The sequence below is a fragment of the Marinoscillum pacificum genome (assembly GCF_024714495.1).
In the GTDB taxonomy this organism is placed as follows: Bacteria; Bacteroidota; Bacteroidia; order Cytophagales; family Cyclobacteriaceae; genus Marinoscillum; species Marinoscillum pacificum.
Genome location: NZ_JAMZMJ010000005.1, coordinates 346029 through 399346 on the forward strand (window position 1 = coordinate 346029; position 53318 = coordinate 399346).

A 53318-nucleotide genomic window follows, 5' to 3' on the forward strand; every position below is an offset into this window, starting at 1 on the left:
CGAGTTTTTCATATTCCGAGTCAACATCTTCCACCAATGAAACTTGATCCACCAGCCATGCATTGCCAAGTGCTTTTGAATTTCGTTGCGCAATGGGACCATTTTGACCTTTTACGATATAGTACTTTGCATTAAGCATACCCAAAACCGATTCATTTACACTTTGAATATATTTATCAATCAACTCTTGATAACGCTGCATTTTGATCGCACTATATCCTAATATAGAATAGTGATGATAGGCTGTTAACCCATCACTAAATGGATTTGCAGAAGCAAGATTAAGCACTCTGAAATAACTCTTATCCTGGTTAATTTGCTTATTCGCTTTAGATGGTTGAAAAACCTGCTGCGCCATTCTACGATTAGTTTGGAAATCATCCTCACCTAAATAACGTTTATCAACAACCCATAAGTCAACTAAGATCAGTAAGGCACAAGCAATAAGCAGGTGTGTCATCTTAATGATGTTCTTAGTATACAACCAAAGCGCACCACCAATTAAAATTGTAAAAATGATGGACCTCAACAAACTGGAATTAAACAAGTCCTTACGATCCATTTGAAGTGCAGTAAGCAACCAATCAGGAAAACCATACGCGGCATCGTTTAATCCTTGAAAATCGAAAAATGCATTTTTAAATAAATAAAAGAATACCCCAATCCCTGCTACAACACCAACAGAAATCAACACATTTTTGCTCGCTATATTGAGTCTATCTGACTTCTTAATTAGCACGTCTAGCGCCATAAAGCCCAAAAAGGGAACAAGTAACTGAGCCACACTCAAAATCATTGTTACTGATCTGAATTTATTGTAAAGTGGCACGTAATAGAAGAAAATATCTGTGAACCATTCCAGGTTTTTACCCATGGCTAAGAGTAATGAAAGCACTATCAATACAAGAGCCCAGTATTTAATCTCGCTTTTGATAATGAATAGGCTAAGAATGAATAGGAAACAAACTGTAATTCCAAAATAAATTGGGCCTCCTGTAAATGGCTGGCTTCCCCAATAAAGAGGTACGTTAGAAGTTACATTTGCAATAGTTCCTGCGTCAACACCACGAGCAGATAAGGCCTGAAATACTTCCGAGTCGCGATCTAAGCTTTCACCAGATGCACCACCATGAAAGTAAGGGAACATCAATGTAAGTGTTTCCATTTTTCCATTACTCCAGCTTAAGGCATAATCCTTACTCAACCCATCATTACTTACATTATCTCCTTGTTTCGTTAATTCGCTGCCTCCTCGTGTGGAGTAATCAGAATATTCTATTGTAGAATAAAGCTTTGTGAAATTACACCCAATAGCAATCAGGGTTGCAACAGCCAATACACCAGTTGCCTTTCCAAACAAATTCCAGTCCTTACTTTTGGTCGTTTTGTATACCACAACTACCAAATATGCCAACACCATAATCAGCAAATAATAGGTAATTTGGATATGGCCATAATACAACTGAAATCCTGCAGAAATCATCGTCAAAACTCCACCTTTAAGCAATTCGCCTCTATATGCTAGTATAATACCTGCCAGTACAGGTGCCATAAAAGCCATTGCAATTACTTTATTATCATGCCCTACTTCTACACTAATAATGTTAAATGATGCTAGTGAATAAGCCATTGCACCAATACCTGCTACCCATTTTGAGGCACCATTAACTAACATCAAAACATAAAAACCAAGAAACAATGCAAAAACCATCATTATAGGCTTTGGAAAAAGTCCATAAAAAAATAGGTTATTCATTATTTTAAAAGGATTGTACTCTGAACTCATCATCAAAGGAACTCCCGAAAATTCACGTGGATTCCAATGTATTTGCTCACCATTCTCCTTGTAATCGGATATCTCTTTATTAACCCCTGTTAACTGTACATTATCACTTTGCACTAGTGTTTTTCCAGAATAAAGTGGCGCAAAAAAAACGCTGATAAGTACAAAAAATAAAGTGATTGGAATCAGATGCAATAAGCTGCTCTTGTTGATTTTCATAATGAATGGAATCAGATCTGTTTTAATTGTTCACAAATGTATGATAATTCTTGAGTTGTCAGTTCTGGAAAGACTGGCAACGACATTACCTGTTCAGATAATTTTGCAGCATTTGGAAATTCAGAGCTAGAATTAAGTATGAAATTATAATGCAATTCTGTACTCACTCCTGATTTAGCCAGGTGACTTCTAAAAACCTCTCTCTGATCATGATTCAGAACAAATTGATAGTTAACAGAGTTAGATGAATCTAACAGAAGGTTATTAGATAGTATTGTACTGTAGGACGAAGCAATTTCCTTGCGTCGAGAATTCCACTGATCTAAGTACGAAAGTTTAACATTCAAAATAGCTGCTTGTAGTTCGTCTAACCTTGAGTTTCTACCAGGTTGTGTAAAACTCCCTGCAGAATCTTTCCCGTAATTTTTCAACCTTCGTAAAGACTCAGCCAAGTCCCCATTATTGGTGACTAACGCTCCTCCATCACCAAAACACCCCAGGTTTTTAGTAGGGTAAAAACTGAAAACAGAAAGATCTCCGAAATTCCCTACTTTCCTTCCTTCCACTTCTGCCCCATGTGCCTGAGCACAATCCTCAACTAAATACAATTGATTCTTATCACAAATATTCCTAAGCTCTACAATTGCACAAGGCTTACCATACAGATGTGTAGGCATGATCGCTTTTGTCTTTGGCGTAATTGCAGCCTCAATTAATGAAACATCCATATTTCCTGTATGACCTTCAACATCGACAAAAACAGGAATTGCTTCAGCTCGCTGAACAGCGTGCTTTCCCGAAATCCATCCGAATGCCGGTAAAATCACTTCATCTCCGGGCCCAATACCTAAAACCTCAAGGGACATTTCAATTGCATCAGTACCATTAGCACAAGAAACACAATGATTTGCTCCTAAATATTGAGCGAAATCGTGTTCGAATCTCTCTACCTCTTCCCCTCCTATATATCGTCCACTTTTCAAAACCCTACCATAAGCAGAATCCAGCTCTTCTTGCAATGAAATCGTTTGTCTTGTAAGATCGAAAAAAGGAATATTCATAAGCTGGTTACAAATTAGGAGATTATTGAAAATCATCCTTCAATAGCAGGGATATTTTAACTAATATTGGCCTCCGAAAGCAAAGAAACAACATAGCCCCTTAAATTATAACTTTGGAAATATGAAAAGTATTGGTGTTTTTACATCAGGAGGTGATGCGCCGGGCATGAATGCCTGTATACGATCAGTTGTAAGAACGGGGCTCTACCTTGGGCTTGATGTCTACGGAATCAAGTATGGATACAATGGAATGATTGATGGAGACATCTACAAAATGAAGTCTTATTCCGTATCCAACATCGTTCAGCGTGGAGGAACAATCCTGAAATCTGCCAGATCTATGGAATTTAAAACCAAAGAAGGTAGAGCAAAGGCTTACGAACAACTTAAGAAAAGAGGCATTGAAGGTCTTGTTGCTGTAGGTGGTGACGGTACATTTACTGGTGCTAATATTTTTTATGAAGAATATGGCATTCCAATCGTAGGTGCTCCAGGTACTATCGATAATGACTTGTATGGCTCTGATTATACCATCGGTTTTGATACCGCAGTAAATACAGCGCTTGACGCAATTGATAAAATTCGTGATACAGCTAATTCTCACGACAGAGTTTTCTTTATTGAAGTAATGGGAAGACACTCTGGTTATATCGCCATCCAAAGTGGTATTGGTGGAGGTGCTGAAATGGTAATGGTTCCTGAAACTTCTACTACTATCAATGATGTAATCAATACCTTAAGAGAAGGAAGAGATAAGCAAAAGACATCTTCTATCGTAGTTGTAGCAGAAGGTGGTGAGCAAGGTGATGCTCACGAAATTGCTGGAAAAGTATCTAAAGAAATTCCTGAATTAGACATTAGAGTATCTACACTTGGTCACATCCAGCGTGGAGGCTCACCTACTTCATACGACAGAATCTTGTCATCTCGATTAGGAATGGCGGCTGTTGAAGGTCTGGTAAATGGAGAAAAGAATGTGATGGTTGGTGTCGTTAATGACAAAATCACTTTCACAAGCTTCAAACTTGCTATCTCTAAAGCAAAACCAATCAATCAAGAATTGATGAGATTGGTAGAGATACTAAGCATCTAAAGATTTTGAGATCAACTGAATGGCCTTTTCAAGGTCATTTGGTTGCATCCAATTAATTTCCTCGTCTTTTTTAAACCATGTCATCTGACGTTTGGCATATCTTCGGCTATTTCGCTTCAATAATCTAATGGCTTCTTCCCTATCATATGCGCCATCCATAAAGCCAAATATTTCAGAATATCCTACAGTTTGCAAAGCATTATGTTCTTTATAAGCCTTTAAGGATTCTGCTTCTTCAAACAATCCCTGATCAATCATCAGATCCATTCTTTGATTGATTCGATCAAACAAATGCTCCCGATCCATTTCCAATCCAATCTTTATATTCTCAAAAGACCGTTCTTTGGATTGATGGCCTTTCCTGAATTCGGAAAATGGTTTCCCTGTAGACCGAATAACTTCGAGAGCTCTTATTACTCGTTGATGATTATAGCGATCAACTTGTTCATAATATTTAGGATCAATCTCTTGAAGTTCCTCTAATAAGGGATCTAACCCGTTTTCTGCAAACTCTTTGTTTAGGTCATCTCGCAAACTCAAATCAACTTTCGGCATTTCATCAAAACCCTCCCAAACTGCTTTGAAAAACAATCCGGATCCACCTACCATGACAACAACATCATGTTTTTGATAAAGCTTATCTAAAAGCTGGAGAACATCCTGTTCAAATTGACCAACGTTGTAATATTCTTTAATCGAATGGGAATTAATAAAGTGATGTGGTGCAGCTGCAAGTTCTTCCTGAGCAGGTTTCGCAGTACCGATCTCCATTTCGCAATAAAATTGCCTCGAATCAGCGCTGATAATCTCGGTATTATATTTTTTAGCCAATTCAATAGCAAACTTCGTCTTACCGATAGCAGTAGGACCAACTATAGAAACCAGGATCTTTCTTTTAGCACACATTTCAGGCTCGAAAGTAGCATTAATTACCTAATTTTAAAGGAATGGATGTGGTTAACTCTGATATCAAATCTCTTCAGGAAGAAGTTGCTGCCTTAAAAAAGGAACTCGACAAATCTCATCGAGATTATTATGACCTGGTGGACAAAACCAACTTTCATCTCAAAGAATTATTCGATTCCTCCAATGATCTCATTCAAATCTTTAAACCTAATGGTGATTTCAGGTTTGTCAATGAAGCATGGAGAAACAAATTAGGATATCGAGAAGAAGAAGTATTTGACCTTAAGTTCATGGATGTGGTTCATCCCGATTATCGCAAAAAAACGCTATCCAATCTCCTTAAAATAACGGCTGGAAGTAGTCTAGAACGATTTGAAACAGTTCTCAGAACCAAATATGGCAAGAACATCTATGTCATCGGCAAGCTTACCTCGGTTTTTGAAAACGGTGATCCTGTAGAGTATAGATGTGTCTTTTTTGATATCACTGAACGGTTCAGAGCAGAGAGAGCCCAAAGTCTATACTACAAAATAGCCAATATCACAATCATCCGAAATCGGTTGGAGGATTTCTACGGGCAGATATATCATGAGCTAAATGAAATATTAAAAGTTAGAAACTTTAGTGTGGCCATGAGATCCAATAAAGCCTACCAATATGCCTACTGGATCAACGAGCATGAAGAAACAACTGGAGCAACTCTTAAGAAGGATGTAGAAAGACTTCTTGCAGATTACACATTTGAACGTGGCAAACCTCTCATTATTTACAATGAAGGAATCGAGAAAATAGCGAGTCAAAAGAAAGTTAAACTCTATGATCCACTACCTAATATTTGGTTAGGTGTTCTGATACAGATGGATGCTAAACCGATTGGAGTATTAAGCATATTCTCCTATTTGGATCAATCAGCGTACAACCATAAAGATTTGGAGCTCTTAGATTTTATCTCCGGGCAAATAACTCTTGCTCTAGAAAGAAAACAGAATGAGGAGAAAATCCAGAACCAAGGAGCAAGAATCAATGCAATATTTGAAAGCAGTACACACCAAATCTGGTCACTAAACAGAAGCTATACATTTACTTCTTTCAATCAGAATTATGCTGATGCCTTTGTAAAATATTATGGATTCACACCTGAAATAGGCATGTCTTTGCCAATGCTGGATAATAAAAATGTCAAAAAACAGACCATTGAATTTTGGACGAAAAAATACGATGCCGCATTTTCTGGCGAAAGCTTAAACTTCCAACACAGCATCAAAACCTTGAAAGGAAAGAAAGTCTGGAGAGATGTATTCATCAACCCAATTTTTCTACCTGATGGAAGTATTCATGAGATTTCAGTGATTGCTAACGACATAACAGAGAAAAAATCTTCAGAAACAGCTCTGAAGGAAAGTGAGGAAAAGTTCAGAAACATCTTTGAATCGTTCCAGGATATTTATTTCCGGTGTGATATGGATGGAATCATCTCTATGGTAAGCCCATCAGTGGAACGAGTTCTTGGATATTCACCACAAGAAATCATCGGCAATCAAATCACTCAGTTTTTCATAAGTAAGAGCAAACTGTCTCAGCTTTTCAAAAGCTTATATGAACACAAACAAGTTCAAAATTTTGAAGGTGAAGTCAAGACACGCACTGGAGAGGAAATTCAGTTTTTGAGTAACGTCAGATTGATCAAACGCACAAGAAATCAATTCGAAATTGAAGGAGTAGCTAGAGACATTTCCAAACTGAAAGAAACCAATAAACAATTAAGAGAAGCCAAAGAAGTAGCCGAACGCTCTTTACAAATCCGAGAGAGATTCCTTGCCAACATGAGTCATGAGATCCGAACGCCGATGAATGGAGTGATTGGCATGATTGATTTACTTGGCTCTACTGAACTGGATGAAGAACAATCAGAGTATATCCGTACTATTAAAAAGTCATCTGACAGCTTGCTTCATATCCTCAATGATATACTCGATTTATCAAAAATAGAGGCAGGAAAAATGAAGCTTCGACAGGATCCTGTTAAGCTTATTGACACCTTCGAAAAAGTATATGAGCTCTATTCCCAGCAAGCCCATCTCAGTAAAAACTCTTTGTATTATCATTTAGACGAAAGCTTACCTGAATACATATTAGCTGATGAAACTCGACTTACTCAGGTCCTATCTAACCTAACAAGTAATGCTATCAAGTTCTCTCCACAGAAAGGAACTATCAACCTAAGTATCAGAGTGATGGAGCAGAAAAGCAATAAATACAAGTTCAAAGTTTCGATTAAAGACTCTGGTATAGGAATCTCTAAAAAGGACATTGATAAATTATTTCAGAATTTTAGTCAAATAGACAGCTCTAGCAGTAAGAATTTCTCAGGTACAGGTTTAGGGTTGGCGATATCCAAAGAACTGGTTAAGTCTATGGATGGCGATATTGGAGTAGCCTCAACCCCAGGGTTTGGAAGTACTTTTTGGTTTACTTTCTGGGCAGAATCAATTCCTTCGGAGCAAGTAGTAGAAAAGAAAGATGATGGTGCTATCATCAAAGAATTCAAAGAAACTAGTCCAAGAATTCTACTCGTAGACGATAACAATATAAATAGAAACGTTGCTTGTACTATTTTAACTAAAGCAGGCTGTCAAGTAGAAGAAGCCCAAAGTGGATTCGAAGCAATCGAAAAAGTTAAAGCTAAAAAATTTGACCTGATCTTTATGGACATCCAAATGCCAGAAATGGATGGAGTCGAAGCAACTCAAAAAATCAAAGGTTTGAAACTAAAAAACCTGGCCCCCATTGTAGCGATGACGGCATATTCTATGGAGGAAGATCGCACGAAGTTTTTAAGCAAAGGCCTGGACGATTACATCGCCAAACCTATCAAAGCAATCAATTTGATTGACAAAGTGAAGAGCTGGATCCACTTCGAACCAAAGTCAGTAAACTCAGAAGTTTTCAAAGAAACTACAGAAGAACTGGTTATAAATCAAAATACATTAAATCAGTTGTATAAATTTGGGGGTAAAGAATTAATTGAAAGTGTGTTGGCAGACTTTGATGTGGAAGCCACACAACAAGTAATTGATTCAAAGAAGTATCTAAAGTCTCATGATTATGAACTCATGCGACAAGAACTTCACACCTTGAAAGGCAATGCCGGAACGTTTGGCATTGAACGGCTTGCTACCATTGCAATGAAAATGGAGCAAAACCTTAAAGTAGGACCATATGATGAACTATCAGATGATATGAAAATGTTGGAGTTTTGCCTGGAAGAGTTTAAAGAGAGTTACCATACCTTTATCAATACCTAAACGATGAGTAAGAAAATTCTAGTAGCTGAAGACAGCTCTGTCATCCAAAACCTGACAAAAAAGATCCTAACATTACAAAATTACCAGATCAGTGCTGTAAAAAATGGTAAGCAAGTCATTGATAAATTGAGTAGCGAGACTTTTGATTTGATCCTAATGGACATTCACATGCCACAAATGGATGGAATGGAATGCGCCAGAAAGATTCGTCAAATGACAGGAGAAATTGCCAATGTTCCCATAATTGCCATCACGGGTAACGCCAATAATTACAGCATGGATGATTTCAAGGAAGCAGGAATAAACGAATTCATTCCAAAACCACTCAACTATGACAATCTGGTGACAGTGGTGAATAATTATTTAGCCAATGGAAATTAAGTATAGCAAACATTTCTTAAACAAACTGGAAGACCTTTTTTCAGAAACGGAATACGTCTTGCGTTATGAAAAAGGCAAATTCCAATCAGGCTACTGTCTTCTAAAAGACACCAAAATTGCTATTGTCAACAAATATTACTCATTGGATGGCAAGATCAACAGTCTGTTGGAAATAATTAAACAAATAGATATTGATACAAAATCACTTAGTGATAAGAATAAGAAATTGTATCAGGAAATCAATCAAACACAACTTTCGTTTTGATCATTACCTTTTTGGGAACAGGCACTTCGCAGGGTATTCCTGTGATCGCATGTGAATGTGAAGTGTGCCAGTCTATAGATTTTAGAGATAAAAGGTCTCGAACTTCCATTCATATTGAAGTTGATAATCTGAGCCTGGTAGTTGATACCGGACCAGATTTTCGTACCCAAATGCTTCGTGAAAGAGTGAAACGTCTTGACGCAGTGCTCTTCACACATGGTCACAAGGATCATACAGCAGGAATGGATGATGTGCGTAGCTTCAACTTCAAGCAGCAAATGGATATGCCTGTTTATGCTAGAAAAGAAGTCATAGAGCAATTGAAAAACGAATTTTCATACGTTTTTGCAGAAAATAAATATCCCGGAGTACCACAAATAGATACTAAAGAGATCACGAACACGCCATTTCAAATTGGGAACTCAATAATTACCCCAATAGAGGTAATGCATTATAAGCTTCCTGTATTTGGTTTTAGAATCAAGGATTTCACTTATATCACCGATGCTAATTTTATCTCGGATGAAGAAGTAGAAAAAATTAAAGGCTCAAAGGTTTTGGTATTGAATGCCCTTCAAAAAGAGGATCATATCAGTCACTTCACATTAGATCAAGCTATTGATATGGCACAACGCATAGGTGCTGAAAAAACCTATTTCATCCACATGAGCCATATCCTGGGCAAGCATAGAGATGTAGAGCAAGAATTACCTGACGGTATCGAGCTTGCTTTTGATGGGTTAAAAGTGGAGCTGTAATGTTTCACAACTACTTCTTCTTGAAAAGACTAGCCAAAGAGCTAGATCAAGAATTAACAGATCTCGAACTATTAGAATGCTTCTCGCAGAGCAAAGATGAGCTCATACTTGGTTTTGCTTCAGCTAACAAAACAATTTACATCCGAGCCAACCTGGAGCCTCAAATTGGTTTACTCCAGATAATGAATGATTTCAAGCGAGCAAAAAGGAACAGTGCAGACTTGTTTTCAGACCTAATAGGAATTAAGGTAATCTCTGTTAATGTCTTCCAATATGAGCGATCCTTCTGGATTGACTTTGAAAATGGAATGAGTCTTATCTTCAAAATGCATGGATCTAGGTCCAACATTCTGCTTTCTGAAAATGATGAAGTAAAGTCATTATTTCGATCGGTTTTAGAAAACGATTTGGAGATCAAACCTTCAGAGTTATACAAGCATTTAGACCTAAGTCTTGACAGGTTCAATTCGCTGGAAGGTAATCCAAACAAGTACATACCAGCTCTGGGTAAAGAAGTGAAAAACTACCTCACCCGAAAAGGATATTTCGATGCTGATCTAAACGAAAGATGGCAACAACTGCAAGCTTTACTAGCGCTTTTAGAGACCAATCACATTTGCGTTCTGAATGAGCCAAAGCCTAATATCTCTTTGCTTGAAACCACATGTGATCAACCTTTAGCAAGTGCCATTTCAGCAACGAATGAACTGTACATTCGATTCACTAAGAACCACTATTTGACAAGTGCAAAGTCCAGTGTGATCAAACCTCTGGAGGATCAGATAAAAAAGACAGAAAACTACATCAGCAATACGGAAGAGAAGCTTTTCAAGATATTAGATCGAAGAGGATATGACGAAATTGCTAATATTCTGATGGCCAATTTACACCTCATCCAAAAGGGCCAGGAAACTGTGACACTTGATGATTTCTATTCCAATGAAAAAATAGACATCAAGTTAAACCCTGAATTGTCACCTCAAAAAAACGCGGAGAATCTATATCGCAAAGCTAAAAATCAGAACCTGGAGATTGCCAACCTAGAAGCCAATATTGAGTCTCGAAAGGTAAAACTTGAAGAACTAAAGAAGAAATTAGCAGAAGTTGCAGAGAGTGAGGACATCAAATCCTTGCGCAAAGAATCATCCTCTCAGCAATCATCCAAAAAGGAAGAAAACCTTCCTTACCACCCTTATTTGATTAATGGATATCAAGTATTCGTTGGAAAAAATGCACGACACAATGATGAGTTAACACTGAAGGTTGCCAACAAGAATGATCTCTGGCTTCACGCCAAAGATGTTGCTGGTTCACATGTAGTCATCAGAGATCAGGCAGGCAAAAAGATTCCAAAAGATGTAATTGAGGCAGCGGCACAATTGGCTGCATGGTATTCCAAAAGAAAAACAGATAGCCTCTGCCCTGTTATTTATACTCCCAAAAAATACATTCGAAAAAGAAAAGGCGATCCACCAGGCGCTGTAGTTGTCGAAAAAGAGAACGTGATGATGGTCGTTCCTAAGAATTTCGACAATAGCATTAGCATTTAATCTGGCACGGTTACCGTAATTTACAGTATGTTCCGCATATTGTTAATTAGCCTTATTACAGTAATTCCACAATTGATCTTTGCTCAAAAGGCATCTATTGATTTAAAGCATGCAATTATTGACCTGGAAGCAACCAATACCTCCACAGCTATTTCTGGTAGTTGTGAACTCAACTTTACAATTGTAGAAGACGGCAACATCATTGAGTTAGAATTGGTCGATAAACTGTCTATTAACAATGTTTCATTTAATGGTATTGAAACGACCTTTCGTCATCAGAGCGATTCCTTGTTTATTGACATTCAAGACCTTAATAGTGGATTAAATAAACTCATAGTTCACTATCATGGAGAACCTAATCCCTCCGAACAAGTATCAAAAGGTATATCAAATGAATTTTCAGGTGCGTGGGGCAATCAAATCACGTGGACATTATCAGAACCTTTTCACGCCAAATATTGGTGGCCATCCAAACAAGACCTTAATGACAAAATAGATTCGACCCGAATTCATATCACCACAAAACAAAATCTCAAAGTAGGCTCCAATGGGGTATTGGTTAATTCTGTCAAAGTAGGAACTGATAAAGTGCGATATGAGTGGAGTACTCATCATCCCATGGCTTATTACTTACAAGCATTCACCGTTGGGGAATATGTTGAGTATAATAACTACGCTTATCCCTCCGAATTGAAGAATGATTCTATTCTGATCCAGAACTTCATTTATAACAATCCAGAAACGCTAGAAAATTATAAAACGCAGCTAGATGAATTCCCTAGGATGGTAGAACTGTTCAGTGACTTATTCGGGTTATATCCTTTTTCTGATGAAAAATATGGACATGTAATGGCGCCATTTGGAGGTGGGATGGAACATCAAACTATGAGTACTATGGGTGTTTTCACTTTCGGACTCAACGCTCATGAACTAGGCCATCAATGGTTTGGAGATCACGTAACTTGTGGCTCCTGGCAAGATATCTGGATCAATGAGGGGTTTGCAAGGTTCTGTGAATATGTGGCCGCTGAAAAGATCCTGTCTATCAATAATTATTATGCCCTCGTAGAAGATGATATCCTTTCAGTGACAGGTACAGATACGGGCTCGGTTTACGTCCCTGAAGAATTTGCGTCCGAAGAAAATAGAATCTTCAACTTCCGCCTAACTTATGCCAAAGGCGGTCTGGTAGTCAATATGATTCGGCAAATAGTCAACGATGACGAACTATTCTTCAATGCATTAAGAGCCTACCTCGCTGAATATGGCAATAAGACCGCAACTGGAAATGATTTTAAAGAAATACTGATAACTGAAACATCTATAGATTTCACCAATTTCTTTGAAGAATGGTATTACGGTGAAGGACACCCCATTTTTGATATTGGATAGTTCGTAGATTCTAATGGAATGCTGAATATAAAGGTATCACAAACAACTACAGCCAACATCAATCTATTTACCACTCCTTTAGAATTTGAAGCAACATTTGAAGATGGAACTAAGGAGCTATTTCGAATTAATCAAGATCAAAACGATCAACAATTCGCATTAGATTTCGCTAAACAGATAACGGACTTATCGTTTGATCCAAAAGGATGGTTAATCAAAGAGGTTAACAGCTTTCAAAGACTTGATGAAAATGGAAATTTGATACTCGAAGAAGTCTTGAATGGGATGAGATTCTGGCCGAATCCTGTTCAAGGAATTTTACAATTATCAGAACCTATCAATCAAATCCGTATTTACAATCAATCAGGAAAACTGACTCAACAAATAACATCACCTACTAAGCAAATAAACGTAAGTGAATTAGACTCCGGAGTTTATGTATTCACAGGGTTTAAAGATGACAAGCAAGTCAATTTTAAATTTATCAAGCATTAAAAAAAGAAAGCCAACTCAAAGAGTCAGCCTTCATCTAACCAAACTATATTTTATAATATCTTATTGATAAACCAAGTCAAATCGATCTAGCTTCATCACTTTATCCCAAGCAGCAATGAAATCATTGACAAATTTCTCTTCAGCATTATAGCTTCCGTATACTTCTGCTAAGGCTCTAAGTTCTGAGTTCGATCCAAAGATCAAGTCAGCTCTGGAAGCTTTATATTTTACTTCACCAGTTTTCCTGTCTTTTCCAACAAAGTATTCTTTTGATTCATCAATTGGCTCCCATTGAGTATCCATACTAAGAAGAGTGGTGAAGAAATCATTACTCAAAGCATTAGTATTTTCAGTGAACACACCGTACTCAGAACCATCATAGTTAGCTCCTAGTGAACGCATACCACCTAACAATACAGTCATTTCTGGAGCGGTTAAAGTCAACAATTGTGCTTTATCAATTAACAACTCCTCTGTTGGTGTTTTATATTTTGGGTTTAAGTAGTTTCTAAAACCATCAGCCATTGGCTCCAACAGATTGAATGACTCTACGTCAGTTTGTTCTTGTAGCGCATCCATTCTACCTGGCACAAAAGATAAAGTCACCTTATACCCTGCATTAGCTGCAGCCTTTTCTATAGCAGCATCTCCTGCCAAAACAATCAAGTCAGCAAGTGAAACCTTCTTGTCATCTGATTTAGCATTGAACTCTTCCTGAATTTTGGAGTAAGTAGCTAGTACTTTTGATAATTGTTCAGGATTATTTACTTCCCAGTTATTCATTGGCTCCAAAGCAATTCTTGCTCCATTTGCACCACCTCGTCTATCCGAACCTCTATAGGTAGATGCAGACGCCCAAGCTGTAGTCACCATCTCCTGAAGAGACAATCCTGAGTTCAACAATTGCTTTTTCAAAGAAGCTACATCACTAGATGTAATCAACTTGTGATCAACAGCAGGAATTGGATCTTGCCAAATCAAATCTTCTGTTGGTGCCTCAGGCCCAAGGTAGGTTGTATTTGGCCCCATATCTCTGTGAGTAAGTTTAAACCATGCTCTTGCGAAAGCATCATTGAACGATTCAGGGTTCTCATAAAACTTTCTTGATATTTTCTCGAATTCTGGATCAAATCTCAATGAAAGGTCTGTGGTAAACATTGTTGGCGCTTGAAATTTTCCTTCTTCAAATGCATCTGGCACTTTCATCTTCGAATCTTTCGCTACCCACTGATGTGCACCTGCAGGGCTTTTAGTCAACTCCCATTCGTTTTCAAACAAACTCACAAAGAACAAATGACTCCATCTAGTAGGTGTTGGTGTCCAAGTTACTTCTAGTCCTGAAGTGATGGCATCCTTACCTTTTCCAGTACCATATTCACTTTTCCAGCCAAAGCCTTGCTCCTCAATACTTGACGCTTCTGGGTCTGATCCCACATTGCTTGCTGGACCAGCGCCGTGAGCTTTACCCAAAGTATGTCCTCCAGCTATCAAGGCAACGGTTTCTTCACTGTTCATACCCATTCTACCAAAGGTTGCTCTGATGTCGTCAGCTGCTGCAAGTGGATCAGGATTCCCATTTGGCCCTTCTGGATTCACATAGATTAATCCCATCTGAACCGCTGCTAGTGGATCTTCTAATTCTCTTTCTCCTGAATACCTCTTACCATCATCAAGCCATGTTTTCTCAGCTCCCCAGTAAATATCCAACTCCGGCTCCCAGGTATCTTCTCTACCTCCAGCAAAACCAAACGTTTTGAAGCCCATATCTTCAAGGGCCACATTTCCGGTCAAGACCATTAAATCTGCCCAGGATATCTTCTCTCCGTACTTTTGTTTGATTGGCCAAATAAGTCTTCTGGCTTTATCAAGGTTAGCATTATCAGGCCAACTATTCAATGGAGCAAATCGTTGCTGCCCAGCTCTTGATCCACCGCGACCGTCAGCTGTTCTATAAGTACCTGCACTATGCCACGCCATTCTAATAAACAATCCACCATAATGTCCAAAGTCAGCAGGCCACCAGTCTTGTGACTCTGTTAAAACTTTACGGATATCTTCTTTAAGTTGAAAGTAGTCAACACTATTGAATTCCTCAGCATAATTAAACTCCTCTCCCATTGGATTGGATTTATTTGAATGCTGTCGAAGAATGCTAACGTTTAGTTGATTTGGCCACCATTCAGCATTGGCTGTTGCCGCAAGGTTAGATTTACTTTTTTTGCTGGTTGCTCCAGACATGCCATCTGCTTTCTCTTCAGCCGCTTCATTCTGCTGACAAGCAGGAACTAATGCACCTAAAACAACGAGCCAGCTTAATGCAATTATCTTTCTCATATGATATAACTTTAATTAATGCGTTTTAACAGCGCAATAATAGCAGCTTATATCACTGGTTGTGAATAGGATTTTTTTATACCCCGATAACAAGTAGTAATGCGGAATAACAAAATCTTAGACCCCATTAATAACTAAATAATTAGTTAATAAATTTGACCCTGCAAACCATTTGAATATATTCGAACTAAATAATTAGTTATAATATGAAATACCAGATATTAACAGTCCTCCTATTTTTTAGCTTGTCAAATCTCGCACAGTCTTTTAACGACCTTATAACCCTGGCTAACCAGCAATATCAATCGAAAGACTTTATAGAGTCAGGTAAGTCCTATGAGCAAGCATTTACTATACAGAAAGGATCATCCTCACAATACTACAATGCAGCATGTTCCTTTGCTCTTGCTGGTCAAAATAATAATGCAGTAGATTATTTAACCAAGGCCGTTAACGCAGGCTGGACGAATGTTTCACACCTGAAAAGTGATACGGACTTAACCAATCTTCATGAAGTGCCTGAATGGACTGACATTATTAAGATAGCGCAAGCCAATTTAGATGAATATGAAAAAGACTTCAATAAACCTTTAAAGACACAACTCGAACAAATCTATGTGAGAGATCAAATGCTAAGACAACTTTGGCGAGATGCTGAAACTAAGTTTGGCAAAGACTCAGATGAAATGAAGTATTTCTGGAAATTGATGGCCAGAGAAGATAGTCTGAATGAAGCCGATGTAATCGGTATCATTGATCAATATGGCTGGGTTGGAAAAAATGTAGTTGGAGGCAAAGCTAATATTACACTTTGGTTGGTTATACAACACGCTTCACTCGAACTTCAGGAAAAATACGTTCCTCTATTAGAAGAATCGGTTAAGAAAGGAGAATCAAACGGAAGTCACCTAGCTTTACTCCATGACCGCATTTTAATGAGAAATGGAAAACCTCAAAAATATGGATCTCAAATAGTATCAGATCCTGACACAGGCAAAGACAAACTATACGATTTGGAAGACCCAGAAAATGTGAACGATAGAAGACAATCTGTTGGGCTTGGACCACTTGAAGACTATTTAGAAAGAATGGGTGTTGAGTCCAAATAATCATTCATTTGATAACAAAAAAGAGGCTGTCTCAAAAGGCAGTCTCCTTTTTTATAAAAAGAAAGCCGGGAACAATTAAGTTCTTGGCTTTTTTTTGTGACTAACTGATTAAATTAGTCGTGTGCGTAATTCAAATTTAGTCTTTAAAGATTACACTCCATCACAAGTGATGCTACTTCCTCCATCTCTGGAGGAGCTGATAGAAGAAAATCATCCGGTACGGGTGGTTAATGCTGTAATCGACCAAATCAATGTGGAACCTTTATTGAAGCAGTATAAGCCTGGAGGAACTTCGGTATATCATCCTCGGATGCTATTAAAAGTGCTTGTTTATGGATATCTGACCAATATTTACTCGTCCAGAAAACTGGAAGCTGCTTTAAAAGAGAATATCCATATGATGTGGCTTTCGGCAATGAATCGTCCAGATCATAATACAATTGCCCGATTTAGAAGTGAGCGACTTAAAGATGCCCTGAGGCAGGTATTCGGTCAGGTTGTTGAGTTGTTGGTTGAAGAGGGACTGGTAAGTATCAAAAACATCTACACAGATGGCACTAAGATAGAAGCCAACGCTAATAAATACACCTTCGTTTGGGGGCGGGCTATCCAGACGAGCAAAGAGCGCATAGCCAAGCAGCTCGATGAGCTGTGGGATTACACGCAGGAGCTAGCAGAAGAGGAGTTGTCTAGTGAAGAAAAGCCTGATTTTAAGGAGATAGACAAGGAAAAAGTCAGTCAAACTATCGAAAGGATAGACAAAGCACTGGAAGACAAGCCTGTCAACAAGAAAGTCAAACAAAAGCTCAACTATGCTAAAAAGAACTGGCCAGCCAAGCTAGAAGAGTATGCTGAAAAAGAAGCCATCATGGGTGAAAACAGGAATAGCTACTCTAAAACCGATCCTGGAGCCACTTTTATGAGGATGAAAGAGGATCACATGCTCAATGGCCAGCTCAAACCAGGCTATAACCTCCAGATCAGCACTTCAGACCAGTTCATTGTCAACTACAGCATCCATCAAAACCCTACAGATACACTTACCCTCAAACCACATCTTCAGCAGTATCAAAACATTTACAAAACCAACCCTGAGTCAATCTGTGCAGATGCCGGATATGGCAGTGAAGAAAACTACGACTATCTGGAAAAACAAACCATAGAACCCTATGTGAAGTACAATTACTTCCACAAAGAGCAGTCAAAGAAGTGGAAGGAAAACCCCTTCAGAGCGGACAATCTGCATTATAATGAAGAGAAGGATAAGCTATACTGTCCAATGGGGCAACCAATGGATCGGATAGCTGATCGAAAATCAGAATCATCGGCAGGTTATAAACAAACTTATGCACGATATCAGGCTAAAAACTGCAATGGATGTTCTTTGAGAGGCTCTTGTCATAAGAGTAAAGGCAGCCGAATTGTAGAAATCAATCATAATCTCCGGCGACATAAGCAGAAAGTGAGGCAAAACTTATTCTCTGACCAAGGATTGGCTCATAGATCCAAAAGACCTTGGGATGTTGAGGCTGTCTTTGCAGCAATTAAACACAATCGAGGCTTCCGAAGGTTTATGCTCAAAGGCACCGATAAGGTAGAAATAGAAGCAGGGTTACTCGCATTAGCTCACAATCTGGCCAAGAAGGCTGCTTGATGCTAAGAAGCATTTGCTCAAATCTAAAAATCTCATAATATCCTGATGAATCCAATCTTGAATCTCTCTAAAACAAAAAGACCGACTCAAATACTTTTGAGACGGCCTCTTCAAATTTTACAAGTAGTAAGAGATTACTCTACCTCACTTACCCTTACCATATTAGTGTGACCTTTCCAGTGTGAAGGCATACTAGCTGTATTGATATATACATCTCCTTTTTCTAAATAACCTTCTGCTACGAGTTGCTTTTCAATTTGCTCCAAAGTATCATCGATACCTTCAGTCTTATCATAGTAGAAGCCTGTAACACCCCAAACAAGATTCATTTGTCTCAATAAATACTTTTGGTTGGTGATCAGGAAAATATGCGCCTTTGGTCTATGCATAGCCAAACGGTATCCAGAATAACCAGACTTGGTCATTCCGATCAATGCCTTAGCACCTACGTTATCAGCTAACCTACATGCAGATCTGATTAAAAGGTCATTCAATCTTGTAGATGAAGCCTCATCCTCTTCCTGAAACTTAGAATAGATCGTTCTGGAATCTGATTCTACGGCCTGAATCGTTTTACTCATTTGCTGTACAGCCTGAACAGGGAATTTACCAGATGCAGATTCAGCAGAAAGCATGATCGCATCAGCGCCATCAAAAACCGCATTGGCAACATCATTTGTTTCCGCTCTTGTTGGTCTTGGGTTTTCAATCATACTCTCCATCATCTGAGTAGCAATGATTACTGGTTTACCCAAACGATTACACTTCTTTACCATTCTTTTCTGAAGAATAGGTACTCTCTCAGAAGGAACTTCTACACCTAGATCTCCACGAGCTACCATTACACCATCAGTAGCTTCAATGATTTCATCAAGGTTAGCAATAGCCTCTGGTTTTTCAACCTTAGCAATCACTTTTGTATTAACACCCGCTTTAGCAATTCTTTCTTTGATTTGATGAATATCACTTGCCTTTCTCACGAAAGAAAGAGCTACCCATTCCAAATCGAATTGGAAAGCAAACTCTAAATCTTCTATATCCTTTTCCGTCATTGAAGGAGCAGACACATTAGAATCAGGAAGGTTGATACCTTTTCTAGACTTCAACAATTCACCATGTACAACTTCAGTATATACATCAGCACCTTCTACTTTGATAGTTTTTAATTCGATGTTTCCATCATCCATCAAAATAGTATCACCAGGTTTTACGTCATTAACTATACCTTCATATACTGTACTTACTTTTTCACTTGTACCTAATATATCCTCGGTAGTAATAATCAATTGCTGACCAGGGTGAATTGGAACACCATCATTTTCAACTTTCCCAACTCTGATTTTAGGACCTTGTAAATCTTGTAGAAGGGCTACACTAGACCCCAACTCCTCATTAAGTTCACGCACCATGTCAATGGTTTGCTTGTGATCATCGTGAGTTCCATGCGAAAAGTTTAATCGAAAAACGTTAGCTCCAGCCTTGATAAGCTCTCTAAGTGTTTCTTTATTTCTACTGGCAGGGCCAATGGTTGCTACAATCTTGGTCTTTTTAAAAAGCGATTCCTTCATGCTTTATGTGAATTGTTAATATTTCTGAATTTCAGGAAGCAAATATATCTTTTGCTGTGTCTTTTTACCCAAAGAATACTTTATGTTTAGAATAATAAGTTGTCTTTCATTTTGATTTTCTCGATATCTACTACCAAAGAGTAGTCTATTATTTCGATTGACTTCAACATATTATTCACTTCTATCGCCCAATTTTCATGAGTTTGACTACTTAACTTAAACAAATAATCAAATTGTTGAAGCTCTGGAAGTAGGTACTGATTGATGGAAGAATTAGACGTTACCAATTTATTCTTTAATAAGAACGCCTGTCTAAACTCATTTTCGTCTTTCAAATTGGACACACGGATCAATTTATTGTCTGAAAACTCAATTTTTACATCTTCCGCTTTGATCAAATGAAACTCTGGCAACTGATTTAAATGCCAGGCAAGTTTGTATTCTTTAACCGAGGATACAATGCCAATCAACTCAAAATCAAACGGATAATCAGACGCTAACCGATTCTTCTTCATCATTCTCCTCTCAATGAGAAGCTAAATTACCTAAAAGGCTATACAGATGCCATTTCTTAAGAGTTTAATTTGTTTTGATTTTAATGCCTAATATGTATTTCTTTGCACTGGAATTTTAACTAAATATTATAGAAATGTCAGAAATAGCACAAAAGGTTAAGTCAATCATCATTGACAAATTAGGTGTTGAAGAATCAGAAGTAACTACTGAAGCTAGCTTCACCAATGACTTGGGAGCTGACTCTCTAGACACAGTAGAGTTGATTATGGAATTCGAAAAAGAATTTAATATCTCTATCCCAGACGACCAAGCTGAAAATATTGCTACTGTAGGACAAGCAATTTCTTACTTAGAAGAAAACGTAAAATAATTAGATCCCATTTTATGGAATTGAAAAGAGTCGTAGTTACAGGAATCGGTGCAGTAACACCGTTAGGAAACAATAAAACAGATTATTGGAACGCACTTGCTAAGGGTGTTAGTGGTGCCGCTCCTATAACTCGATTCGATACGGAGAAATTCCGTACAAAATTTGCCTGCGAGGTAAAAGACTTCAACGTGCTTGACTTCATCGATAGAAAAGAAGCAAGAAAAATGGACCTTAACAGCCATTACGGAATGGTTGCCAGCGACGAAGCAATTACTGACGCAGGTTTAGACCTTGATAAGGTCAACAAAGACAGAATAGGTGTAATCTGGGGTAGTGGTATCGGAGGATTCACTACATTCCAGGAGGAAGTAGTTGGATTTGCTAATGGCGATGGTACTCCTAGATTCAACCCATTCTTCGTACCAAAGATGATACTGGACATTACCCCAGGTCTCATCTCCATTAAATACGGTTTTAGAGGTCCTAACTTCGCGACTGTATCTGCCTGTGCATCCTCCAACAATGCATTATCTGATGCATTCAACTACATCAGATTAGGCAAAGCCAACGCCATTATTACAGGAGGTTCTGAAGCTTCTGTAATCGAATCAGGCATTGGTGGCTTCAACGCTTTGAAAGCACTTTCTGAAAGAAACGATGATCCTACAACAGCTTCACGCCCTTATGACAAAGACAGAGATGGATTTGTACTAGGTGAAGGTTCTGGAGCACTCGTTTTAGAAGAATTAGAGCATGCAAAAGCAAGAGGAGCAAAAATTTATGCTGAAGTTTTAGGCGCAGGAATGTCTGCAGATGCTTACCACATCACAGCACCACATCCAGAAGGAGAAGGTATTGTGATCGTATTAAACGAAGCAATCTCAGATGCTCAACTTAAAGTTGAAGACATTGACTACATCAATACACATGGTACTTCTACGCCACTTGGTGATTCAGGTGAAGTAAAAGCGATTCAGAAAGTATTGGGTGAGCATGCTTACAACATCAACATTAGTAGTACGAAATCAATGACTGGTCACTTACTGGGTGCTGCTGGAGCTATTGAGAGTATTGCTACGCTTATGACCATTGATCAGGGAATCATCCCTCCTACTATCAACCATTTCACCGACGATCCGGAAATTGACCCTAAGTTGAACCTAACATTCAATGAGGCTCAAAAACGTGATGTAAACGTTGCAATTAGTAACACATTCGGTTTTGGCGGTCACAATACGTCCATTGTTTTCGGTAAATACAACGGGTAGTGCCATCGATCTTTAGGAAGTCACACGGCTATCTAAGGTATCTTTTCTCCCGTAAAGACAAGGAACTCTACAAGAATTTCAAGATAATTACTGGTCGAAGACCTAACAACATTGCCCTTTATGAGCGAGCAACTCGTCATGTCAGTGCTGCTGAGGTCAATGACAAAGGCATTAAGGAATCTTACGAAAGATTAGAATATCTCGGCGATGCAATTCTCGGAATGGTCGTTGCAGAAATGCTTTTTAAGAGATTCCCGTTTAAAGAAGAAGGTTTCTTAACGGAGCTTCGTTCAAAGATTGTCAATAGAGAGTCACTGAACAATCTATCTAAAAAAATTGGCCTTAAGGGGCTTGTAAAATATCATAAACACAAAGGAAGTAGTGTTTCACACAAATCCGTTTATGGAGATTCTCTAGAAGCATTAGTTGGAGCCATTTATATTGACCAGGGCTTTCGATTTACCAAGCGGTTTATTCAAAATCGACTAATGCGTCCACACTTCGACTTTGAAGAATTAGCCCAAACAACGACTAATTACAAGAGCAAAATCATCGAATGGTCTCAAAAGGAAAATAAAGCGATCCGATTTGAGATGATTCAATCAAATGAAGACGCCAGAGATAAACAATTCATCTCTCAGGTGTTTATAGAAGATGAACCATATGAGAAAGGATATGGGTTCAGTAAGAAGAAAGCGGAGCAAGATGCCGCACAAAAATCCTTAGACGTTTTAAATATCGAGTAAGTGCCAAAAGTAGTTAGAGTTGGAGGAGCCTGTCTGAATCAAATCCCGATGGATTGGGACAACAACTTATCCAACATAACCAAAGCCATTCATCAAGCTAAAGCTGAAGATATAGAAATACTCTGTCTACCTGAGTTATGCATAACAGGATATGGTTGTGAAGACATGTTTCTTTCTGATTGGCTTGCTAACAAAGCCTTAGAAAAACTTCAGGAAGTACTTCCTCATACAGACGGAATAGCCGTTACAGTTGGCTTACCAATCAACTTGAACGGCATTCACTTAAACACTACTTGCTTCATCGCAAATCAAGAGATTAAAGGCTTCTACATAAAGCAAAAGCTAGCAAATGATGGAGTACACTACGAACCAAGATGGTTTACGCCTTGGGTACCCGGGGAAGTAATTGATTTTGAAATTGAAGGCAAAAAATATCCATTTGGGCACATTACTATTGATTACAAAGACCTAAAAATAGGCTTTGAGATCTGTGAAGATGCATGGAGAGAAGATCGTCCAGGCTGTCATTTGATCAATAAAGATGTTGATCTAATCCTCAATCCATCAGCAAGTCATTTTGCCTTTGGAAAGGCGGACTTCAGAGAAAACCTTGTAATCAAAAGTTCCGAATTACTGAATTGTGTGTATGTCTACACAAATCTATTGGGTAATGAGGCTGGAAGAATGATCTATGATGGAGACATATTGATTGCACAAAAGGGAGAACTGAAAGGTAAAAACGCTCGACTAAGCTTCAAGGACTTTAAAACACTCAGCTGTGAAGTTCATTTTGAAGATTCAAAAAGCACTGAAGTAAATATCAGACCAGACTCTCATGATCAAAATGTAGAGTTCGGTAAGGCGGCCCCATTAGCTTTGTTTGACTACATGCGCAAGAGTAAAAGCAAAGGCTTTGTACTCTCATTAAGTGGCGGAGCAGACTCTAGCTCTATTGCAGTATTAGTCGCACAAGCCGTCAAGCTTGGTTTGGACGAATTAGGATCAGAGGTACTCAGTCAAAAACTTGGCATTGAAATTTCTCCTTCCGAGAGTTATAAGGAAATCGTCAATAAGCTGTTTCATACTGCTTATCAAGGCACTAAAAACTCTTCCGAAGACACCCTGAACTCTGCGAGATCACTTGCAGAAAGTTTAGGCGCCAACTTCTATCATTGGACTATTGACGATGAAGTAGAAGCTTACTCCAAATCCATTGAAAAAGTTTTAGGTCGCTCATTGAGTTGGGAAACAGATGATATTGCCATGCAAAACATTCAGGCAAGAGCTCGTTCTCCTATCATTTGGATGTTGACCAATATTAAAAAATGCCTTCTCCTATCTACCAGCAACCGAAGCGAAGGTGATGTAGGTTATGCCACGATGGACGGAGATACTAGTGGCAGCATCTCTCCTATTGCAGCAGTGGATAAAGATTTCATCCTAAAATGGTTGGTGTATGCGGAGAAAGAACTTGGATATACAGGACTGTCTTATGTAAACAACCTTACACCAACAGCAGAATTAAGACCTCAAGACCAACATCAAACTGATGAGCAGGACTTAATGCCATACGCCGTACTGGTAGACATTGAGCACAAAGCTGTCAGAGATAAGAAATCACCAGTAGAAGTTTATGATCGACTCAAAGGCAAATGGCCAGATCATGTTATACTGAAGCAATGGATTACAAAGTTCTTCAGACTTTGGTCTATCAATCAATGGAAGCGGGAGCGCATAGCTCCGAGTTTCCATTTAGACGATTTCAATGTAGATCCAAGAACATGGTGCAGATTCCCAATTTTGTCAAGTGGATTTACGGAAGAACTTAAAGAATTAGATAAGCAACCTTAAGGAACTGGATCATATCCACTTCCACCCCATGGATGACAGCTAGCTATTCGTTTGATGGCCAGCCAACCTCCTTTGAACACACCATGTTTCATAATTGCATCCTTAGCATAGTTGGAACATGTAGGTGTATACCTGCAGGTGCTAGGCAATAAAGGTGAGATACTGTATTGGTAAAACAGTACCGGAAGAATAAAAAGCTTACGAATTACGTTCTTCACATATCAAAAGTACTCTTCAAATTTGGAGCGAACAATTATATTCGCTCTGTTTGTAGATTATTACCCTAACAACCAACAGATTATTGAGCTATAGTAGGAACGTGAGACTGGATCGACTCAAATTTATCATTTTAGCCCTTACACTACTCTCAGGATTTATTGTGAATGCACAGATATCCCGAGATCGAATAAGTGAGCTACAGGATAGCACTGGATTTACCAAAATTCGAAACATCGCTATTAGTGGAAATGATAAAACCAAAGAGTATATTATCACCAGAGAGCTACGCTTTAATGAAGGAGATGTCATTCCTAATTATCAGCTCGAGGATGAACTACAACGTTCCAGAAACAACGTATATAACACCAACTTATTTACGACAGTAGAGTTTGAGACTCAAATCATTGATTCAGCATTGATGGATCTTCATATCAGACTAGAAGAACGCTGGTATGTGTGGCCTTCCTTTGTATTAAGACCAATTGATCGAAATCCTGTAGACTGGTGGGTAAACAGAGGAAAAGATTTAAGTAGAGTTCGCCTAGGACCTAAATTGGATATCTATAATGTAAGAGGTCGTAAAGAATCTTTGCGTTTGGTCGCCTTATTCGGTTTTGACAGAACGTTAATCACACAATATTCCATTCCATACATTGATAAAAACCAAAAGCATGGATTGACGTTTGGCGCGAGTTCTGTTACCAATAAAAAAATGCGCTATGAAACGGTAGATCATGTTTCTAATTTCATTGAAGACTCATCAGAGTTTGTAGATCAGGTAAACCGAGAAGCATGGTCTGGATACATTGTTTACACGTATAGGCCATCGTTTTATGATTATCACTACCTAACAGTCCAGGGATATGACTTACAAATATCTGATGATATTGCTCAGTTGAATCCCAATTATTTAGGCAACGGCAACACCAGGCAGACAGCTTTAGGGTTAGCATATTCCTACATTAGTGATAAACGTGACAATAGAAACTACCCACTGACTGGATCCTATAAATTCGGAAGTGTAGAAAAGCTGGGACTTGGCTTTTTCAATGATGTAAACCTTTGGAGGCTCAATATCCAGTTTCAAAAATTCACTGATTTAGGTAAAAAATGGTACTTGAGCACCAGTATAGGAGGTCAGATCAGCACGCAAGATGTCGCATACTTTAACTATACAGAGTTTGGTGATGACAATTACTACGTAAGGGGCTTTGAACAATTCATTGTAGAAGGACCACACAACATCCTCACAAAAAACTCCATCAAAAGAGAAATCCTGCAAACCAAATTCAACCTAGGCCGATTTATGCCTCTGAAAAAGTTCAGGAAGATACCTTTCGCTATTTACGCCAAAGCTTTTGCGGATGGTGGATATGTAGTGAATTATGGTAATTACGAAATCAACAGCAGATTAACTGACAAACCATTGTACAGTTTGGGAGTTGGATTGGATATAGTGATGCTTTATGATATAACACTGAGACTTGAGTACTCCTATAACTCTGAAGGTCAATTTAGATTTGCTCCGAACGTGATGGCAGAACTCTAGTTATTTAAAGTTCTTCCACTTTTTTTTGACTCCTTTTTTATTGAAGTAATACCAAACTCCTGTTCTCTCACCCAAGTGATAAGAGCCTTCAAAGGTTGGATTTCCTGTTTCATTAAAGAATTTCCAAACACCTTCCTCATCCCCATCACGATATTCACCTTCTTGCAGAACGATGCCATTTTCAGCATACATTAACCAAAGTCCATGAGGCACTCCATCATGATAGTTTCCCTCTTGCCGAAGCTCTCCTGTTGGATAATAAAACTCCCATAGCCCTTCATAGAGTCCGTTTTCATACGCTCCTCTTCTGTCTACCTCACCATTTTCATGAAAGTAATATGCCGAATCGACGAATATGTTTTTTGACCAATTCTCTATTGCTTGTAGGTTACCATTAGGGTAATAGTACAACTGAAGTCCTTCCAGAAGAGCTTGATCATATTGTAGAATTGCACTGGTATCTCCTGATGGATAAAAATACACCCAAGTTCCCTGTTGTTGATCTCTACTCAATTCCCCAACAGCCATTAATGCTCCGCTTTCATATGTCAAACTATCCTGAGCATGGATACTGGAGGTAAAGGCAAGCACAAACAAAATCAACAGACAACCGAACTTCATCATGAATCAAACATAACCACTATTGATTTATAAACGGGAAAAAAGTAGTTTGCAATATGCTGAAGTACCTACTAGCCATAAGTTTACTAATACCGCTACTCTGTTACGCACAAGATGGTGATTATACCCTAGGTGCCAGCAACAGTGCCATGGCTGATGCTTCTGTTGCCACCGTAAATAACTGGTCACTTTTCAATAACCCTGGAGCTGCAGGAAACCTGGAACATACGAGCATCATGGTAAGCTATCAGAACCGCTACAATATAGAGGGCTTTCATGTGATTGGTGGAGGAGCAATTGTTCATCAAAAGTGGGTCAATATTGGAGTTCGCTACTTCAAGTTTGGAGATGATCTATTCAACCAACAGATGGTAGGACTTTCTTTCAGCAACAAGCTCCAAATGGTTAGCCTGGGAGCAGGAATCAATGTCATTCAAACCCATACGGAAGGTTTAAAAGATGACCGTGTTTGGGTTGGAGAATTTGGTGGACTAGCTCAAATAACGAATAAAATATCCTTTGGTGCTCATATTTTCAATTTCAAGCACGGCGTAGAATATCCAACTACTATGAAGGCTGGCCTGCGTGTATCTCCATTGGAAAACATCGGATTGAACGGAGAAGTACAAAAGCAATTGGAGCAGCGAGAAATCTATAAAGTAGGACTAGAATACGAACTTTTAGAGTTTCTTATTCTACGTACTGGAGTCAATCTGCAGGGTGTAGAAGACAAATCAAGAACGAATACCAATGCTGCTTTTGGTTTTGGACTGAATACTACTGGATTTCTGATGGACTATTCATTTAACAGTGGTGAACTAGGAGCCATTCACGAAATCTCCTTATCCATTTCTTTTGGCGATGTAGAATGAAGAAACTCATTTTCATAGCTAGCATATTCACTTCAACCCTGCTTATTGGTCAGGAGATTGACCTTGAGCAATTCGCTGAAGCACGATTTCAAGTGCAAGATGATGACATTGCCTATGAGGATTTATACGAATCACTCTTGATGTATTACACCAATCCGCTTAATCTCAACAAAGTTGACAAACCTGAACTAGCATCTCTATATATTCTTAGTCCTATTCAAATAAATTCTTTTTTTGAATACCGAGAGAAAGTGGGAAAGTTGATTTCTAAATATGAGTTACAGGCAATACCAAACTTTGACGTTGCAACTATTCGAGATTTACTTCCATTCGTGACTGTTACCGAGACAAGTGATTCTCGCCCTTTATTGACCAGGATTCTAGCCGAAGAGAACAACTATCTACTTCTTCGATATACTCGATCCATTCAAGAGTCTGAAGGATATCAACGTACTGATGGATCAGGGTTTCAAGGTGATCCCAATCATATATATGGTCGATTCAGAGTTAGTCATCCTCAAGACTTTAGTTTAGGAGTAACTTTTGAAAAAGATGCTGGTGAACAGTTGGCTTTTAACCCGGAACAAAATCAATATGGATTTGATTACTATTCTTATCACTTCGCGTTACAGAATAAAGGCAAACTCAAAAGCCTGGTACTCGGTGATTATCAAATGCAATTTGGCCAGGGATTGGTTCTCGGTGCTGGATTTAGTGCCGGAAAAGGTGCTGAAACGATTAATTCCATCAAGAGGAACTCCACAGGGTTAAAACCCTATTCATCGGTATTAGAATCTGGATATTTCAGAGGCGCTGCAGCAACTTTTGAGTTAGGTGGAATTGAAATTACCGGATTCGGCTCGCGGTTAGCGCAAGACGGGACACTTCAAAATGACACCACTTATTCAGACTTTGAAGAGTTTGTCAATGCGATACAAGCCACTGGCATGCATAGAACATCGAATGAATTAGCCTCCAAAAATTCCATTCAGGAGATGAGCACTGGTTTAGCAATTCATTACGATATCAAGCACCAGCTTAATGTTGGAGCAACAGGACTTTACACTCATTACTCCTCTCCTTTACAAAAACGGCCAAACAATTACAACCAGTTTGAGTTTGTCGGGGATCAAAACTTTGTAGGCAGTATTTACTCCAATTTCAATTATCAAAATGTCATGATGTTTGGCGAGGTGGCTCGTTCAAAATCGGGAGGAATGGGCACGGTAGCTGGTATCTTGTTGTCAATGACACCTAAGCTTGACTTTAGCTGGTCCTATAGAGATTATGATAAGAACTTTCATTCCTTCTATGGAAATGGATTCGGTGAAGGATCAAGGATTATCAATGAAAAGGGCATCTATTGGGGAATAGCCTATCGCCCAAGCAGGAAATACTCCTTTTCTGCATACTTTGATAAATTCAATTTTCCATGGCTCAGATATCGTGTCAATGCACCATCCAATGGTTTTGAATACCTGGGAAGATTTACTTTTAAGCCCTCCAGATCAGTATCCATGTATGCGCAGCTCAGACAGGAGAATAAGGAACTATCTGTTGATTCTGAAAATGGCAACCTAAGCGAGCTAGCAGAAACGATCAAACGGAATTACATTCTTATTTTGGACTATGCTGTAGGACGAACATTTAGTTTCAAATCACGAGTACAAGGCTCATCCTATCAGCAAGGCAATGAAACCACCCATGGCTTAGCTATTGTTCAGGATGTAAATCTGTCATTTTGGAAAATGAAAGTTAGTAGTCGTTTTGCCTTATTCGAAACTGATGATTTCAATAACAGGCAGTACCTCTATGAAAAAGATGTTTTGTATGCTTTCAGTATTCCTGCTTACTATGGCACAGGTACTAGAGCCTATTTGATGACTCAGTACACCGTCAATAAATCTCTATCGCTTTGGCTTAGATATTCGCAATTCAAGTATGTAGACGTAGAAAGCGTAGGTTCGGGGCTCCATGAAACTGATGGAGATCTTCGGTCAGAGGTCAAATTCATGTTGCGGTATAAATTCAGAATCTAACGAAGATTATCTGTCTCGAGCGCCTTCCTCTTAAAGGCTCTATTAAGTAACGGATAGATTAAAACAGATGCCAATATTAATCCAGTTCCTAGATAAAACCCTGGTGTCATCTGTTCATCTTCAGGAAAGAAAATAAGCGCCATAATAATTCCATAAACAGGCTCCAGATTGACTGTCAGGTTGACTGTAAATGCAGAAAGTCTCTGCATTAGTTGCACCGAATAGCTGTAAGCGAACACGGTACAAATCAAACCCAAAAGCAATAAATAGCCCCAATCACTCATAGTCGGACTTAAAGCCAACCCATCTATACCTTCCAATTGAAGATATATTGGGAAGAACAAAGCAATGGATAAGCAAGCTCCGACCATTTCATAAAAGGTGATGATAAATGGATCTTCCTTCTTGGTTAAGTTGCCATTAATCACTGTAAATAAAGCAGCAATAAATGCCGAAACCATTGCCAGGATTAACCCCAGAAAATGATCAAACTCAACATTGAAGATGATCACAATTCCAATAAAAGCCAGAATACTTAACAGTACTTCAAATAGTTTGATCTTCTTCTTACTAGTCAAAGGTTCTAGAAAACTGGTCCAAAGTGAACAAGTAGCCATACCCGCCAAACAAACAGAGACATTAGAAAGTCTGGCTGACAAGAAGAATAAAATCCAATGAGCAGCAATCAACACTCCAGTCCCCAGGGTAATAGGAAAATGCTTACCAGCCCTGAAATTGAAGCCCTTCTTCCATAATGCCAACAAAACTGCCAAACCCAATGAGGCGATCATGGTTCGGAAAAAAACCATCTCTACAGAAGGCAGATCTATCAATACTCCCAAAATGGCAGTAAAACCCCATATCAAAACAATAAAATGTAAGAATCCAAAATCCTTATTCTCCTGGGTCATTTAGGCACAGTCTTGTATAACATTAATCCGATTACCGCAAAGATGATGTTTGGAATCCAAACGGCAATCATCGGATTAAAAGAACCTGCCTCTGCAACTGCTCTTGATAGGAAGAAAAATAAAATGAAGATAAAGGCAATTAGAAACCCTAGTGCTATCTGGAATCCGGTCCCTCCTCTTGATTTCCTTGAAGACACAATCACTCCAATAAAACAAAGAATTATTACTCCAAATGGCTGCATGTAGCGGATATATGTTTCTATCTCATAAAACTTGACATCATCAGCTCCCCTGCTCTTCTGCAACTTGATGTAATCACTTAATTCAGTAAGTGTGAGTGTCTCCTGATGTCTATCCTTATTTTGAAAATCATCCGGTGACATGTTCAACAGTGTATCAATATGCTGACCAATACCACTTGAACTGATAACCTCAGTAGTGTCGAAAATTTGTCTATGCTGCCAACTTCGAATACTCCACCTTTTCGAATCAGGTAACCAGTGGATTCTTTTGGCTGTAATTTTATCAACCAATTGACCATTTTCAATTACCTCAAGTGTGGTCTGAAACCCAATATTTCTTTGACTGCTGTATTTGTTCATATACACATAGCCATTGTCAGAAATTTTCAAATGGATATGCTCGTCAGAATTGATAAATGGACTTTTCAGATTACTCAGCTCAAATCCAATTCTAAATTTGTTGGCATCAGGTATGATATAGCCCATAAATATAAAGCTCATTGCAGCTATAAGAGTGGAAGCAACAAAATAGGGTATCAAAAAGCGTATGTAGGAGATTCCGGAAGCCAAAACAGCTACAATTTCTGTTTTCATGGCCATTTTAGACGTCACAAACACCACAGCAATAAATGCTGTAATTGGAGTGAGTAGCGTTGCAAAATATGGAAATAGCGTCAGATAGTATTTGAATATCTCCGCTTTAGGTACATCGTTCTGAATAAAGTCATCATTCTTCTCTGTAAAATCAATTACACAAATGATCAGCACGAGAAGAAAAACAACAAAAACGAAAGCAGTAAGTATCTGCCTGAGTATATACCAATCTAGTTTCTTCAAATAACGATACTTTAGGATAATCTATGGCTGTTCTTGAAAACCCGGTTAAAAGGGGTTTAACCTATAAATAACCCTAAGTATCAGATTAAATTGTGCATAGATTCTAAATAGACTGAATTAACCTATCTAGGCACAGTATTGTAGAGTAATACTCCTACAATAGTAAAGATGATATTTGGAATCCAAACGGCTATAACAGGATCCATAGAGCCTGCCTCGGCAACAGCCCGTGCCAGGAAGAAAAATAGTATAAAGATGAAGGCTATTAAGAATCCAAGGGCTATTTGGAATCCGGTACCACGCCTTGATTTTCGTGCAGAGACAATCACTCCTATAAAACAAAGTATAATCACCCCAAAAGGCTGCATGTACCGAATGTAAATCTCTATTTCATAAAATTGAACATCATCAGCTCCCCTACTTTTCTGTAAAGCAATGTAATCATTCAGTTCCGTCAAAGTAAGCGTTTCATGATGCCGTTCCTTGTTCTGGAAATCCGCTGGAGACATATTGAGCAGCGTATCAATATCTTTAGTGGCTCCACCATCGGTGATAATTTCCTCATTATCGAGAATCTGACGCCTTTGCCAATTCTTAAGACTCCACTTATTGGAAGCAGTATCCCAGTGAATCCTTTTGGCTGTAATCTTATCTACCAGTTCCTCATCGATAATCTTCTCTAAGGTCACCGTATAACCAATGTCCCGCTGATTGTTGTATCGATCGATATAGATGTAGTCGTTATCAGCAATCTTCAAGTGTATATTCCGGTCTGAATAGAAGAATGGTTTTTTCAAGTAGTTCAACTCAAAGCCAATTCTAAATTTATTCGCATCTGGTATGACATATCCCATGAATACAAAACTCATAGCTGCTATGAGTACAGAACCGATAAAATAAGGAAGCAACAATCTCCTAAAAGAGATACCAGAGGCTAGAATAGCAACAATCTCAGTCTTGGAAGCCAACTTTGCTGTCACGAATACCACCGCAATAAAGGCGGTAATTGGTGTTAATAGTGTTGCAAAATATGGAAATAACGTCAGGTAATACTTCACAATTTGTGCTCTAGACACATTGTTCTGAATGAAGTCATCATTCTTCTCTGTAAAATCAATTACACAGATAATCAGAACCAACAGAAACACCACAAAAACAAAGGTGGTGAGTATCTGACGAAGTATATACCAGTCTAATTTTTTCAAAGTCTAGTCGTCACTTTTTTGACCATTTGATCTTTCCAGCTCGCAAAGGTACCCGCTTTTATTTGCTCTCTGGCTTCTTTCACTAACCACAAGTAGAAGGTTAAATTGTGGATACTACAAATTTGTGCTCCTAAGATTTCTTTACTCATGATCAAATGGCGAACATATGCCTTGGTGTAGAAGGTACTATTATAGCCACCAATAGCAGGATCGATTGATGAAAAATCGGTCTTCCAACGCTCATTTTTAATGTTGATTATCCCTTCGCTTGTAAATAGCATACCGTTTCGGGCATTTCTGGTTGGCATCACACAATCAAACATATCTACACCCAACGCGATGCATTCCAGAATGTTTTCTGGAGTACCAACACCCATCAAATATCTTGGTTTATCCTTTGGTAGGATTTCGCAAACCAAATCGGTCATTGCGTACATGTCTTCATGAGGCTCTCCTACAGACAATCCACCGATAGCATTTCCTTCTCTTCCTTGCTCCGCAATAAACTCTGCTGACTGCTTTCTCAAATCCGGATAAGTACTCCCCTGGACAATTGGGAATAAGGTCTGTGAATATCCATGAATGGGATCCGTTGCATCAAAATGATCTATACAACGCTTCAGCCATCTGTGAGTCATATGCATGGAGTTCTCTGCATACTTCTTATCACATGGATATGGAGTGCATTCATCAAAAGCCATGATGATGTCTGCTCCTATTACTCGCTGAATGTCCATGACATTTTCAGGAGTAAAATCATGCATAGAACCGTCGATATGCGACTTGAATTTCACACCAGACTCAGTGATTTTTCTATTATCACCCAAACTATACACCTGATAACCACCACTATCTGTCAAAATAGGCTTGTCCCATCCATTAAACTTATGAAGACCACCAGCTGCATTGATTACATCCAAGCCAGGTCTTAAATAAAGGTGATAGGTATTTCCTAATATAATCTCTGCTTTAATATCCTCTTTGATCTCGCGCTGATGAACTGCTTTTACAGTACCAGCAGTACCTACAGGCATGAAGATAGGAGTCTCTATTTGGCCATGATCAGTTTCGATCAAACCAGCTCTGGCCTTGGACGTTGGGTCGTTATGTTGTAAGGTAAATTTCATGAACGCCGCAAAAATAGTTGGCTCGGAATGAAATGCACGAATTTTAGGCTTCTATCTTTACCCATCGTGTTGATTACTGCTGTATACATCGTTTTTCTAGCGTTGACTCTGATCAATGGATACCAAACGCTTGTCACCTGGCGAAGGGTTAACTCTATTAAACAACCATACTCAAAAGATGACTCTATCCCATTCAGCATCATTATTTGTGCTCACAATGAGTTGGGGAACCTTCAGTTAAACCTTCCTTCCATTCTCAATCAAAACTACGCTTCATTCGAAGTTATTGTAGGATTGGATAGATGCACCGACGGATCTATAGAGTACATTCAATCACTTAAAGCTGGAAATTTAACTTCAGTCATAATTAAAAAAACACCTGCTGGCTGGAATAGTAAAAAATACGTCCTAAGTAAGTGCATAGAAAAAGCATCTCATGAATGGCTGCTGCTAACTGACGCTGATTGCCAACCTGCTTCAGGAAATTGGATAAAGAGTTATGCACTCAACATTCACAACAAAATCAATTTAGTTCTTGGAGTAAGTCCATATCAACAATCCAACCGACTCACCTCCTTTATTACTGAATATGAGACCTTTATGACCGCTAGTCGATATCTATCAGCTGCAGCCAACAAGTCTCCTTACATGGGTGTAGGACGTAATCTCTCATATACCAAATCCCTGTATAAGTCCATCAATGGCTTTGAAGGAATTGAGCACATTACCGGAGGAGATGATGATCTTCTGGTTCAGAAGATGGTGGCACATGCCGAAGTATCTATCAATATTCATCCTGAATCGCTAACCTATTCCGCTCCAGAACGTACATGGAAAAAGTACCTGACTCAAAAAACTAGACATCTCTCCGTTGGTAAATACTATCAAGAAAAATTTAAGCAAAAACTTTCCACAAGCGCTGTATTGCACAGTAGCTTATGGCTGAGTTTCCTATATTTGATAGGTTTTTCGGATACTATCTGGAGAATTATTGTACCCTTTGCGTTGTTGGTACTTATAAAAGGACTATTTTTCAAAAAAATCGCCACCAAAATAGGAACACCTCTCCGGTTAATCTGGTATCCTATATTGGATTTAGTATACGCGGTTTTTTTACCTCTGATTGCGATCAGAGCGATGCTAGAAAGAAATATTAGATGGAAGAAGTAAAAAGGCAGTTTTCAGATAAGGCATTAAAAGACTTCAAACTCATAGACCGAGCAACTCTAGAAAATGATGAGTCTGCATTTGCTGAATTAATGAGCCGCTATAAAAAGCCGGTTTATCACATGATTCTGAAAATGGTAAGGAATGTGGATGATGCAGAAGATCTAACCATCGAAGCGTTTGCCAAAGCATTTAAAAATCTAGCTAGATTCAAAAAGGACTACACTTTCAGTACATGGTTGTTCAGAATAGCAACGAACAACGCCATAGATTTTATTCGCAAGAAAAAGCTGGAAACATACAGTTTGAACACCTCATTTACGGATGATAGTGGTGAGTCTGTAAACATTGATGTGGAAGATGGGGATAGAACTCCTGATCAGGAAGCTATCAATACACAGAAGATCGAACTCGTACGAATGTTTGTAACCAAGCTTCCAGCAAAGTATCAGCGATTGGTTAAACTCCGATATTTTGATGAGCTTTCTTACGAAGAAATAGCGCAAGAATTGGACGCACCTCTTGGTACAGTAAAAGCTCAACTACACAGAGCTAGAGAACTGATGTACGAATTAGTCAAAGACAAAAAGAAACATATTTAATGAGCCAAGGTGTTCAGCAAGTTTTTGATCAGTTTCCGAACTTATCAGACAAGCAAAAAGAACAGTTCAGCCAGTTAGAGCAATTGTATACTGAGTGGAACGAAAAAATCAATGTAATCTCCCGAAAAGACATTGAGCAACTCTATACTAGACACGTATTACACAGCCTCGCTATTGCCAAATACTTGACATTTTCTCCAGGAGCAAGAGTTTTGGATATTGGAACTGGAGGTGGTTTTCCGGGTATTCCATTAGCTATCCTCTACCCTGATTGTCAATTCCTATTAGTGGATAGTATTGGCAAGAAAATCAAGGTGGTACAAGGCGTAGCAGAAGCACTAGAGCTTACAAACGTCAAAGCTGAACATATTAGAGCTGAAAAGATTAAGCAAAAATTCGACTTCATAGTTTCCAGAGCTGTTGCCAGAACCAAGTTAGTTTATCAATGGTCTAACAAATTAATAGAAGCAAGTGATCATCCAACAGCTGCCAACGGATATCTTCTATTAAAAGGCGGAGATTTGGATGACGAGCTTAAAGAGTTTGGTAGATCACATACTACCCAAGACATCAGCGAATATTTTGAAGATGAATTCTTTGAAACAAAGAAGATCGTTTATATCCCTGCATAATAGTTAAATATTGAGGTTTTCAAACAATCTCAGGTGATCCGAAGTTTATAACTCGAATCTTAAACTTTTTATCACATGAAAAAATCAAAATCTATCATACTGGCCTTAATGTTTACGTTAACATCTTTCGCTTCAATGGCCAGTGATGCTAAACTAACGAAAGAGAACATTGAACATAAATCTGATAAAGAAGTCAGAGCACGCGTAGAACACTTATTGGACAGAGTGGAGCAAATCCGTGAAATGGACAGATCTAATATGGATCAGTTCGAAAGAACACAAATGAAAGACGAATTGGTGGATATTAAGAAAGAGCTAAAAGTAGCTAAAACCAATGGCAGCACAGTAACCATCTCCGTTGGTGCAGCTATCATCATTGTTCTATTGTTAATTATTATTTTCTAAGACCAGATTCAAATAACTCACAATGAAGCCTTGACAATTTATGTCAGGGCTTTTTTAATGAGCGAACAACAATGCACTAAAACCCATCAATAACGAGTAGGAAAAGCACAAACTATTCAAAATTCACCTGAATCATACCTGCATATTCAGACACAAGCTGATTATAAAGCTGATCAAATTGCTCAGCCTTATATTCTACTAGCAAGTCAGCAGCAGAATTCATCCCCCCTACATAGTAGCGCTGAAACCATGGTGATACACTTATAAGCCCGACCACAATTCCATAATTTGTAATAGTGAAAACATAGGCAGCACCAAAAGCAGAGATGGTTATCAAGGAATTTATGCCTTCTTTGTAGTGCTTTGAATATGCTTGCCCAGACCCAGGGAAAATAGCAGAAAGCAAGATAGCTTTCATTTTGGTTTTCCTGTTGACCTTATCTACTGCCTTGTAAACATCTTCTAATTGATCAGTAGATGCATCTAGTTTTAAAAAACCCTCTTTTGCCCTATCATAATCTCCCAACTGGAAGTCAATCAAGGACTTCATTATTTGTCTATTGCGTTCACCAAACTCATTTGCAGGACGATAGGCTAATACACTTCGTTTGGCATTGAGAAAGTCACTCTGCTTCATTAACGACAGTATTTCCATCAACTCATAGCCTTGATCTTCTTTCATTCTGGTTAGAGTCTTGAAGTATTTAGAAGAAACCTCATAGTCTCCAGACAAATAACTAGACCATGCCAACCCTTCCACAGTCAAGGAATCGTAATCTCCAGACTTATCAAAGAATAGCACGCGTTTATAAAACGATGCAGCATTCTCATATTGGCCTAGCTCGAATGACTTCTCCGCCAACTCAATGGTTTGAGAGATGGACTGTGCCGATAGACTACCTACCGTAATAAATATCCAAAAGATACTGAACGCGATCTTCATACTTCTTCTCTTCAAACTCATTATAAACTTTCGCAGACTTTACACTACCATAGATATTACCGGTATAGAACCCTAAGGCGAGACCACCAAAAATCCAGGCTCCAGGGCGATCTATCCCTTTCTCAGAGATGATTCTATAGGCTTGATAACCAGTAGTTGTAATCAGCAACAAAGAAAACAATCCATCTTTCCATCTTCCAGTATAGATTTTACCCATTCCTGGAACAACAGTAGACAATGCTCCTGCCAGAAACGGACTTTTACGATTTCTTTCTTGAGCTTCGACTGAAATATCATGCATCTGTTGTACCAGATATGGAGCATCCTTTATCTTTCCCGTCTCCATTTGTGCATTTTCCCAATTTCCAGCTAGAGCGAATGAAGCAGAATTAAGGAATACAACATCAGTAGATTTAAATGAATATGATGGAATTACACTACTGATTTCTTCAAAACGACTACTGGAAAACAATGCATATGTGTGTATTTTCCCGAATTCTATGCTCGATGTAGAAATGGCCTCAATTGCATGTAATCTTTGAATGGATTCTTGATATAACTCCAGATACTGCATACTGACCAATAAGTTTTGCCAGGCAGAGGTGTCATTTGCATTTAAATAAACGACTCGATCATATTCTGTAGCAGATTCTTCATATCTACCTGCCTCAAATAAATAATCTGCATATTTCTTACTGTTGTCGTAATCAAAAAGATCCTGACCATAACCTAGCATTTTACAGCCTAGTAGAATCAATATCAGAATAGACTTTCTAAAACTCTCCCACCTCATCCACTAATCTATTTTTATTCTTATCAAGTTTGTAAAAACCAGGACTCAATGAATTGCATCTGGTATACCGATCGAAAAATGAAATTGTACCTTTCACTAAGCCTTGCTTTTTTACTGCTTGCACAGCAAATTCAGAACATGAAGGAGTAAACGAGCAAGTACTCCCATCCTGAGAGCTAATAAAGCTTTTATAAAATACAAATGCTCCTGTGTAGAGCATTTCAACCTCATTATCCGCCTTCTTAAAGTATTCGCCGTAGTGGCGATGCTCCACTTTTTTATTTATTGTGAGCTCTTTCTCAAAATCAATGGATTTGACCTGAGCGAATAACTGGCAAGATAATATCATCAAAAACAGAATAAACAGCTGCTTCATCTTCAAAATCGTCAATCTTTATTTCACTATGAGTAGTAATCTTCTTATTGTCTCCAGCAGGTGTATGAATGATTTCATAGATCTTCATTGGAAACATGTATCGCCCCACTTTCTGGTGTTCTTTAAAATATTGCTTCACCAGGGGTTCACCCTTTTTTTTGTAGAAGATAATACCTTCTAAAAGTCCCTGAGATTGCGTAATAGCAACATACCCTTCTTCACTAGCAGGATGCCTCCATTTAGACACCACCTGTTCTCCTACTTCCTCTACATCCATCAGCTTAAACCCCATCTTAGACAAACCAAAATCATCCATTTCATTTTTAAGAAGTAAATGATAAATGGAAAAACCCACTGTCATTGCTGAGGATGACGTTCGCAAGACACTATCATTCAACACAATGTAAGCTGCTGTATCCTTAAAAACCAGAATCTGCTCTCTAGGAAAAGACTGGCTATGTATTAAAGTTTCTTTATTTAAGTCGTAAAAGACTTTTCCTACAATTAGCGATTGTTTCTTGTCCGGACTGATTTCTTTGATACTATACTTGGCTTCAATTCTAGTACCAAAATTTTGCGCTAACGAACTTTGTGCTCCTAGCACAATTAAAAGACAATAAAAGAGGTGCTTCATAAAAAAAGGGCCTTACGGCCCATTTTATTTTGTTCGAATCTACTACTAATTAATAACTATAGTAGAATGGAGAAGTAATAGCGCTCAATACAACACTAGCAGCTAATCCAATCCAGAATGAAGTTTTCTGATCTGAAGTCTTGTTCTTGTTAGTAATCACTACGAAGAATCCAATTGGACAACAAAGGAAACCCCACAAACCTGATGGCCAATCAAAGTTGCTCCACTGGAAACCTTGTGTACCTTCTACTGAATTTACACTTTTGAAAGACGTCATGTCAATTGAAGCATCTAGAGAAGAAAGCTCTTCCAAAGAAGTGATTTCGTTAGTTACTACTAACTCTTCTACCTCATTAAGCTCATCAAACTCAGCTTCAAAAGCTACAGCATCAAATTCAACATCTTCTACAGCCACTTCCAACTCCATATTTGCAGGTGCTGCAAACAATGCTTGAGTTGACAAAATCAAAGTCGCCATAAACATCGAAGAAACTCTTAAAAATCTCTTTTTCATATTTAGTTATAATGGTGATAAATTAAGAATGTGAATATTATGATTTACCTAATCATTTCCAAAAATGAAAGACAAATTCATAAAGACTCATAAAACCTAAAAACAATAAACATGCCAGACTTCACCTCCTTAAACAATTGATTTTTAGACCTTTATTTCACACAGCAATCAAAAATTACACCCTCACAGTTTTTTGACATTTTTTTAATCATTCAAATTTCACCAAACCACCCTCGACTTTTCACTCTAGTCTTTTAGCTTTATACAGTGAGAAAGAAAATCGTCATACTAACTGGGGCAGGTATCAGTGCTGAAAGTGGAATAAAGACCTTTCGAGATTCAGGCGGACTATGGGAAGGTCACGATGTGATGGACGTAGCAAGTCCTGAAGGATGGGCTAAAAATCAAGAGTTGGTTTTAAACTTTTATAACCAAAGAAGGAAACAAGCCTTAACAGCTTCGCCAAACCCAGGGCATCTGGCTTTAGCAGAACTTGAAAAAGACTATGATGTAATCATTGTCACACAAAACGTAGATGACCTGCATGAAAAGGCAGGAAGCACTAATGTCCTTCACCTTCATGGTGAACTATTTAAAGTTCGCAGCACCCAGGATGAATCACTAGTTTATGACTTAGATGGCTGGGAACTCAAAACAGGAGATTTATGTGAAAAGGGCAGCCAACTAAGACCACATATTGTTTGGTTTGGTGAAATGGTACCAATGATGGAAACAGCCATAGAACAAGCAATGCAGGCGGATATTTTCATGGTAGTTGGAACCTCTCTGGTAGTATACCCTGCAGCAGGCCTGTTAGATTATGTAAATTCCCACATCCCTAAAATCATCGTAGACCCAAATATGCCCTCCATAAGAACTAGCCAATCCATTAAGTTCTTCACCGAAAAGGCTAGCACTGGTGTCATAAAAGCGATAGAATACATCAGATCGTTAAAATAACGAATATTCCTAATCAACGAGAAATCTGTATAACTCGTCTAATAAATTTCATTAACTGTAATAACCTTATTAGTCTTGCAGAAGCAACCAGTTACACCGTCATTAAACGCTTTAGACAACCATGAGAAGATTGTTAACATTGTTAACTCTTTTAGTAGCTTTTATACTTTTATTGGTTTATACCAATGAAGCCTATTCGAAAAACGCCAAAAATTCGACTGTGAAAAGTTCAGGCCTTTCTGTAACTGAACAAAGTGCACTGCTCTGATTGAATCCTAAAGGAACTTCTATCACCCTTATTTCACCAAGATTTAGTCGGCATCAATTAGTTTTCCAGTAAAAATTCTTTCGCCTTCTCGAGGGTATAGAAAACACCGCCGCTACCAAGCCCTTTATTTAGACCGACTGTTTCGGCAAAATGAATAAGTTTTGGGAGATCTTGTCTGAAGTAAGCTAGTTTAACTCCTTTAAACTCCTCAGCGATATACGTAGCCAAAGCATAATAATCAGCTACACTCACATCATCCACGAGCATAAGCTTATCGTGCAGAAGAACACCTTTGAAAGAATAGTCTGAGCATATGCTTTTTACCTGAGTCCAAAAGCGTCTAGCAATATCATAGTTAGATTTTGGCCCTCGAACGGTGAAATATAAATACTCCGAGGACGTATCATCCAGATGAATTTCATATTCTGACTCAATAAATGATTTCATAAACAATCAGCAAGAATCATCTTTCAGCTAAAGCAGTAACACTGATCAAGTATCCAGAATGACAGGTTAGTAATTAAAAACTAAACTGATTTGTCTAATAATTGTTTAATTGCCTGATCTTCGGTTTTGGAACCCAAACCTAACCAGTCCAATGTAGATCGGTACATGATATTCTCCAGATCCTCTTCCGGCAAATTCATTTCTTCAATAAACTTACCTATTTCTAAATCTCCTAGAGGAAAAGGATAATCAGAGCCTAAACATATCTTATCGGAACCTATGAGCTTAATGATATATTCTAAAAGCATTGCATCATGAGTGATACTATCTACCCAGAACTTACCTAAATAGTCACGTGGATTCACATCGTTGTGTACTGCAACCAGGTCTGGACGACAATCGTACCCTCTTTCTAAACGACCTATAGTTGGTAAAAATGAGCCTCCCGCATGAGCAAAGCATACACGGAGTTTTGGATATCGAGCAAACACTCCTCCAAAAATCATTGAACTAATAGCTCTGGCAGTCTCAGCAGGCATTCCTACTAACCATGGCAACCAATATTTTTCCATGCTTTCCTTACCCATCATGTCCCAAGGGTGGACAAGCACTGCCATATCTAACCGCTCACAAGCTTCAAAAAATTCAAAGAATCGTGGTTTACTCAAATTGTGCTGATTCACATTGGATCCAATCTGCACTCCGGGTATTCCCAATTTCTTTAATCGCTCCAGTTCTTCAATAGCCAAATCAACATCTTGCATAGGTACTGTACCCAATCCGATATAATGCTGAGGGTATTGATCAACAACTTCTGCTATGTGATCATTTAGAAACTGAGAGAGGTACAAACAATCCTTTGGTTCCGCCCAATAACTGAACATAACCGGAATGGTACAAATGACTTGCACTTTAGTCTGGTAATGAGCGTACTCATCTATTCGCAGCTTAGGATCCCAGCAATTAGAGCCAATTTCTCTAAAAAACTTATCCCCTTTCATCATTAAGGCTGCACCATCCTTGTGATGTAATAAATTGATAAAGTCACCATAACCAAACTTATCAGCAAAGTTCGGAAGTTTCTCTGGCAAGATATGCGTGTGCATATCAATCTTTAATGGGGTGCGCGACTTGGTCATATCCCAAAAATAACAAATCCTATCGGCAATATTTATCTATCATCTCTTTTGCCTGTACCATGCCTAAATTATTTGCTCTATTTAAATAATGGCAAGCATCTAATTCAGACTCCAATTCGAGGTAACTCATAGCCGCATTAAACCAAACCATGGCGTTTTGTGGATCTACTGTCAGGTACTGATTGTAAAATGAAATAGCTAGCTGATAGTTCTTTTGAAAGAAATAAGTATTACCAATTAAATGCATGCATTCAAACCTTGTCGGCTCAATTCTTCTAGCTGCATTAAAATCATTACGTGCCTGATCATACTTTTTTAGCTTAATGTAAGCTCTTCCTCGATTGATGTAGTGTAATGACTCCTCATGATTTTTAATTGCCTGACTAAGATATTTTATCGCGGTTTTATAATCTCCATCTACCATTGACTGTGCCGCCAACAGCCCCAAGGTAGGAGCAAAAGAATTATCTTCTAGCAACTCAAGAGGCAGTTTAGTAGATGGGTTAATCAAAGCAAGATTATACCAGGCAAGTTGATTGGATGGATCTATACTAATGGCATTTTTAAAATCAACTTCCGCAAGAGCATTCTGATCTTGCTTCATGTAAACCAAGCCTCTTCCTACATAGTAATCTGCTGCAGAGTCCAGCTCTATAGCTTCATTATAATCCTTCAGAGCTAATTCGAATCTCTCAAGTTTCGAATGCGCCTGAGCTCTGTAGTAGTATATTTTGCCCTCCAAAGTAGCCAATGAAACAACAGACGTTCCGCTCGCACCTGAAGGATCGTTTTCAAAATAGATTCCCTTTGTTTGATTAACTCCTCCTTTAGCAATTAACGCGTTGAAATCCTTAACACTTTGAGCGGGATCTCCATAATTCAAATAAATAATTGCCTTTTGAAAGAGTGCTTCATTATAATCTGGATCAATTTTCAATGCAGCTTCATACGCAGATACCGATCTAAGGTCTTTGCCTTGAGCTTCGTAAATGAGTCCACTGAGATAATAAGCATCTGCAGTACTTGTTATGCTAAGCGACTCTTCACATTTGTCAATAGCTGCCTCTAAATTTCTGTTTCGATAAAGATCCCTTGCCTCCTGATATAATAATTGGGTTCTTTCGGTTTTGGATTGTGCAGTAACGGAAATTGTTACAATGGATAATGCGATAAAAAAAGGGAATCTCATGGTTCCTTATACGATTTTCAGAACCTAAGTTCCGTATCTAGAGCTTTTAATTGCTTTTTCAGATCCCGCCGAATCATTTTAAAATTAGTCCCATTCAAATCACCTAGCACTTTTTGTGTATTGAATACACCTCTGATTAACGAAGATGAATAGCCTGCAGATTGGTTAATACCAAGAATAGCAGCATGATCCCCTAGAAAGTAATACAACAAATCCTCTCCTTTAACAAGCCTAGACTGCTTATTTTCCTGATCTATATAATCGATTAAGGATCGAGTAAGCAACTGGCCTTGAGGACTTTGCTTGAACTCACGCCTTCTCATATCTCGATCCAAAACACTTGCTTGTCTCACATCACCTGGAAGATTACACTGATCAAGGCCTAGTTTTTCACCTATAACATTCCATAAATACAGGTAATCTACAGATTCTTGCTGGTTAACATCGATACCTAATTTGCGTAGACCTCTTAAAGTAATTAGTGAGAATGCTAAAAGAGTTGCGAGCTGATCATCTTGATTTACCGGGACCTCATCATTGATTTTCCCTATGGTGTAGTAACGAGCAGCTGCATGCATTACTCTTACATTCAGAATGGAGAGAAATCCCTTTTGATCTGGAGCAAAGGCATCTTTATGACATACTTCAAAAACAAACTCCGCAGTTTCTGCTAAACGTTTACCTGATTGCTCCGTAATCTTCTTTGATTCTATCAAGACCCTGGCACCGTTAGCGCCAGCATAACAATAAGGAAGTGAATACAATCCTAATACACCTAAAATAACAGAGACATTCTTTTCGAAGAATATAGCTCCATTATTTATTCTCTTGTTGTCGTGGGATTCAGTTTGACAGAAATTCTCAAGCAACTCATATACTGAGCTGTTTGCAGAGATAAAAGTTGATAACTCAGTGTTAGTTTTTAAGTCTCGAAACTGCTGTAATAGCCCTTGATCGGACTTGAATAATAGAAATAATTTATCACCTACAGGGTCTCCCTGATGTCGTCGTGGATGTTTATCACTCATGATTTTACTACAACCATGTGTGACAAGGAAATTGTTTAATAAACTTGTTTGATAGTCATTCCACTATCCTTGTTCAAATGCTGAAACTTTCCATTTTCATAATGATAAAAGCTAACAGCCATAAGTAAGAACAATGCTGTATTTTCTGGAACTTCCAATTGATCCACTGCAACGTGAGCGGTCATTGGCTCTGTAGCTATTTTCAAAATAGGCAACATTGGGCTTTGATAGGATCCAAATTTACCGTGGAAGTCTTTATTCAGCGCAATGTAACTATTAGCTTCAGGATCGAAATGATAATCACTCAATGCTACAAGACGCGCATTGATTTTAAAGTTAGTAGCTCCTTCTGGTGCCTTAAACGTATCCTCAGGTACAAAAGCAGGGAAATGAAGAATCACCTGTCCTCTTCTACTACTAGATTTTAGGAAATATTTAGCTCCAAAGATTTCCTCATATGGAGCAGTCGTATTGAATTCAAACCCGTTCAAGTTATGTCCATGCTTAGTCACATACAAAGGACGAGTACCAGTAGGGCCATCTTCATATTTGGCTATGTTTCTGAATTGAGCAGTTAACCTTCCAGAAACGTAAGTCTCACATATTTCTGTCAAACCTTCAGACAATGAATTTCTTAGAACCTTCGCCATCATTGAAGCCACACCAAATTCCTTCTGATTATTCCTCAACTCGGCATACGTTGACTTATGCTTTACAGCATCAGCAGTAGGACCACCCTTTCTTGCAACAATTGGTTGATCTACTCCTTTGATCGTGTATACTCGGTACCCTTTTGGAATGTCGTGTGAACTAATGTTTGCCTTCATGTAAACCTGTAGAGTTGGGATATTGATTAAGTAGCCGAAAGATATTTAAAATAATGCGAAAACAGAAAGAATAAGTTGAAAAATCTCTTTAATCATATTGATTTGACTAATTGATAACCAGTAAGTTATCCTCCTAAACCAGCACAACCCCCTATATGATGTTTATCATAATGGCTATAAATAAGAAAAAATTTAGATTTGTTACGCCGTAGTTTTAAGTTAGGAGTAGTATCACTAAATATGTAATAATAGACATGCTACCCCATTTTTTAAAGTCGTAGAAAGTATGAAAGAGTATTTTGGTAGCAACCTCAAAAACGACCTACCAGCGGGACTTGTCGTTGCTTTAGTAGCCTTACCATTATGCCTAGGTATAGCCTTAGCCTCTAATGCTCCAGCGTTTTCTGGAATCCTCGCTGGCATTATTGGTGGCTTGGTAGTCGGGATGATAAGTGGTTCTCACTTAAGTGTAAGTGGACCTGCTGCCGGACTTACCGTGATCGTAATCAACGCCATTGACACATTAGGCACATTTGAGGCATTTCTATTAGCAGTATTCATGGCTGGTGTTATACAATTTCTTCTTGGAATCCTGAAAGCAGGCATCATAGGTCACTTTTTCCCATCTTCAGTGATCAAAGGGATGTTATCAGCAATTGGACTTATCCTGATTCTAAAACAGATCCCCCATGCTCTTGGAGATGATCAAGACTATGAAGGTGATGAAAGTTTTCTTCAGTCTGACGGTCAAAATACTTTTACAGAAATTGCACTGGCCTTTCAAAATATTGATACAGGAGCATTAATCATTAGTATTGTCGCCTTAGCGATATTAATATTTTGGGAAAAACCAGTTATGAAACGTCAAAGCTGGACTAAAATAATGCCCGGTGCATTGGTAGCCGTGCTGTGGGGAGTAATAGCTAACACCATACTGTATGCCAAATTTCTCCCTTCATTGTTCCTGACCGGAAAACACATGGTAGTGTTGCCTGTGAGCTCTTCATTTAGCGAATTTATCAGCTTCTTCACATTCCCTGACTTCAGTCAATTAGGCAACTCACAAGTTTACATTTCTGCTGCAACTATCGCCATAATTGCCAGCTTGGAAACACTTCTGAGTTTGGATGCGGTAGACAAACTAGATCCCTATAAACGGATTGCTCCAGCCAATAGAGAACTAACAGCACAGGGGATTGGAAACATGGTTTCTGGTTTAATCGGTGGGCTACCTATTACAGCTGTAATTGTCAGAAGTACTGCAAACATCAGTTCGGGAGGTAAAACAAAGGTATCGGCCGTTTTTCATGGTTTACTCATAGCAGTGTCCGTTATTTTCTTTCCGGATATACTAAATATGGTACCTAAAGCGTCATTGGCAGCAGTGTTACTCATTGTTGGGTATAAATTAACCAAGCCGGCAATTTTCAAAGTAATGTATGCAAAGGGTAAAGATCAATTTCTCCCCTTTGTCATTACCATATTTGCCATTTTACTTACCGATTTGTTGATAGGCATCTCTGTTGGGATTGTCGTCGGCATTTATTTTGTCATCAAAAGCAATCTGCATCAGGCGATAACTATAAAAGAAGAAGCTGATCAATCCTTCATCATTCGTTTAGAAAAGGATGTGAGTTTCCTGAATAAAGCGTACTTAAGAAGAACGCTTAGAAACATTCCTAATGATTCTACAGTGGTTTTTGATGAAACGGATTCGATATTCGTTGACAATGATATAGTGGAAACGATAGAAGATTTTAAAGCCACTGCCGTCAACAATAACATCATCGTAAAAATAAAACCGGCAAAAAATTCAAATTCTCCGCAATTAGCAGATGTCTAATTCGGACTTATGCCAAGAAAATCGTTAGTTTGTCGTTTCAGAAATATGAGACAAAGATTTCGTTTTCTTGGCACCTTCATTTTATTGCTTGTCAGCCTTCAGCTTTTCACTGGCTGCCATGCCTCCTATTATAAAATTCCAATTACTAAATCGCGAAAGCACTTCCGGCCATACGACAGTAAAAAGGACAGAGGAAAAAAACGAGTCAAGACGAAGAAATACAAGTCATTGAAGCGAACTAAGAAAATCAATGCAAATACTCAAAAGTAGCCTCTTCCTATCCCTAATCATCGTATTTGGTTCATGCAGTGAACCTTCCAACAGAACAAAAACAGGAGCAATTGGAGATAGTGCTATGGTTGTTTCTGCACATCCACTTGCTACCAAAGCGGGTCTATTCATTCTTAAAAATGGAGGTAATGCCTATGATGCGGCAATTGCTACTCAGTTCGCGCTAGCTGTTGTTTATCCAAGAGCAGGAAATATAGGTGGTGGCGGATTTGCTGTAATTCGTGAATCCGATGGCGCTATTGCCACACTCGACTTTCGAGAAAAGGCTCCACTAGCAGCATATAAAACCATGTTCCAAAATGATAGTGGTCTTGTCATCTCTGAATTAAGCACATTAGGACATCTCGGTGCTGGTGTACCAGGCAGCGTTGCCGGAATGTGGCAGATTCATCAAAAATATGGATCCATGCCGTGGAGGGAATTAGTTCAACCAGCTATTAACCTTGCTTTCGAAGGTCATCGCATTACAGCTGATGAAGCAGATGCACTAAACGAAAAACAGGATGACTTTAAAGAAGCTAATGATTGGACTCCTTGGGTTATCAACGATGACGGCTGGCATGAAGGAGCCTACGTAAGGCAATTGCAACTTGCTGCTACCCTATCATTCGTTAGAGATTCTGGTCGTGATGGATTTTACAAAGGAATAGTAGCCAAACAAATTGCTGACGAAATGGAACGCGGTGATGGAATCATCACATTAGAAGATTTAGAGAACTATGAAGCTATTTGGAAAGAGCCTCTAGTTGGAACATACAAAGGTCATAAGGTAATATCTATGCCTCCAACTTCTAGTGGTGGAATTGCATTACTTCAACTTCTGCAAGGGGCAGAACAAGTTAATTTAGGCGATCACCCACATAACAGCACCAATGCCGTACACTTAATGGCTGAGATCGAAAAGCGTGTATTTGCAGACCGAGCGAAACATCTGGGAGATCCAGACTTCTACCAGGTTCCAGTTGCAGAGATTTTATCTACTCAATACAACAGCGACCGATTTGACGAGATTAACATCACAGAGATTACTCCATCCTCTCAAATCAAAGGCGGAGATGTGCCATATGAGTCAGATCAGACAACTCACTTTTCAATAGTAGATTCTTACGGAAATGCGATATCCATTACAACCACTCTCAATTTGAATTATGGCTGCAAAGTTTGGGTAAAGGGAGCAGGTTTTGTGCTTAACAATGAAATGGATGATTTTAGTGCTAAACCAGGCGTTCCCAACTTCTTTGGGCTTGTAGGTGCAGAAGCTAATGCAATTGCACCAGGTAAGCGCATGTTGAGTTCTATGACCCCAACTATTTTGGAGAAAGATGGAAAATTAAAAGCGGTTCTTGGTAGTCCTGGGGGCGCCACCATCATCACTTCCGTATTCCAAACTGTGATCAACTTAGTTGATTACGACATGTCCATGCAAGAAGCCGTAGAGGCTAAAAAAATCCACCATCAGTGGCTTCCTGACCAAATAAAAATGGAGACTGGAGCCATCAGACCTGAAACAAAAACCGAACTGGAACAGCAAGGCTACAAATTTCAAGAGGTTGATAAAATTGGAAGAAATGACTGCATTCTTATTTTACCAGATGGCAAGCTAGAAGGAGGAGCTGATCCTCGAGGAGATGATTATGCAGAGGGTTATTAATTAACCCTCACAATCTCAAACTCCACTCTCCGATTTAGTTTTCTTGTATTCTCGCTAGTATTACTGGCTACAGGTTGCTCACCACCGTACCCTTCACCATCTATTCTTGAAGACTCTATTCCTTTAGAAACCAGGTAATCCGTAACGGCGTAAACTCTTTCTTGTGACAATTCCACATTCAGCATGGCATTACCTACATTGTCCGTATGTCCTTTTAAGAAGATATTCACCGTTGGGTTTTCTTCCATCATTTCCACTACCAAATCAAGCTCATCCTCAGAACCTTCTATAAAATTGGCAGTACCTCTGTAGAAGAGTACGTTACTCAAAGTAATGACACTACCCTCCTTCAACGGATCTAACGCTATTGAATAAGTCTCTTCCAATGACATGGTATCTAGATCGTATTTAGACTTGTAGGAGAAATACCCCTCCGATTTAAATTCTACGGTAATCGCTCCCATTTTCTGATCGAATCGAACACCATCATCACCAATAACTAAATTCAATGTATTATCCCCTGTTAGCACCGCATTTCCTGCAATGAGTTCACCACTCGCTTTATCATGTAACTCGAACGTCACATAATCCATCATTCCTGACTCTATATCAAAAGCCACTTCTTGAGTAGTATCAACTGCCACTTCCTCAAAATTTGCCTGGATCTTGATTCGCTTAATATCTCCATACCCATCGCTATTTTGTGTAGATACAAAATAAGCATAGTCAGAATCATTGCTAAATACGAAAGAGGTCTCTGCTCCGGAGGTATTAACAGTTGCTCCTAAGTTTACCGGTTGACTCCAATTCTGCCAGGTATCATCCTGTCTGACACTGTAGAAAATATCGAAACTCCCTTGTCCACCTTGTCCATTACTAGCATAATACAAGGTCTTATTATCAGGAGCTAGAAAAGGTGATATCTCCTGAAACTTTGAATTAATGGTATTACCAAGATTTCTTGGCGATGACCATTTACCATCATCTCCAAGGAAACATACAAACAAATCATCCACCCCATAGCCAAGATTATTTTCAAGACTAAAGAATAAGTATTTACCATCATTCGAAATACTACCTGTCTGTAGAGGAGATCGATTCTTGAAATATGGTATTTCTAACTCCTGCACTTTCCCTTTTTGATTCTGTGCCATCACTTTACCGTAGTACAACCCCTTATCATACCATACATAATTGTATAAGAAGTACTGACCATCTGCGGTCATTCCTATTGGAGAAGCGAAGTTCTTGTCATTCACTTTCATTTTCAATGGAACCTGAAGGTCATCCTCCGCCGCACTCATCCAAATATCTCCAACATCTTGAGTACCATTGGCATTATCAGGGTGTCTTTCCCTTGTATAGTAAATAATTGAATTGTCGAAATCGAAGAATATGTAGTTTTCGCCTTTTACAGAATTTAATGAATCCAATGGCTCCGGATCACTAAAAAACTGCAATTGAGAATAACTAGAAAATGTGAATAACAGAGCGAGTAGCGCTAACAGCTGTTTCTTCATTATATGAATATTCAAAGATTATTTTTAATAATTTTTATTTTTATTCGATATATCATACTTTTGAACAATCGAAGGGGCCTTAACCAGCGTCCAAAATTAAACAAGTGTATGAATGCATTGATCCCTAACCCGAAAAGGTTAGGGATTTCTTTTTAGTAACGCATCAAACCTCATTTATTATCGGATTTCTTCCTCACACTAACAAAATCACTTTCTTCCAAATAAAACCTCCAGGGCAGCAGTGCATCTTCTTCTGCATAATCCACCCCTATTCTAACATCTGTGACAACTTCGCCAACAGACTCATTAGATTTACGTCCAATCCAGATATGTTCACCTAGTAAATCTGTATTGTTGAATGAAGTTGTTATGCCCATGGCATGACTTAGCGTACCTGGTCCTGCACTGAGTTTTTTATACGGCACCTTTGCTCCTCTTCTACCTTTCATTATGTCAACATTAACCACCGGCTCTATTCCTCGAATGAGCACGGCATCTGCCAGACCTTCTTGATTTGTCACAATATTGAACAAATGATGAATCCCGTAGCATAAATAAACATACGCCCTACCACCCGATTGATACATCACTTCTGTTCTGGCCGTACGTTTATGGAAAGCATGACAAGCTTTATCATTTCTTCCGTTGTACGCCTCAGTTTCTACGATCTTGCCTACTGTAGTATTTCCACCTATGTTTGTGACCAGATACTTTCCCAGAAGATCTTTTGCGATCTGGACTACATCATCACGCAAGTAGAACGATTGAGGAAGTTTTTCGTATGAAGAAAGATCATCCATTATAAATGAACTAAAACCTATTTAAAACAATGAGTAAAATCGCAAAACTAACCTTATTGTGTATCCTATTTGTATATGGCACTGCAGCTGTAGCACAAATTGACACCCCACAACCAAGCCCGGCTGGGTCAGTATACAGTAAAGTTGGACTAACGGACGTTACAGTAGATTACTTCAGACCTGGAGTGAAAGGTCGTAAAATATTTGGTGAAGGCGATAGCTACCTTCAGCCGTACGGTGTTCTTTGGAGAACTGGTGCTAACTCTGGAACGAAAGTAACTTTCAGCACAGAAGTAACTGTGGCTGGCACAAAAGTACCTGCTGGAGAGTACTTAATCTTCTCTACTCCAGGCAAATCAGAGTGGACTGTATCTCTATACAAAGATTTGAGTATTGGCGGAAATGTAAATGGCTATGATGCTGCTAATGAAGTTGTGAAAACAACTGTAAAAGCTATCAAATTAAGTGAGCCTGTTGAAAGACTTACATTCAACATTTCTGACATCTCTGAGGACAACTCCAAAGCTGCTATTCAAATGTCTTGGGCAGATGCTTCATTCAAACTTCCTATTGAAGTATCATTCGTAGAAGATGTTATTAAAGCGATTGAGAAGCAAACAAAAGTAAATCCTGTAGTTTATGTGCAGGCAGCAAACTTCTATTTCTCTCAGAATACTGAATTAGATAAAGCGTTAGAATACATGAACATGTATTTAGCTGTTGGAGAGAATAGCAAGCAATTCTGGAATGTACACACCAAAGCTAAGATCCAAGCTGCTTTAGGCAAGAAGAAAGAAGCTATAGCTACAGCTAAAGAATCAATGGAGACGGCCAAGGCTAGTGGAAATGATTTCGGTTATGTAAAAAGAAATCAGGATTTGATTGACTCTTTGAAGTAATCAATTTCCATAGAAAGAAAAAAGAGGCTGTCTCAAAAGGGCAGTCTCTTTTTTATAAAAAGAAAGCCGAGCACAATTAAGTTCTCGGCTTTTTTGTGACTAAGAATTAACTTAGTCTTGTGCGTAATTCAAATCTAGTCTTTA

At 38.6% G+C, this 53318-nt stretch carries 49 protein-coding genes (1 of these 49 only partly in view); 25 read left to right on the top strand and 24 right to left on the bottom strand.

What is annotated here, in order from left to right; genetic code table 11:
* Both NXS00_RS14485 and NXS00_RS14490 read right to left on the bottom strand, forming a co-directional pair.
* Window positions 1-2002: the 5' portion of a YfhO family protein gene (locus NXS00_RS14485; RefSeq protein ID WP_258099937.1), read on the bottom strand. The gene continues 419 nt to the left of window position 1, outside the view; 2002 of the gene's 2421 nt are visible here — the first part of the coding sequence; the start codon lies at window positions 2000-2002; its stop codon lies off the left edge, out of view.
* A gap of 11 nt (window positions 2003-2013) precedes the next feature.
* The gene (locus NXS00_RS14490; protein WP_258099938.1) at window positions 2014-3063 is read right to left on the bottom strand and encodes a DegT/DnrJ/EryC1/StrS family aminotransferase; all 1050 of its coding nucleotides are present in this window, start codon (window positions 3061-3063) and stop codon (window positions 2014-2016) included.
* Window positions 3064-3184: 121 nt separating this feature from the next.
* On the opposite strand from NXS00_RS14490, the gene pfkA reads away from it, so the two are divergent.
* Window positions 3185-4156: a 6-phosphofructokinase gene (gene pfkA / locus NXS00_RS14495; RefSeq protein WP_258099939.1), complete on the top strand. Its 972-nt coding sequence runs from the start codon at window positions 3185-3187 to the stop codon at window positions 4154-4156.
* On the opposite strand, the gene miaA is transcribed toward pfkA, so the two are convergent.
* A complete protein-coding gene (miaA, locus tag NXS00_RS14500; RefSeq protein ID WP_258099940.1) occupies window positions 4145-5062 on the bottom strand; it encodes a tRNA (adenosine(37)-N6)-dimethylallyltransferase MiaA in 918 nt (305 codons plus the stop codon). The genes pfkA and miaA overlap by 12 nt on opposite strands.
* Window positions 5063-5103: 41 nt before the next feature.
* Here miaA and NXS00_RS14505 point away from each other — a divergent pair, with 41 nt between their 5' ends.
* The 7 genes from NXS00_RS14505 to NXS00_RS14535 are packed head-to-tail and all read left to right on the top strand — an operon-like array spanning window position 5104 to window position 13208.
* Complete coding sequence (locus NXS00_RS14505) at window positions 5104-8367, top strand: PAS domain S-box protein (protein ID WP_258099941.1); 3264 nt, start codon at window positions 5104-5106, stop codon at window positions 8365-8367.
* Between the two features lie 3 nt (window positions 8368-8370).
* The gene (locus tag NXS00_RS14510; protein ID WP_258099942.1) at window positions 8371-8748 is read left to right on the top strand and encodes a response regulator; all 378 of its coding nucleotides are present in this window, start codon (window positions 8371-8373) and stop codon (window positions 8746-8748) included.
* On the top strand, window positions 8738-9013 hold the full coding sequence (locus NXS00_RS14515) for a hypothetical protein (RefSeq protein ID WP_258099943.1): 276 nt from the start codon (window positions 8738-8740) through the stop codon (window positions 9011-9013). Before NXS00_RS14510 ends, NXS00_RS14515 begins: the two co-directional genes overlap by 11 nt.
* Window positions 9010-9771, top strand: a complete 762-nt coding sequence (locus NXS00_RS14520) for an MBL fold metallo-hydrolase (protein ID WP_258099945.1) — start codon at window positions 9010-9012, stop codon at window positions 9769-9771. The genes NXS00_RS14515 and NXS00_RS14520 overlap by 4 nt, the downstream gene beginning before the upstream one ends.
* Before the next feature lie 20 nt (window positions 9772-9791).
* On the top strand, window positions 9792-11321 hold the full coding sequence (locus NXS00_RS14525) for an NFACT RNA binding domain-containing protein (RefSeq protein ID WP_258099946.1): 1530 nt from the start codon (window positions 9792-9794) through the stop codon (window positions 11319-11321).
* A gap of 27 nt (window positions 11322-11348) precedes the next feature.
* Window positions 11349-12713 (top strand): M1 family metallopeptidase, encoded by a 1365-nt coding sequence (locus NXS00_RS14530; protein ID WP_258099947.1) that lies wholly within the window; start codon window positions 11349-11351, stop codon window positions 12711-12713.
* 18 nt (window positions 12714-12731) lie between these two features.
* Window positions 12732-13208 (top strand): T9SS type A sorting domain-containing protein, encoded by a 477-nt coding sequence (locus NXS00_RS14535; RefSeq protein WP_258099948.1) that lies wholly within the window; start codon window positions 12732-12734, stop codon window positions 13206-13208.
* A 60-nt stretch (window positions 13209-13268) separates the two neighbouring features.
* Here NXS00_RS14535 and katG read toward each other — a convergent pair whose 3' ends face one another.
* On the bottom strand, window positions 13269-15542 hold the full coding sequence (gene katG, locus NXS00_RS14540) for a catalase/peroxidase HPI (protein WP_258099949.1): 2274 nt from the start codon (window positions 15540-15542) through the stop codon (window positions 13269-13271).
* 206 nt (window positions 15543-15748) lie between these two features.
* On the opposite strand from katG, the gene NXS00_RS14545 reads away from it, so the two are divergent.
* Together NXS00_RS14545 and NXS00_RS14550 are read left to right on the top strand one after the other, a co-directional pair.
* Entirely contained in the window at window positions 15749-16651 is a 903-nt protein-coding gene (locus tag NXS00_RS14545; protein ID WP_258099950.1) for a DUF6624 domain-containing protein, read from the top strand.
* Between the two features lie 121 nt (window positions 16652-16772).
* Window positions 16773-18305 carry an IS1182 family transposase gene (locus NXS00_RS14550; RefSeq protein WP_258099951.1) on the top strand — a complete coding sequence of 511 codons (1533 nt, stop codon included), beginning with the start codon at window positions 16773-16775 and terminating at the stop codon, window positions 18303-18305.
* 134 nt (window positions 18306-18439) lie between these two features.
* Here the strand turns inward: NXS00_RS14550 and pyk are convergent, their stop codons facing one another.
* Both pyk and NXS00_RS14560 read right to left on the bottom strand, forming a co-directional pair.
* Window positions 18440-19873 (bottom strand): pyruvate kinase, encoded by a 1434-nt coding sequence (pyk, locus tag NXS00_RS14555; RefSeq protein WP_258099952.1) that lies wholly within the window; start codon window positions 19871-19873, stop codon window positions 18440-18442.
* A gap of 86 nt (window positions 19874-19959) precedes the next feature.
* On the bottom strand, window positions 19960-20391 hold the full coding sequence (locus NXS00_RS14560; protein WP_258099953.1) for an IPExxxVDY family protein: 432 nt from the start codon (window positions 20389-20391) through the stop codon (window positions 19960-19962).
* A gap of 131 nt (window positions 20392-20522) precedes the next feature.
* On the opposite strand from NXS00_RS14560, the gene NXS00_RS14565 reads away from it, so the two are divergent.
* Genes NXS00_RS14565 through nadE form a run of 4 tightly spaced genes read left to right on the top strand, consistent with a single transcriptional unit; the run spans window position 20523 to window position 24624 of the window.
* Window positions 20523-20759, top strand: coding sequence for an acyl carrier protein (locus tag NXS00_RS14565; RefSeq protein ID WP_115868928.1), 237 nt, complete (start codon window positions 20523-20525; stop codon window positions 20757-20759).
* Between the two features lie 14 nt (window positions 20760-20773).
* Window positions 20774-22027, top strand: coding sequence for a beta-ketoacyl-ACP synthase II (fabF, locus tag NXS00_RS14570; RefSeq protein WP_258099954.1), 1254 nt, complete (start codon window positions 20774-20776; stop codon window positions 22025-22027).
* Window positions 22027-22773 (top strand): ribonuclease III, encoded by a 747-nt coding sequence (rnc, locus tag NXS00_RS14575; protein ID WP_258099955.1) that lies wholly within the window; start codon window positions 22027-22029, stop codon window positions 22771-22773. The genes fabF and rnc overlap by 1 nt, the downstream gene beginning before the upstream one ends.
* Window positions 22774-24624 carry an NAD(+) synthase gene (gene nadE, locus NXS00_RS14580; protein ID WP_308709178.1) on the top strand — a complete coding sequence of 617 codons (1851 nt, stop codon included), beginning with the start codon at window positions 22774-22776 and terminating at the stop codon, window positions 24622-24624.
* On the opposite strand, the gene yidD (NXS00_RS14585) is transcribed toward nadE, so the two are convergent.
* Window positions 24621-24842: a membrane protein insertion efficiency factor YidD gene (gene yidD / locus NXS00_RS14585; protein WP_258099956.1), complete on the bottom strand. Its 222-nt coding sequence runs from the start codon at window positions 24840-24842 to the stop codon at window positions 24621-24623. The genes nadE and yidD (NXS00_RS14585) overlap by 4 nt on opposite strands.
* A gap of 83 nt (window positions 24843-24925) precedes the next feature.
* Here yidD (NXS00_RS14585) and NXS00_RS14590 point away from each other — a divergent pair, with 83 nt between their 5' ends.
* Window positions 24926-26392, top strand: coding sequence for a POTRA domain-containing protein (locus NXS00_RS14590; RefSeq protein ID WP_258099957.1), 1467 nt, complete (start codon window positions 24926-24928; stop codon window positions 26390-26392).
* On the opposite strand, the gene NXS00_RS14595 is transcribed toward NXS00_RS14590, so the two are convergent.
* Entirely contained in the window at window positions 26393-27016 is a 624-nt protein-coding gene (locus tag NXS00_RS14595) for a toxin-antitoxin system YwqK family antitoxin (protein ID WP_258099958.1), read from the bottom strand.
* 53 nt (window positions 27017-27069) lie between these two features.
* Between NXS00_RS14595 and NXS00_RS14600 the strand changes: the two genes are divergently transcribed.
* Both NXS00_RS14600 and NXS00_RS14605 read left to right on the top strand, forming a co-directional pair.
* Window positions 27070-27885 (top strand): PorV/PorQ family protein, encoded by an 816-nt coding sequence (locus NXS00_RS14600; RefSeq protein ID WP_258099959.1) that lies wholly within the window; start codon window positions 27070-27072, stop codon window positions 27883-27885.
* Entirely contained in the window at window positions 27882-29924 is a 2043-nt protein-coding gene (locus NXS00_RS14605) for a ComEA family DNA-binding protein (protein WP_258099960.1), read from the top strand. Before NXS00_RS14600 ends, NXS00_RS14605 begins: the two co-directional genes overlap by 4 nt.
* On the opposite strand, the gene NXS00_RS14610 is transcribed toward NXS00_RS14605, so the two are convergent.
* The 4 genes from NXS00_RS14610 to tgt all read right to left on the bottom strand — a co-directional run bounded on the left by NXS00_RS14610 (window position 29921) and on the right by tgt (window position 34246).
* Window positions 29921-30835 (bottom strand): DMT family transporter, encoded by a 915-nt coding sequence (locus tag NXS00_RS14610; protein ID WP_258099961.1) that lies wholly within the window; start codon window positions 30833-30835, stop codon window positions 29921-29923. The two genes, NXS00_RS14605 and NXS00_RS14610, sit on opposite strands and share 4 nt — an antisense overlap.
* The gene (locus NXS00_RS14615; protein WP_258099962.1) at window positions 30832-31914 is read right to left on the bottom strand and encodes an LptF/LptG family permease; all 1083 of its coding nucleotides are present in this window, start codon (window positions 31912-31914) and stop codon (window positions 30832-30834) included. The genes NXS00_RS14610 and NXS00_RS14615 overlap by 4 nt, the downstream gene beginning before the upstream one ends.
* Before the next feature lie 122 nt (window positions 31915-32036).
* On the bottom strand, window positions 32037-33119 hold the full coding sequence (locus NXS00_RS14620) for an LptF/LptG family permease (RefSeq protein ID WP_258099963.1): 1083 nt from the start codon (window positions 33117-33119) through the stop codon (window positions 32037-32039).
* Window positions 33116-34246: a tRNA guanosine(34) transglycosylase Tgt gene (gene tgt, locus NXS00_RS14625; RefSeq protein WP_258099964.1), complete on the bottom strand. Its 1131-nt coding sequence runs from the start codon at window positions 34244-34246 to the stop codon at window positions 33116-33118. The genes NXS00_RS14620 and tgt overlap by 4 nt, the downstream gene beginning before the upstream one ends.
* A gap of 27 nt (window positions 34247-34273) precedes the next feature.
* Between tgt and NXS00_RS14630 the strand changes: the two genes are divergently transcribed.
* The 4 genes from NXS00_RS14630 to NXS00_RS14645 all read left to right on the top strand — a co-directional run bounded on the left by NXS00_RS14630 (window position 34274) and on the right by NXS00_RS14645 (window position 37052).
* Window positions 34274-35416, top strand: coding sequence for a glycosyltransferase (locus NXS00_RS14630; protein WP_258099965.1), 1143 nt, complete (start codon window positions 34274-34276; stop codon window positions 35414-35416).
* Complete coding sequence (locus tag NXS00_RS14635) at window positions 35404-36015, top strand: RNA polymerase sigma factor (RefSeq protein ID WP_258099966.1); 612 nt, start codon at window positions 35404-35406, stop codon at window positions 36013-36015. The genes NXS00_RS14630 and NXS00_RS14635 overlap by 13 nt, the downstream gene beginning before the upstream one ends.
* Window positions 36015-36647 carry a 16S rRNA (guanine(527)-N(7))-methyltransferase RsmG gene (gene rsmG / locus NXS00_RS14640; protein WP_258099967.1) on the top strand — a complete coding sequence of 211 codons (633 nt, stop codon included), beginning with the start codon at window positions 36015-36017 and terminating at the stop codon, window positions 36645-36647. The genes NXS00_RS14635 and rsmG overlap by 1 nt, the downstream gene beginning before the upstream one ends.
* 75 nt (window positions 36648-36722) lie before the next feature.
* Entirely contained in the window at window positions 36723-37052 is a 330-nt protein-coding gene (locus NXS00_RS14645; protein ID WP_258099968.1) for a hypothetical protein, read from the top strand.
* A gap of 112 nt (window positions 37053-37164) precedes the next feature.
* Here the strand turns inward: NXS00_RS14645 and NXS00_RS14650 are convergent, their stop codons facing one another.
* The 5 genes from NXS00_RS14650 to NXS00_RS14670 are packed head-to-tail and all read right to left on the bottom strand — an operon-like array spanning window position 37165 to window position 40312.
* Complete coding sequence (locus NXS00_RS14650; protein ID WP_258099969.1) at window positions 37165-37995, bottom strand: hypothetical protein; 831 nt, start codon at window positions 37993-37995, stop codon at window positions 37165-37167.
* Window positions 37949-38788 (bottom strand): hypothetical protein, encoded by an 840-nt coding sequence (locus tag NXS00_RS14655; RefSeq protein WP_258099971.1) that lies wholly within the window; start codon window positions 38786-38788, stop codon window positions 37949-37951. The genes NXS00_RS14650 and NXS00_RS14655 overlap by 47 nt, the downstream gene beginning before the upstream one ends.
* On the bottom strand, window positions 38769-39137 hold the full coding sequence (yidD, locus tag NXS00_RS14660; protein ID WP_258099972.1) for a membrane protein insertion efficiency factor YidD: 369 nt from the start codon (window positions 39135-39137) through the stop codon (window positions 38769-38771). Before yidD (NXS00_RS14660) ends, NXS00_RS14655 begins: the two co-directional genes overlap by 20 nt.
* A complete protein-coding gene (locus tag NXS00_RS14665) occupies window positions 39094-39798 on the bottom strand; it encodes a hypothetical protein (RefSeq protein ID WP_258099973.1) in 705 nt (234 codons plus the stop codon). The genes yidD (NXS00_RS14660) and NXS00_RS14665 overlap by 44 nt, the downstream gene beginning before the upstream one ends.
* A gap of 49 nt (window positions 39799-39847) precedes the next feature.
* Window positions 39848-40312, bottom strand: coding sequence for a hypothetical protein (locus tag NXS00_RS14670; protein ID WP_258099974.1), 465 nt, complete (start codon window positions 40310-40312; stop codon window positions 39848-39850).
* Window positions 40313-40579: 267 nt separating this feature from the next.
* Here NXS00_RS14670 and NXS00_RS14675 point away from each other — a divergent pair, with 267 nt between their 5' ends.
* Window positions 40580-41272, top strand: coding sequence for an SIR2 family NAD-dependent protein deacylase (locus NXS00_RS14675; protein WP_258099975.1), 693 nt, complete (start codon window positions 40580-40582; stop codon window positions 41270-41272).
* A gap of 325 nt (window positions 41273-41597) precedes the next feature.
* On the opposite strand, the gene NXS00_RS14680 is transcribed toward NXS00_RS14675, so the two are convergent.
* From NXS00_RS14680 to NXS00_RS14700, 5 genes are all read right to left on the bottom strand, one after another.
* On the bottom strand, window positions 41598-41987 hold the full coding sequence (locus NXS00_RS14680; RefSeq protein WP_258099976.1) for a hypothetical protein: 390 nt from the start codon (window positions 41985-41987) through the stop codon (window positions 41598-41600).
* An 80-nt stretch (window positions 41988-42067) separates the two neighbouring features.
* Window positions 42068-43126, bottom strand: coding sequence for an amidohydrolase family protein (locus NXS00_RS14685; protein ID WP_258099977.1), 1059 nt, complete (start codon window positions 43124-43126; stop codon window positions 42068-42070).
* Window positions 43127-43145: 19 nt separating this feature from the next.
* Entirely contained in the window at window positions 43146-44315 is a 1170-nt protein-coding gene (locus tag NXS00_RS14690; protein WP_258099978.1) for a tetratricopeptide repeat protein, read from the bottom strand.
* A gap of 17 nt (window positions 44316-44332) precedes the next feature.
* Complete coding sequence (locus tag NXS00_RS14695; RefSeq protein WP_258099979.1) at window positions 44333-45343, bottom strand: oxygenase MpaB family protein; 1011 nt, start codon at window positions 45341-45343, stop codon at window positions 44333-44335.
* Window positions 45344-45378: 35 nt separating this feature from the next.
* Window positions 45379-46170 (bottom strand): hypothetical protein, encoded by a 792-nt coding sequence (locus NXS00_RS14700; protein WP_258099980.1) that lies wholly within the window; start codon window positions 46168-46170, stop codon window positions 45379-45381.
* 286 nt (window positions 46171-46456) lie between these two features.
* Between NXS00_RS14700 and NXS00_RS14705 the strand changes: the two genes are divergently transcribed.
* Together NXS00_RS14705 and ggt are read left to right on the top strand one after the other, a co-directional pair.
* The gene (locus NXS00_RS14705) at window positions 46457-48013 is read left to right on the top strand and encodes a SulP family inorganic anion transporter (protein ID WP_258099981.1); all 1557 of its coding nucleotides are present in this window, start codon (window positions 46457-46459) and stop codon (window positions 48011-48013) included.
* 250 nt (window positions 48014-48263) lie between these two features.
* Window positions 48264-49955, top strand: a complete 1692-nt coding sequence (gene ggt / locus NXS00_RS14710; RefSeq protein ID WP_258099982.1) for a gamma-glutamyltransferase — start codon at window positions 48264-48266, stop codon at window positions 49953-49955.
* Here the strand turns inward: ggt and NXS00_RS14715 are convergent.
* On the bottom strand, window positions 49952-51475 hold the full coding sequence (locus tag NXS00_RS14715; RefSeq protein ID WP_258099983.1) for an OmpA family protein: 1524 nt from the start codon (window positions 51473-51475) through the stop codon (window positions 49952-49954). The two genes, ggt and NXS00_RS14715, sit on opposite strands and share 4 nt — an antisense overlap.
* A 170-nt stretch (window positions 51476-51645) precedes the next feature.
* Window positions 51646-52275, bottom strand: a complete 630-nt coding sequence (locus NXS00_RS14720) for a DNA-3-methyladenine glycosylase (RefSeq protein WP_258099984.1) — start codon at window positions 52273-52275, stop codon at window positions 51646-51648.
* Window positions 52276-52304: 29 nt separating this feature from the next.
* Here NXS00_RS14720 and NXS00_RS14725 point away from each other — a divergent pair, with 29 nt between their 5' ends.
* On the top strand, window positions 52305-53174 hold the full coding sequence (locus NXS00_RS14725) for a DUF2911 domain-containing protein (protein ID WP_258099985.1): 870 nt from the start codon (window positions 52305-52307) through the stop codon (window positions 53172-53174).
* The last annotated feature ends 144 nt before the right edge of the window (window positions 53175-53318 follow it).

Coding starts and splice junctions, on each gene's coding strand:
- NXS00_RS14560 (WP_258099953.1), bottom strand. CDS start 20,391: ATGATGAAGAAGAATCGGTTAGCGTCTGATTATCCGTTTGATTTTGAG.
- yidD (WP_258099972.1), bottom strand. CDS start 39,137: ATGATATTATCTTGCCAGTTATTCGCTCAGGTCAAATCCATTGATTTT.
- NXS00_RS14545 (WP_258099950.1), top strand. CDS start 15,749: ATGAAATACCAGATATTAACAGTCCTCCTATTTTTTAGCTTGTCAAAT.
- NXS00_RS14685 (WP_258099977.1), bottom strand. CDS start 43,126: ATGACCAAGTCGCGCACCCCATTAAAGATTGATATGCACACGCATATC.
- rsmG (WP_258099967.1), top strand. CDS start 36,015: ATGAGCCAAGGTGTTCAGCAAGTTTTTGATCAGTTTCCGAACTTATCA.
- NXS00_RS14565 (WP_115868928.1), top strand. CDS start 20,523: ATGTCAGAAATAGCACAAAAGGTTAAGTCAATCATCATTGACAAATTA.
- NXS00_RS14610 (WP_258099961.1), bottom strand. CDS start 30,835: ATGACCCAGGAGAATAAGGATTTTGGATTCTTACATTTTATTGTTTTG.
- NXS00_RS14670 (WP_258099974.1), bottom strand. CDS start 40,312: ATGAAAAAGAGATTTTTAAGAGTTTCTTCGATGTTTATGGCGACTTTG.
- NXS00_RS14690 (WP_258099978.1), bottom strand. CDS start 44,315: ATGAGATTCCCTTTTTTTATCGCATTATCCATTGTAACAATTTCCGTT.
- miaA (WP_258099940.1), bottom strand. CDS start 5,062: ATGTGTGCTAAAAGAAAGATCCTGGTTTCTATAGTTGGTCCTACTGCT.
- NXS00_RS14505 (WP_258099941.1), top strand. CDS start 5,104: ATGGATGTGGTTAACTCTGATATCAAATCTCTTCAGGAAGAAGTTGCT.
- pyk (WP_258099952.1), bottom strand. CDS start 19,873: ATGAAGGAATCGCTTTTTAAAAAGACCAAGATTGTAGCAACCATTGGC.
- katG (WP_258099949.1), bottom strand. CDS start 15,542: ATGAGAAAGATAATTGCATTAAGCTGGCTCGTTGTTTTAGGTGCATTA.
- NXS00_RS14510 (WP_258099942.1), top strand. CDS start 8,371: ATGAGTAAGAAAATTCTAGTAGCTGAAGACAGCTCTGTCATCCAAAAC.
- NXS00_RS14680 (WP_258099976.1), bottom strand. CDS start 41,987: ATGAAATCATTTATTGAGTCAGAATATGAAATTCATCTGGATGATACG.
- NXS00_RS14530 (WP_258099947.1), top strand. CDS start 11,349: ATGTTCCGCATATTGTTAATTAGCCTTATTACAGTAATTCCACAATTG.
- ggt (WP_258099982.1), top strand. CDS start 48,264: ATGCAAATACTCAAAAGTAGCCTCTTCCTATCCCTAATCATCGTATTT.
- NXS00_RS14535 (WP_258099948.1), top strand. CDS start 12,732: ATGCTGAATATAAAGGTATCACAAACAACTACAGCCAACATCAATCTA.
- NXS00_RS14655 (WP_258099971.1), bottom strand. CDS start 38,788: ATGAGGTGGGAGAGTTTTAGAAAGTCTATTCTGATATTGATTCTACTA.
- NXS00_RS14645 (WP_258099968.1), top strand. CDS start 36,723: ATGAAAAAATCAAAATCTATCATACTGGCCTTAATGTTTACGTTAACA.
- NXS00_RS14635 (WP_258099966.1), top strand. CDS start 35,404: ATGGAAGAAGTAAAAAGGCAGTTTTCAGATAAGGCATTAAAAGACTTC.
- fabF (WP_258099954.1), top strand. CDS start 20,774: ATGGAATTGAAAAGAGTCGTAGTTACAGGAATCGGTGCAGTAACACCG.
- NXS00_RS14725 (WP_258099985.1), top strand. CDS start 52,305: ATGAGTAAAATCGCAAAACTAACCTTATTGTGTATCCTATTTGTATAT.
- NXS00_RS14605 (WP_258099960.1), top strand. CDS start 27,882: ATGAAGAAACTCATTTTCATAGCTAGCATATTCACTTCAACCCTGCTT.
- pfkA (WP_258099939.1), top strand. CDS start 3,185: ATGAAAAGTATTGGTGTTTTTACATCAGGAGGTGATGCGCCGGGCATG.
- NXS00_RS14600 (WP_258099959.1), top strand. CDS start 27,070: ATGCTGAAGTACCTACTAGCCATAAGTTTACTAATACCGCTACTCTGT.
- NXS00_RS14715 (WP_258099983.1), bottom strand. CDS start 51,475: ATGAAGAAACAGCTGTTAGCGCTACTCGCTCTGTTATTCACATTTTCT.
- NXS00_RS14515 (WP_258099943.1), top strand. CDS start 8,738: ATGGAAATTAAGTATAGCAAACATTTCTTAAACAAACTGGAAGACCTT.
- NXS00_RS14595 (WP_258099958.1), bottom strand. CDS start 27,016: ATGATGAAGTTCGGTTGTCTGTTGATTTTGTTTGTGCTTGCCTTTACC.
- NXS00_RS14630 (WP_258099965.1), top strand. CDS start 34,274: ATGAAATGCACGAATTTTAGGCTTCTATCTTTACCCATCGTGTTGATT.
- NXS00_RS14700 (WP_258099980.1), bottom strand. CDS start 46,170: ATGAAGGCAAACATTAGTTCACACGACATTCCAAAAGGGTACCGAGTA.
- NXS00_RS14720 (WP_258099984.1), bottom strand. CDS start 52,275: ATGGATGATCTTTCTTCATACGAAAAACTTCCTCAATCGTTCTACTTG.
- NXS00_RS14665 (WP_258099973.1), bottom strand. CDS start 39,798: ATGAAGCACCTCTTTTATTGTCTTTTAATTGTGCTAGGAGCACAAAGT.
- NXS00_RS14490 (WP_258099938.1), bottom strand. CDS start 3,063: ATGAATATTCCTTTTTTCGATCTTACAAGACAAACGATTTCATTGCAA.
- NXS00_RS14650 (WP_258099969.1), bottom strand. CDS start 37,995: ATGAAGATCGCGTTCAGTATCTTTTGGATATTTATTACGGTAGGTAGT.
- tgt (WP_258099964.1), bottom strand. CDS start 34,246: ATGAAATTTACCTTACAACATAACGACCCAACGTCCAAGGCCAGAGCT.
- NXS00_RS14705 (WP_258099981.1), top strand. CDS start 46,457: ATGAAAGAGTATTTTGGTAGCAACCTCAAAAACGACCTACCAGCGGGA.
- NXS00_RS14695 (WP_258099979.1), bottom strand. CDS start 45,343: ATGAGTGATAAACATCCACGACGACATCAGGGAGACCCTGTAGGTGAT.